Source organism: Siminovitchia terrae (genome assembly GCF_003605405.2).
Taxonomy (GTDB): Bacteria; Bacillota; Bacilli; order Bacillales; family Bacillaceae_C; genus Siminovitchia; species Siminovitchia terrae.
Genome location: NZ_QYTW02000034.1, coordinates 1 through 56,332, shown reverse-complemented (window position 1 = coordinate 56,332; position 56,332 = coordinate 1). Strand labels below are relative to the sequence as shown.

The 56,332-nt window shown below is 40.6% G+C and carries 57 protein-coding genes and 1 pseudogene; 20 read left to right on the top strand and 38 right to left on the bottom strand.

Features of this window, described 5'->3' with window-relative positions; all coding sequences use genetic code 11:
- Positions 1–110: 110 nt before the first annotated feature.
- Positions 111–458, top strand: coding sequence for a DoxX family protein (locus D5F11_RS22845; protein WP_120118499.1), 348 nt, complete (start codon positions 111–113; stop codon positions 456–458).
- A 245-nt stretch (positions 459–703) separates the two neighbouring features.
- On the opposite strand, the gene D5F11_RS22840 is transcribed toward D5F11_RS22845, so the two are convergent.
- The 6 genes and pseudogenes from D5F11_RS22840 to D5F11_RS22815 all read right to left on the bottom strand — a co-directional run bounded on the left by D5F11_RS22840 (position 704) and on the right by D5F11_RS22815 (position 4,035).
- The gene (locus tag D5F11_RS22840; protein ID WP_342776057.1) at positions 704–1,063 is read right to left on the bottom strand and encodes a LysR family transcriptional regulator substrate-binding protein; all 360 of its coding nucleotides are present in this window, start codon (positions 1,061–1,063) and stop codon (positions 704–706) included.
- A 190-nt stretch (positions 1,064–1,253) separates the two neighbouring features.
- Positions 1,254–1,355: pseudogene (locus D5F11_RS27590) on the bottom strand (LysR family transcriptional regulator); the annotation flags it as partial.
- A 40-nt stretch (positions 1,356–1,395) separates the two neighbouring features.
- Positions 1,396–2,274 (bottom strand): class A beta-lactamase, encoded by an 879-nt coding sequence (gene bla / locus D5F11_RS22830; RefSeq protein ID WP_244862006.1) that lies wholly within the window; start codon positions 2,272–2,274, stop codon positions 1,396–1,398.
- A gap of 547 nt (positions 2,275–2,821) precedes the next feature.
- A complete protein-coding gene (locus D5F11_RS22825; protein ID WP_120118497.1) occupies positions 2,822–3,265 on the bottom strand; it encodes a DUF3955 domain-containing protein in 444 nt (147 codons plus the stop codon).
- Positions 3,266–3,706: 441 nt separating this feature from the next.
- Entirely contained in the window at positions 3,707–3,895 is a 189-nt protein-coding gene (locus D5F11_RS22820) for a hypothetical protein (RefSeq protein ID WP_120118496.1), read from the bottom strand.
- Positions 3,896–3,906: 11 nt separating this feature from the next.
- Positions 3,907–4,035: a transposase gene (locus D5F11_RS22815; RefSeq protein WP_120118495.1), complete on the bottom strand. Its 129-nt coding sequence runs from the start codon at positions 4,033–4,035 to the stop codon at positions 3,907–3,909.
- A 320-nt stretch (positions 4,036–4,355) separates the two neighbouring features.
- On the opposite strand from D5F11_RS22815, the gene D5F11_RS22810 reads away from it, so the two are divergent.
- Complete coding sequence (locus D5F11_RS22810; RefSeq protein ID WP_120118502.1) at positions 4,356–4,952, top strand: ankyrin repeat domain-containing protein; 597 nt, start codon at positions 4,356–4,358, stop codon at positions 4,950–4,952.
- Between the two features lie 200 nt (positions 4,953–5,152).
- Positions 5,153–5,638, top strand: coding sequence for a nucleoside deaminase (locus D5F11_RS22805; RefSeq protein WP_120118494.1), 486 nt, complete (start codon positions 5,153–5,155; stop codon positions 5,636–5,638).
- Between the two features lie 143 nt (positions 5,639–5,781).
- Here D5F11_RS22805 and thiD read toward each other — a convergent pair whose 3' ends face one another.
- Together thiD and D5F11_RS25715 are read right to left on the bottom strand one after the other, a co-directional pair.
- On the bottom strand, positions 5,782–6,609 hold the full coding sequence (gene thiD / locus D5F11_RS22800; protein ID WP_120118493.1) for a bifunctional hydroxymethylpyrimidine kinase/phosphomethylpyrimidine kinase: 828 nt from the start codon (positions 6,607–6,609) through the stop codon (positions 5,782–5,784).
- A 156-nt stretch (positions 6,610–6,765) separates the two neighbouring features.
- Entirely contained in the window at positions 6,766–6,948 is a 183-nt protein-coding gene (locus D5F11_RS25715; protein ID WP_143253786.1) for a hypothetical protein, read from the bottom strand.
- 99 nt (positions 6,949–7,047) lie between these two features.
- Here D5F11_RS25715 and D5F11_RS22795 point away from each other — a divergent pair, with 99 nt between their 5' ends.
- Entirely contained in the window at positions 7,048–7,812 is a 765-nt protein-coding gene (locus D5F11_RS22795; RefSeq protein WP_120118492.1) for a MerR family transcriptional regulator, read from the top strand.
- A 306-nt stretch (positions 7,813–8,118) separates the two neighbouring features.
- Here D5F11_RS22795 and D5F11_RS22790 read toward each other — a convergent pair whose 3' ends face one another.
- Positions 8,119–9,369: a DUF5068 domain-containing protein gene (locus tag D5F11_RS22790; protein ID WP_120118491.1), complete on the bottom strand. Its 1,251-nt coding sequence runs from the start codon at positions 9,367–9,369 to the stop codon at positions 8,119–8,121.
- 291 nt (positions 9,370–9,660) lie between these two features.
- Between D5F11_RS22790 and D5F11_RS22785 the strand changes: the two genes are divergently transcribed.
- The 4 genes from D5F11_RS22785 to D5F11_RS22770 all read left to right on the top strand — a co-directional run bounded on the left by D5F11_RS22785 (position 9,661) and on the right by D5F11_RS22770 (position 12,096).
- Positions 9,661–10,395, top strand: coding sequence for a GTP pyrophosphokinase (locus D5F11_RS22785; protein ID WP_120118490.1), 735 nt, complete (start codon positions 9,661–9,663; stop codon positions 10,393–10,395).
- Between the two features lie 7 nt (positions 10,396–10,402).
- On the top strand, positions 10,403–10,831 hold the full coding sequence (locus D5F11_RS22780; protein ID WP_120118489.1) for a DUF5392 family protein: 429 nt from the start codon (positions 10,403–10,405) through the stop codon (positions 10,829–10,831).
- Between the two features lie 15 nt (positions 10,832–10,846).
- On the top strand, positions 10,847–11,467 hold the full coding sequence (locus tag D5F11_RS22775; RefSeq protein WP_120118488.1) for a TetR/AcrR family transcriptional regulator: 621 nt from the start codon (positions 10,847–10,849) through the stop codon (positions 11,465–11,467).
- A 233-nt stretch (positions 11,468–11,700) separates the two neighbouring features.
- Entirely contained in the window at positions 11,701–12,096 is a 396-nt protein-coding gene (locus D5F11_RS22770; RefSeq protein ID WP_120118487.1) for an SLAP domain-containing protein, read from the top strand.
- 28 nt (positions 12,097–12,124) lie between these two features.
- Here D5F11_RS22770 and D5F11_RS22765 read toward each other — a convergent pair whose 3' ends face one another.
- The 7 genes from D5F11_RS22765 to D5F11_RS22735 form a co-directional block, all read right to left on the bottom strand.
- Positions 12,125–12,922, bottom strand: a complete 798-nt coding sequence (locus D5F11_RS22765; protein ID WP_120118486.1) for an HAD-IIA family hydrolase — start codon at positions 12,920–12,922, stop codon at positions 12,125–12,127.
- A gap of 18 nt (positions 12,923–12,940) precedes the next feature.
- Positions 12,941–14,062: an ABC transporter ATP-binding protein gene (locus D5F11_RS22760; protein WP_120118485.1), complete on the bottom strand. Its 1,122-nt coding sequence runs from the start codon at positions 14,060–14,062 to the stop codon at positions 12,941–12,943.
- Positions 14,040–14,840 (bottom strand): sugar phosphate isomerase/epimerase family protein, encoded by an 801-nt coding sequence (locus tag D5F11_RS22755; protein WP_120118484.1) that lies wholly within the window; start codon positions 14,838–14,840, stop codon positions 14,040–14,042. The genes D5F11_RS22760 and D5F11_RS22755 overlap by 23 nt, the downstream gene beginning before the upstream one ends.
- An 18-nt stretch (positions 14,841–14,858) precedes the next feature.
- A complete protein-coding gene (locus D5F11_RS22750) occupies positions 14,859–15,644 on the bottom strand; it encodes a carbohydrate ABC transporter permease (RefSeq protein ID WP_120118483.1) in 786 nt (261 codons plus the stop codon).
- A gap of 12 nt (positions 15,645–15,656) precedes the next feature.
- Complete coding sequence (locus tag D5F11_RS22745) at positions 15,657–16,541, bottom strand: carbohydrate ABC transporter permease (RefSeq protein ID WP_120118482.1); 885 nt, start codon at positions 16,539–16,541, stop codon at positions 15,657–15,659.
- Between the two features lie 21 nt (positions 16,542–16,562).
- On the bottom strand, positions 16,563–17,900 hold the full coding sequence (locus D5F11_RS22740) for an ABC transporter substrate-binding protein (RefSeq protein WP_120118481.1): 1,338 nt from the start codon (positions 17,898–17,900) through the stop codon (positions 16,563–16,565).
- 467 nt (positions 17,901–18,367) lie between these two features.
- On the bottom strand, positions 18,368–18,955 hold the full coding sequence (locus D5F11_RS22735) for a glycerol-3-phosphate responsive antiterminator (RefSeq protein ID WP_120118480.1): 588 nt from the start codon (positions 18,953–18,955) through the stop codon (positions 18,368–18,370).
- A 206-nt stretch (positions 18,956–19,161) separates the two neighbouring features.
- On the opposite strand from D5F11_RS22735, the gene D5F11_RS22730 reads away from it, so the two are divergent.
- The gene (locus D5F11_RS22730) at positions 19,162–19,692 is read left to right on the top strand and encodes a hypothetical protein (protein WP_120118479.1); all 531 of its coding nucleotides are present in this window, start codon (positions 19,162–19,164) and stop codon (positions 19,690–19,692) included.
- Between the two features lie 76 nt (positions 19,693–19,768).
- Here the strand turns inward: D5F11_RS22730 and D5F11_RS22725 are convergent, their stop codons facing one another.
- Both D5F11_RS22725 and D5F11_RS22720 read right to left on the bottom strand, forming a co-directional pair.
- Positions 19,769–20,665 (bottom strand): DUF4349 domain-containing protein, encoded by an 897-nt coding sequence (locus tag D5F11_RS22725; RefSeq protein WP_120118478.1) that lies wholly within the window; start codon positions 20,663–20,665, stop codon positions 19,769–19,771.
- Between the two features lie 54 nt (positions 20,666–20,719).
- Complete coding sequence (locus tag D5F11_RS22720; protein WP_120118477.1) at positions 20,720–21,430, bottom strand: YfjL-like protein; 711 nt, start codon at positions 21,428–21,430, stop codon at positions 20,720–20,722.
- 567 nt (positions 21,431–21,997) lie between these two features.
- Here D5F11_RS22720 and D5F11_RS22710 point away from each other — a divergent pair.
- Complete coding sequence (locus tag D5F11_RS22710; RefSeq protein WP_120118476.1) at positions 21,998–22,861, top strand: EamA family transporter; 864 nt, start codon at positions 21,998–22,000, stop codon at positions 22,859–22,861.
- A gap of 104 nt (positions 22,862–22,965) precedes the next feature.
- On the opposite strand, the gene D5F11_RS22705 is transcribed toward D5F11_RS22710, so the two are convergent.
- A complete protein-coding gene (locus tag D5F11_RS22705; RefSeq protein WP_120118475.1) occupies positions 22,966–23,166 on the bottom strand; it encodes a cold-shock protein in 201 nt (66 codons plus the stop codon).
- Between the two features lie 379 nt (positions 23,167–23,545).
- Complete coding sequence (locus D5F11_RS22700) at positions 23,546–24,097, bottom strand: hypothetical protein (RefSeq protein ID WP_120118474.1); 552 nt, start codon at positions 24,095–24,097, stop codon at positions 23,546–23,548.
- Between the two features lie 413 nt (positions 24,098–24,510).
- Between D5F11_RS22700 and D5F11_RS22695 the strand changes: the two genes are divergently transcribed.
- Positions 24,511–25,377: a YitT family protein gene (locus D5F11_RS22695; protein WP_373316017.1), complete on the top strand. Its 867-nt coding sequence runs from the start codon at positions 24,511–24,513 to the stop codon at positions 25,375–25,377.
- Between the two features lie 5 nt (positions 25,378–25,382).
- Here D5F11_RS22695 and D5F11_RS22690 read toward each other — a convergent pair whose 3' ends face one another.
- The gene (locus tag D5F11_RS22690; protein ID WP_126646663.1) at positions 25,383–25,568 is read right to left on the bottom strand and encodes a hypothetical protein; all 186 of its coding nucleotides are present in this window, start codon (positions 25,566–25,568) and stop codon (positions 25,383–25,385) included.
- Between the two features lie 597 nt (positions 25,569–26,165).
- Here D5F11_RS22690 and D5F11_RS22685 point away from each other — a divergent pair.
- Both D5F11_RS22685 and D5F11_RS22680 read left to right on the top strand, forming a co-directional pair.
- Positions 26,166–28,487, top strand: a complete 2,322-nt coding sequence (locus D5F11_RS22685) for a glycerophosphodiester phosphodiesterase family protein (RefSeq protein ID WP_120118473.1) — start codon at positions 26,166–26,168, stop codon at positions 28,485–28,487.
- A 209-nt stretch (positions 28,488–28,696) separates the two neighbouring features.
- Positions 28,697–29,008, top strand: a complete 312-nt coding sequence (locus D5F11_RS22680; RefSeq protein ID WP_120118472.1) for a hypothetical protein — start codon at positions 28,697–28,699, stop codon at positions 29,006–29,008.
- Between the two features lie 191 nt (positions 29,009–29,199).
- Here D5F11_RS22680 and D5F11_RS22675 read toward each other — a convergent pair whose 3' ends face one another.
- From D5F11_RS22675 to D5F11_RS26965, 8 genes are all read right to left on the bottom strand, one after another.
- Entirely contained in the window at positions 29,200–29,394 is a 195-nt protein-coding gene (locus D5F11_RS22675) for a hypothetical protein (RefSeq protein WP_120118471.1), read from the bottom strand.
- Positions 29,395–29,418: 24 nt separating this feature from the next.
- Positions 29,419–31,098, bottom strand: coding sequence for a hydantoinase B/oxoprolinase family protein (locus D5F11_RS22670; RefSeq protein WP_120118470.1), 1,680 nt, complete (start codon positions 31,096–31,098; stop codon positions 29,419–29,421).
- A 13-nt stretch (positions 31,099–31,111) separates the two neighbouring features.
- Complete coding sequence (locus tag D5F11_RS22665) at positions 31,112–33,145, bottom strand: hydantoinase/oxoprolinase family protein (protein WP_120118469.1); 2,034 nt, start codon at positions 33,143–33,145, stop codon at positions 31,112–31,114.
- A 232-nt stretch (positions 33,146–33,377) separates the two neighbouring features.
- Complete coding sequence (locus D5F11_RS22660; RefSeq protein ID WP_120118468.1) at positions 33,378–33,617, bottom strand: hypothetical protein; 240 nt, start codon at positions 33,615–33,617, stop codon at positions 33,378–33,380.
- Between the two features lie 25 nt (positions 33,618–33,642).
- The gene (locus tag D5F11_RS22655) at positions 33,643–34,647 is read right to left on the bottom strand and encodes a DMT family transporter (RefSeq protein ID WP_120118467.1); all 1,005 of its coding nucleotides are present in this window, start codon (positions 34,645–34,647) and stop codon (positions 33,643–33,645) included.
- Positions 34,628–34,957, bottom strand: coding sequence for a hypothetical protein (locus D5F11_RS22650; RefSeq protein ID WP_120118466.1), 330 nt, complete (start codon positions 34,955–34,957; stop codon positions 34,628–34,630). The genes D5F11_RS22655 and D5F11_RS22650 overlap by 20 nt, the downstream gene beginning before the upstream one ends.
- Positions 34,958–35,306: 349 nt before the next feature.
- A complete protein-coding gene (locus D5F11_RS22645) occupies positions 35,307–35,990 on the bottom strand; it encodes a FadR/GntR family transcriptional regulator (RefSeq protein WP_244862164.1) in 684 nt (227 codons plus the stop codon).
- 66 nt (positions 35,991–36,056) lie between these two features.
- On the bottom strand, positions 36,057–36,212 hold the full coding sequence (locus D5F11_RS26965; RefSeq protein ID WP_185830870.1) for a hypothetical protein: 156 nt from the start codon (positions 36,210–36,212) through the stop codon (positions 36,057–36,059).
- Between the two features lie 574 nt (positions 36,213–36,786).
- Between D5F11_RS26965 and D5F11_RS22640 the strand changes: the two genes are divergently transcribed.
- Positions 36,787–37,176 carry a N,N-dimethylformamidase alpha subunit family protein gene (locus D5F11_RS22640; protein WP_120118464.1) on the top strand — a complete coding sequence of 130 codons (390 nt, stop codon included), beginning with the start codon at positions 36,787–36,789 and terminating at the stop codon, positions 37,174–37,176.
- Positions 37,176–39,470: a N,N-dimethylformamidase beta subunit family domain-containing protein gene (locus D5F11_RS22635; RefSeq protein WP_120118463.1), complete on the top strand. Its 2,295-nt coding sequence runs from the start codon at positions 37,176–37,178 to the stop codon at positions 39,468–39,470. Before D5F11_RS22640 ends, D5F11_RS22635 begins: the two co-directional genes overlap by 1 nt.
- A gap of 194 nt (positions 39,471–39,664) precedes the next feature.
- Here the strand turns inward: D5F11_RS22635 and D5F11_RS22630 are convergent, their stop codons facing one another.
- The 3 genes from D5F11_RS22630 to D5F11_RS22620 form a co-directional block, all read right to left on the bottom strand.
- Positions 39,665–39,868 carry a hypothetical protein gene (locus tag D5F11_RS22630; RefSeq protein ID WP_126646662.1) on the bottom strand — a complete coding sequence of 68 codons (204 nt, stop codon included), beginning with the start codon at positions 39,866–39,868 and terminating at the stop codon, positions 39,665–39,667.
- Between the two features lie 122 nt (positions 39,869–39,990).
- On the bottom strand, positions 39,991–40,845 hold the full coding sequence (gene rsiV / locus D5F11_RS22625; RefSeq protein ID WP_185830869.1) for an anti-sigma-V factor RsiV: 855 nt from the start codon (positions 40,843–40,845) through the stop codon (positions 39,991–39,993).
- Positions 40,845–41,342: an RNA polymerase sigma factor SigV gene (locus tag D5F11_RS22620; protein ID WP_120118461.1), complete on the bottom strand. Its 498-nt coding sequence runs from the start codon at positions 41,340–41,342 to the stop codon at positions 40,845–40,847. The genes rsiV and D5F11_RS22620 overlap by 1 nt, the downstream gene beginning before the upstream one ends.
- A 640-nt stretch (positions 41,343–41,982) precedes the next feature.
- On the opposite strand from D5F11_RS22620, the gene D5F11_RS22615 reads away from it, so the two are divergent.
- A complete protein-coding gene (locus tag D5F11_RS22615) occupies positions 41,983–43,437 on the top strand; it encodes a polysaccharide deacetylase family protein (RefSeq protein WP_120118460.1) in 1,455 nt (484 codons plus the stop codon).
- A 429-nt stretch (positions 43,438–43,866) separates the two neighbouring features.
- Here the strand turns inward: D5F11_RS22615 and D5F11_RS22605 are convergent, their stop codons facing one another.
- From D5F11_RS22605 to D5F11_RS22595, 3 genes are all read right to left on the bottom strand, one after another.
- Positions 43,867–44,154: a hypothetical protein gene (locus tag D5F11_RS22605; protein ID WP_120118459.1), complete on the bottom strand. Its 288-nt coding sequence runs from the start codon at positions 44,152–44,154 to the stop codon at positions 43,867–43,869.
- 184 nt (positions 44,155–44,338) lie between these two features.
- Positions 44,339–45,703 (bottom strand): sensor histidine kinase, encoded by a 1,365-nt coding sequence (locus tag D5F11_RS22600; RefSeq protein WP_120118458.1) that lies wholly within the window; start codon positions 45,701–45,703, stop codon positions 44,339–44,341.
- A gap of 1 nt (position 45,704) precedes the next feature.
- Positions 45,705–46,391, bottom strand: coding sequence for a response regulator transcription factor (locus tag D5F11_RS22595; RefSeq protein ID WP_120118457.1), 687 nt, complete (start codon positions 46,389–46,391; stop codon positions 45,705–45,707).
- 260 nt (positions 46,392–46,651) lie between these two features.
- Between D5F11_RS22595 and D5F11_RS22590 the strand changes: the two genes are divergently transcribed.
- From D5F11_RS22590 to D5F11_RS22575, 4 genes are all read left to right on the top strand, one after another.
- Complete coding sequence (locus D5F11_RS22590; RefSeq protein WP_120118456.1) at positions 46,652–46,873, top strand: SHOCT domain-containing protein; 222 nt, start codon at positions 46,652–46,654, stop codon at positions 46,871–46,873.
- A gap of 81 nt (positions 46,874–46,954) precedes the next feature.
- Positions 46,955–47,959, top strand: a complete 1,005-nt coding sequence (locus D5F11_RS22585; RefSeq protein ID WP_120118455.1) for a DJ-1/PfpI family protein — start codon at positions 46,955–46,957, stop codon at positions 47,957–47,959.
- A 15-nt stretch (positions 47,960–47,974) separates the two neighbouring features.
- Entirely contained in the window at positions 47,975–48,409 is a 435-nt protein-coding gene (locus D5F11_RS22580) for a hypothetical protein (RefSeq protein ID WP_120118454.1), read from the top strand.
- A gap of 24 nt (positions 48,410–48,433) precedes the next feature.
- Complete coding sequence (locus D5F11_RS22575) at positions 48,434–49,048, top strand: DUF2306 domain-containing protein (protein ID WP_120118453.1); 615 nt, start codon at positions 48,434–48,436, stop codon at positions 49,046–49,048.
- A gap of 254 nt (positions 49,049–49,302) precedes the next feature.
- Here D5F11_RS22575 and D5F11_RS26960 read toward each other — a convergent pair whose 3' ends face one another.
- From D5F11_RS26960 to D5F11_RS22565, 3 genes are all read right to left on the bottom strand, one after another.
- Entirely contained in the window at positions 49,303–49,440 is a 138-nt protein-coding gene (locus D5F11_RS26960) for a hypothetical protein (protein ID WP_185830868.1), read from the bottom strand.
- A gap of 212 nt (positions 49,441–49,652) precedes the next feature.
- A complete protein-coding gene (locus D5F11_RS22570) occupies positions 49,653–55,457 on the bottom strand; it encodes a DUF3320 domain-containing protein (protein ID WP_120118452.1) in 5,805 nt (1,934 codons plus the stop codon).
- A gap of 641 nt (positions 55,458–56,098) precedes the next feature.
- The coding region (locus tag D5F11_RS22565; protein WP_143253784.1) for a zinc ribbon domain-containing protein at positions 56,099–56,332 on the bottom strand (234 nt) is incomplete at its 5' end.

The following is a 56,332-nucleotide window of genomic DNA, read 5'->3' as shown; positions in this document are numbered from 1 at the left end:
CCGCCCTTTATATTCCTTGAAGTGGGAGTCTTCTGTCAGGAAATGATAAAAAATGAAAACAAGCAATGTTTGTCCAACACAAACATATAGTTTACAAAGGGGAGATGGTAATGATCACTTTGGTAAGGTGGGCGGTCGCCTATGTGTTCATTGTTTCCGGGGCCATGAAATGGATGAATCAGGAACTGGCAGACACATTCATACAGCTGAGGCTGCCGTATCCCGAAAAGCTGATGCTTGCAGTCGCGGTGACCGAGGTTGTGTGCGGGATTTTGATTTTGATCAATAAGGGAACAAGGCTGGCTGCAGTGCCATTAATGGGAATCATGGTGGCAGCATTGATATTGACAAAAATTCCTTTGATTTCATCTGGGTTCATGCAGTTTGCTTTTGCTGCAAGGCTGGATATCGTGATGATTTTGCTCCTTTTTGTCTTGTATAATCACCGAGGAAAATAATTGAGGTGAGGTTGATTATTCCCCCCAATGAGGATGATTAACGAAAGCTACATCACATACAATTAGACTTCTGAGCCTTTGGAAAACAGAGGTTTCCAAGGGATCTGGACAGGTTTATTTTAATATAGGTTAGTTGGTTCATATAGCTAAACAAAAGCCAATTTATCTACACGCACCCTCTGAGTCATTGTCTAATCCACGAACCAAGGGCCTAAGGTAGCTTCATGAATCGTATAATGCTACGTTTATATCGCTTTGTTTGTGAACAATTCTATAAACTTTTGGGCTGTATTAGATAAACGGTGATTTTTCAGCCATACTAATCCGACCGGGGCAGCCATCTCCATTATACTGGATATTTTGTAAGCGTATATAGCATACTCTTTATATCGCTTAAGCAGGGTTTCTGGAACAATTGATGCACAAAAGTCAGATGAAACCAAATCCATCAAAAGTGAAATGTCTGAACATTCTTCAATAATTTTGGGGTGCAGGTGAAATCGAGAAAAAGCTTCCAAAATCAAATAATGCACACCTAACCCCTGTGTACTGGGCAATAAGAGCGGCAGGTCCTGAATATCCATAAGCGATACGTCTTCAATCAAATGCGCCTTGGCGTATTTGCGCCCAGATTTTATCGAGCTTCGCTCGATAAATTTCCTCTGAAAATCTGTGGCATCCGCCGGAGGCTTTGACTTTATTCAGCCAGGGTTTGAACCCCCACTGAATGGAATACTAATATGCATTCATCTCACCACTTACAGAAGTGGGAGATTTCTGCTGAATGAAGTTAAATAACTTCTTCTTATTGGATGTAATCACATAAAACGGTTCCGTATAAAGGTGAAGAACCGAAAAATCATCCAACTCAAGCGGCAATCGAATGATAGCGAGTTCTGCCCACCAACTCCTTGGTACAAACTAATCAGCCTCTCATTCACTTTAGAGTGTTAAGTGCGACCTTAGCAGCTTGCGCGATCAGCGCATCGTCATACTCAGCATCCTCCGTATTTTTTTTTGACAGAATCGCAATGACAATTGGTTCTCTGTTTGGAGACCAAACAATGGCAACATCATTCCTCGTTCCATAACCTCCGGCCCCGCTCTTATCACCAACCTCCCAGCCTTCAGGTGCGCTTGCACGAATTAGTGTATCTCCTGTAGCATTGCCTTTTAGCCAATTTGTGAACAATTCACGTTTATCGTCGGAAAGTAAGTCGCTGACTCCGAAAGCCTGAAGACTGGTGGCAAGAGCTCTCGGTGTGCTGGTATCACGAGTTTCTCCTAGGGTAAATTCATTTAAATCTGGTTCAAAGCGATCCGCTTGGGTAACGTTATCACCCATTTGCCTTAAGGCTTGTTCAAATCCTTTAGGACCTCCTAATGCCTCAAATAGGAGGTTCCCCGCGGTGTTGTCACTGAACCGGACCGCCGCTTCACTTAATTCCAAAAGGGTCATCCCGGTATCCACGTGTTTCTCTGTAATCGGAGAATAGGAAACTAAATCATCCTCGGTGTAGGTGATAACTTCCATAAGATCTTCCAAATAGTTCTGCTGCAGCAAGATGGCTGCGGCTAAAGCTTTGTAAGTAGATGCAAAAGCGAAGCGCTCTTCTGGTCGATATTCGATAGTCTGATTCGTGCCCGTATCAATCGCATAGACACCAATCCGAGCGTCAAACTCGTTCTCGAGTTGGGCAAACTTTTCATCTGTATTTGCTGTTTGTCCCACTTCATTCTCCTCTTTAGACAGAGAATTAGTCGAATTGTCTTTATCCACGCAAGCAGTGAGTGTAATCACCGCGACCAACAACATAAGCAGTGTAAAATGATGCATGCTGAATTTGTTTTTATATGTTTTTATCAAATTCATAACCTCTTTCTAGTTCTATCCAAAATATAACTTGCTTCTTTGACCTAGCAATGATGAAGTGTGTAATTTCTTTACTGATTGCTAATAAAAATATATTAATTTGTTGGCTGTTTGCTGTATCTTTACTTATAACACTAATTCAAAATCACTAATGTAGCCACGTAATACCCAACCTTTACACCATTTAATTATCATTTGACTACAACATTGCAAAATACTACAACTGTAGTCTATAAATGTCAATCCCTTTAATCTAAAAAGCTAGATGCAATTTGGAATAAATACGGACGTACAGCATTATATAGAGCTTCATCATTAACTACAGCCGGGGCGAGTAGAATTTAACTGGGGGATTATAGCATCGTATTGCACTGGCTTTGTCTAATAGGTAATAAAAACGCGACGCTCCCCGGCTAAGAAGACAAAAAATCCCAGTTAAACAGTCTATTACTGAAATAACTGGGAATATGTGAATCAGAGGATCAAATAACTACTTTTTTATTATTTTTTTTGCCAAAGCAATTAATAAACCTATAACTCCACTCAATAAAAATAAATACCCAATTGGAATTAGGAAAAATGGTTCATTTAGCATGCCGTTACTATCTACTTCTGATCCAATAAGTGCCTTTGCTAAAAAGCAAATTGCTCCGATTGTTAACAAAATGATACTTATCAAGTTCATTCTTGCTTTTCTTACTTCGCTTCCGTCTTTTACCAATTTGTTTGTCATAGTATCATCCCCCAAAATTAATTGATCAAGAGAAAGATTAAATGTTTGAGCGATTTGGACCACCATTTGCAAATCAGGTAAATTTCGATTGTTTTCCCAACTAGAAATAGTTTGTCTTGATACATTTAATTTTTGTGCTAACTGTTCTTGAGTTAACTTACCATTAGTTCTTATCTTTTTTATTTGTGCTCCAAAATCCATAGAATCAACTCTCCTTGTCAATTTATTTATAAATGAAAAATGCTTATTTTTAAAGATTGAGTAACAAGCAATAGCTATAAATCAGCGCTTGCATTACTGTCATTATAGAAATTCGATTCTTGCTCTGGGCCAGGTGCACTTACTTTACGGTTGTCAATATAAATTTGCGATAGCGGACCGGAGGGAGCATAAGGAGCAAATTTATATTGACAACCTCGCCAGACCCAAACCCTCTTGGCTTGTCGAAAAATCCATTTTTTCGCTTATCGTCCCAATTACTTGATTCTTTACAGCTCATATTCGAACAAAATAGTAACCTCTGATTGAACTCCTAGCGAGCATTAGATTGGTTACTTTTTTCGAAAAAGAAACTTCCTTTCACATCTTTTTACGGCACTAACATTATTTTTGGGGTATTCGGAAAATAGTGTGGAAAGAGGGCTATAAAGAACCCTCCTCCATTGCCTTAGTCAGTGTGGAAAAATCAGCACCATAGATTTCTTCATACACCCATTCATAACCAGTTTGTTCCCAATTTGGGAATTGATCAGGTAACATTTTTCCGAAAGTAATTTCAACTTCTTTGAATTTCTTTTTCTTTTTAATTTTACGATAACCTTTGGGGAACAAAACCTTTGCTCTTAGGGCTTCAAAAGAGTAACCATGACCAACAGATTCATTATCTTAATTAATCGATTTAGGGATTCTGTATAGGTGTTTGTTATGGGGGAATTGAAGTAGTTAAATATTTCTTCTTCCCAATTATTCATAGCCTTAATTAGATCTTAAAAATAAGTCATTAATTCTTTAGGTACATTTGAAAGCCAGTTTTGACTGAGCTTATAGGCTCCGTTGATTGACACTCCTTTTCTTATATACGAAAAACCTTAGCAAAGCATATTTTATATATATTTTTCGTTAAGATATCTTCATGTTACCATATTTTTATAGAGTCAAAAAAGGAGGGTGGACGATGTATCGTTACGGCATAATCTTTATTGTCGCTCTGCTTTCCGCATGTCAGAGTGTTCCAAACTCCTCACAAGATTTACAGAAACAACCACAATCCAGTGAAAAGAAGGTGGAAGTAATGGACCAACAGTTAATTGCTTCAGCAGAAAATGGAAAGACTGATGATGTTTTGGCATTGCTTCAAGATGGGGCAGATATTAATGCAACAGATGACCAAGGAAGAACAGCCGTCATGGCAGCAACTTATAACAATCAAGTAGATACAGTAAAGACGTTGATACAAAAAGGCGCCGACATTAATATTCGCGACAAAAATTTAGACAATGTGCTCCTGCATGCTGGAGCATCAGGGAAGCTTGAAATCCTCAAGCTTGCAATTGAAGGTGGTGCCGATACAAAGCTTACAAACCGATTCGGAGGTACAGCTCTAATTCCAGCTTCAGAACGTGGACATGTTGAAGTTGTTCGCGAGTTGCTTACCCATTCAGACATTAATGTCAATCACATCAACAACTTGCATTGGACCGCTTTATTGGAAGCAGTTATTTTAGGAGATGGTGGAGAAAAACATCAAAAAATCGTACAACTGCTAGTCGAACATGGTGCAGATGTGAATATAGGCGATAGCGATGGGATCACTCCTTTGCAACACGCAAAAAAACTTGGATTCAAGGAAATTGAAAGCCTATTAATAAAGGCAAATGAAAAAAGTTAGGGATTCAAATGCCATGAAAGTCCAACGGCATAGGGATGAAGCAGCACATTAAATTTTAGTTCCTTACAAATTGCGGTCTCGATACATGGTCAGGTTAAAAAGTTAAGGAATACAGTTTTTATTATAGCCTTCGTTACGTTCTTAATCCTGAAGAAGAGTAAACGAGGAGCTGCCAATACATTTACAAGGAGGACTCAATCATGATTAATGAGACAGATTTAAAACATCTGCAACGTTGTATTGATCTTGCAAGGACTGCTTTAAAGAAGGGAGACGAGCCCTTCGGCTCCATCCTTGTCTCAGCCAACGGAGAAGTACTTGTAGAAGACCATAACCATGTTGCCGGGGGCGACCATACCCAACATCCGGAATTTGCATTGGCGCGCTGGGCGGCTCAGAACATGACACCAGAAGAAAGAAGCAAGGCGACAGTGTATACCTCTGGAGAACATTGTCCCATGTGTGCTGCTGCACACGGATGGGTTAGATTAGGTCGGATCGTTTATGCAAGTTCCTCCAAACAATTGGGGCAATGGTTGAACGAGCTTGGAGTTACCGCAACATCGCGTGTCCGCAGTCTTCCGATCAAGGAAGTCATTCGTGATACGGAAGTAGACGGCCCAGTTCCCGAGCTTGCGGAGCAAGTCCGTCAACTACATCACCAATATTACAAATCGAAGCAGTGAGAAACGACTAGATTCTGCGTCATCGCGGACACTCTTGTGTTAGGCTAGCTGCCGCTTCTGTCTTCGCAACTCGAGACTAGTGTGCCCACATGCCGGGCATATCATGAAGAAGCCAGATCCGCTCCCGGATCTGGCTTCTTCATTTATTCAATTGTGATGTGTACCCCTGTTTCACCATATTTCTGGTAGGCGGCATGGTATGTTGGGCCAACGCCGCGTTTAAATGTAATCGAGTGCCGGATGGCTGCTGTAATGAATTTTTTCGCTTCTTCCACAGCTTCCTGGACTGATTTTCCTTTGGCCAGCTGAGCCGTGATAGCTGCTGAATAGCTGCATCCCGCTCCATTTGTATGGATTGTATCAATTCGGGGAGCTTTAAGCATGTGGAATTTTTCACCATCAAATAATACATCGACCGCAGGGCCCTCTAAACGCCCGCCTTTAACAAGGACGTATTTCGGACCTAGTTTTTGTAATTCAACTGCTGCTTGTTTCAAATCATCAACTGAATGAAGCGGCTGATCGGTTTCCAACAGTCGCGCAGCTTCTGGCATATTCGGCGTAATAATTGTGGCTAACGGGATCAATTTTGTTTTTACAGCCTCAATAGCGTCGTCCTTTAACAACGCAGATCCCATTTTTCCGATCATAACTGGATCTACAACAATATTAGGAGTGTCCGTCTCCTTAATCCACTTGGCCACATTGGTGATAATTTCCTCGGTAAAAAGCATCCCCGTTTTTATCGCATCTGCTCCAATATCGCGCAGTGCAGTGTAAACCTGCGCTTCAATAGCATCAAAAGCTATCGGAAAAACACCCTGGTCTGTACGTGGGTGATTGGCTACAATCGCCGTAATGGCACTAAGCCCAAACACATCCATCTCTTGGAATGTCTTTAGATCCGCCTGAATCCCAGCTCCGCCTCGCGCGGCAGAACCGGCTATCGATAATGCTCTAGGTATACTCATGTGATCCACCCTTCCTGACTATTGAATCAAATAAAGATCAGTTTTAGAAAATAAAATCCTATTCATATTATCCTGCAACCATAAGAGCTTTGGCAAGAAGTTGGCAGCTTTGTATCAAATGCGCCTTGGCGTATTTGCGCCCAGATTTTATCGAGCTTAAGCTCGATAAATTTCCTCTGAAAATCTGTGGCATCCGCCGGAGGCTTTAACTTTATTCAGCCGGGGTTTGAACCCCCACTGAATGGAATACCAATATGCATTCATCTCACCACTTACAGAAGTGGAAGATTTCTGCTGAATGAAGTTAAACAGACTTCCCCGTCTAGTGATTAATCTCATTGTGTCAGCCTGAAACGAAAAATTGTTACAAATCCCACTTGAACCTCCAGTTGCGTGAGGTTTTATAATGGTTGTAATCTTCTTTATGGGGGTATTCGCATGAAAGAAAATAATAAGTATTCTATTGGAGAATTCTCAGAAAAAACAGGGATTTCTATTCGGACTTTACATTATTATGACGAAATTGGCCTCTTACAGCCGGAAAAGCATTCGTCGTCAGGCCACCGGATTTACAAGCACCAAGATATTTTAACCTTACAGAAAATCATAAGTCTAAAGTTCCTCGGATATAGCTTGGATAAAATTCTGGATTTGTTACACGAATCGAGTATTACAACTGATTTAAACGAAACTTTAACCCTCCACCTGCAAGCACTAAAAAAAGAACAGGAACGAATTGAACAATCAATGTCTGCAATTCAGAGAGTGATTAAATTACTTGAGGAAGAAGGAGAAGTAGACAGCGCCATCCTGTTCAGCCTTATTCATGGCTGGCAAACGGAAAATATACAAAATGAATGGATGGAAAAGCACAGGCTAACGGATATAGCGGAAGAGTTATCAAAGAAAACGGAAGAAGAAAAGATCACCTTAGATCAATCCTATATTCAATTGGCTAAGGAAGTAAAACAATTGTATGGCAGGCCTGTAGAAGATCCGGAAGTACAAGAAATGGTTAAAACGTATCTGGAAGCGTCTCTTGAGTTTCTAGGTGAGGATTTAATACAAAAGCTGGCTAATACCGACGTGGAAGAACTGGATATTCAAGAGCTTGAAAACACACCTTCTCCATTTACAGAAGATGAACAAAATTGGCTGAATCAAGCAATGGAATATTATACGCAACAAACAGAAATGGAATAAGAAAAGCGTCCGTTTAGCAGCGCTTGGCTTATGACCTCGAGCCGATGGCACTCAGCAGGCTCAGGGCGCGACATCCTGTCGCTTCGCTTGCACTAGCACGTCCTGTGCGTCGAAGCCGATGTTGACTTATCTTAGTGCCCTGAAACCACTTCCTTGAAAAACATCCACGCAGAAGAAGCGTAGCTTTTTCGAGGAAAGGATTGCGAAGTTTGCTAGTCACTAGGGATTTTCTTATCTTTCAAATAAAAATCCGGCCCAACATGAAATGTTTATCATGTTGGGCCGGATTCATTTTCCACCCAATCATTATTTCTTCACAGGCAAGTCAAATGAGACAGATTTCTCTTTGAATAAAGCCTTGGCGTTTTCATCTTTCAGCGGTCCGATTTGCAGCTCAAACTTTTTGAAAATGTCAAACTCGTCTTTCCTGAATAGGAACACAGTGAGAATCTCATCTTTGTCGCCAGGGTTGAACGTACCGCTATAACTCGGTTCAAGCATTCCCTGGTTGAACATCGTTCCACGGTCATCATCAATTATCAGTTTTCTGTCTATCAAAAACTTATCGAAAGGAGTCTCGCTTCCGTTTTCAATTGTCGTCTTCACAGTCAATGCGACCAGTCCACCATCGCCAAAATTGGTGAATCTATCAGCATGTGCATCTGTCGGAGTCACATTAGCATACTGAACACCATCTAAAGTGATTTTAACTCCATCGATTTCTTTAGTCTCTTTCATATCAGTCTTTTGGAAAAAGATTTCTTTATCCGCAATGTTGTCTGTTACCATCTTATCTTGGTAAAGCTCTGCTGTTGTTTCTGCTTTTTTTGCACCACCCTCATTAAAAGGCAGTTTGAAAACTGCGTCTTCACCAAGTTTCTTGCTGACGTCGTCATCAAGGAACAATGAGTCAATTTTCAGCGTAGGCGTAGTCAACTTTTCAAATTGCGCTTTTGTCATCGAGTGGGCATTCATTCCTGTAAAACTTTTCCCTTTGGAATACTGAGAGGCATGTTCCGTGCTGTCGTCCTTCAGCCATTCATCCCGATCGACAAAATGCTGTCTTGGAATAATATATTCTTCGCCATCATCTGATAGCAAAGAAACACCGCCTGCATAATAAACGTCCTCATCGGCCTTATTATCCAAAGTCATTTTATAAGTGAGGACATACCCTTCATTCTCATCGTCAAAATCGGTCTTGGCGGACTCGTTCATATTGGATACGTGAACGATTTGGTACTCATCAATTTCAATCGTCACGTCCTCACTATAAGCGTGCTTTAATCCAGGATTTTTGTTTGTATAAACAACTTTGACATCCCCGCCTGTTTTTTCTTTAATATACGAATTCAATTCGGAACCATCATCTTCTTTTTTTGCGGATTTCTTCTCCTCGTCTTTTTGCTCGGCATCCGCTTCAACAGTTTTTTTGTCATCTGCTTTCTCTTCAGTTGAGGCCGGCTTCGCCTTTTCTTTTTTATCGTCGGCCTTGCTCCCACATGCTCCAAGCAAAAGGACTGCCATCATCAACATGACAAACTTTTTAACATTCATTCCATAATCCCCTTTTTACAATTTTTATCAACAAGTATCATAGCATTTACAAAGTGATCTGAGTGCTTTTCGAGATAAAACAAAACGAATGACCTAATCGCGCAAAAGGATACAATTAGTTCATATAGCTTGTTTCCAACCATTTTTTAACAATTATATCAATCTATTGTTTTAACTCTTCTTTTTTTGTACTTAAGATCATTTTTTATCAAAGATAAATTGACTAGTGACACATTGTCATTTACACTGGACATATAGATATGACATTGTGTCACAAAAGGAGTCTGTATGATGGCAACGATAGTTGAAAATGAACTCGACAGTTTGAAAAATCTGAAGGACTCATTTGTCCGTTTCATGATGACCTACAAATTTGCCTTAGAAGAAGTGAATACAAAAATCAATATTTTAAAGCAAGAGTTCCAATACGCTGATGATTATAATCCGATTGAACATATCACATCGCGACTCAAGTCTCCGGAAAGCATTATTAATAAAGCTTACAGAAAAGGATTTGACCTTACACTTTCGTCCATCAAGGAAAACATCCGAGATATTGCTGGTGTACGGATTACATGCTCTTTCATTTCCGACATTTATAAGATAAGCCGCATGCTGCAAAATCAAAAAGATATCAAATTGATTGAAGTGAAAGATTATGTAAAAAACCCGAAGCCCAATGGCTATCGAAGTTTACATTTAATTATTCAAATTCCGGTTTTCATGTCCAATCGAGTAAATGATGTGTATGTAGAAGTACAAATTCGAACGATTGCCATGGACTTCTGGTCCAGTCTTGAACATAAAATCTATTATAAATATAGCGGTGAAATACCAAAAGAACTCAAGGAAGAATTGACAGAAGCTGCGTTTTCAGCGTTGAAGCTTGATGAGAAAATGGAAAATATCCATGACCAGGTGAACAAAATCAAAAAACATAGTCAATTTGAGCAAAGTCTGCCATTTGATGGCCCGCTTCAAATTACCGAAGAAATCTTACGACAAATACAACAAAATAAGGAGTGAAGCAATTATGTTTCCAATCGCAAATGTTCCTCCTTTTATACAGAGGGAACTTGAAAAATTAAATGAGCTTATAACCCCTTTATTAAAAAAATCATCCAAATACGGATTCTGGTCCCTGCCTTTAATTCTTATTTCTATTTTCAATCTAGTCACTATATTATTTTTCATCCCAAACAGGCAAAACATGGTGCTAACCATCATCCTGTATGCTGTTCTAGGGGCTTTCGGCATGGCCCTATCCAGGGAAGCGAAACACCAGCGGAAAAAAATTCAACAAATCAGCGCAGATTATATCATCGGGCGAATTGAAAAAAGTGATATTGCTTCTCCTTCTTTGAAAAGAAAATACGCTGAATTGGTGAAGGAGTCGCCAGTATTGGCAATCAATTACTTTGTAAAATTTTTGGAAGCAGAAAATAAAGAAAACTATTATTAAAGGATGAAAGAAATCATGCCTAAATTGACATTTTACAATTTACCAGATGAAAAAAGACAAACATTGATTCAAGCGATCAAAACAGAATTTTCGAGGGTACCTCTGTTTGATGCCTCCATTTCCAATATTGTAAAAGCAGCAGGAATTCCGCGTGGAAGCTTTTATCAATATTTTGAGGACAAAGACGATGCCTTTTTCTTCTTACTCAATGAGCTGTCCGAAAAAGAAAAATACAATTTTCTCTCCATATTAACAGAACGCGAAGGAGACCTGTTTGAAACAGCTCTTGATTTTTATGAACGGATGCTTGAGGAAGAGGAGCATTTTCACTTTTTGAAAAATGCATTTCTGAACATGACACAAAAAATAGAAAGCTCATTTTCCCGAATGATCAGTGATAGAAATAAGCATGGAGAAAATTTCAAGACAACCGCAGCTTTGATTGATCGAAGCAGCCTGAACATTTCCAGCGAGAAGGAACTATTTCATGTCCTGCAAATCATCACGACAATTACATTCAGAAATTTGGTCGAAACATTCGCCCATGATTTACCCCATCAGGAATCGCTGGAAAATCTAAAAATGGAGATGAATCTAATTAAAAGAGGAATAGTCTGTGAATCTACGATCAAATAAAAGCATTGTGTAGTTTGAGAAGATAGCATAAAAAGCCTCCCCAGATAGGAACTTAAAATGATTAAAATTTTATTGATACTTTGAAGTGTGTTTTTAATGTCCTATTGGTATAGGATCAGAAAATTATTTCTCGGGAAATATGTCGAATACAATCTCTGTATTTCTGGAAATGCCACTCCATACAATTTGAAAATTGATTAATCTATATAAAACATTTGGAAAGTAGGGATTACATGACCCGATTACAGTTCCATCCCGTATGGGAAGACAAACTGACACAAAAGCAAAAAGAAGAGCTGTTTACATTTTTTGAGGGGCTGGCACCGATACATAAGGAATTCGGTGTTGCACTTGTCAGAGGAAAATATAAGAAAAACGGCGGAGCAGTCGCAACTGTGTTGTTGAGGAATGGTTTTGAAAAACCAATGGATATCGAGCGTGTGAAAGCCAAAATTTTAGACAGAGATAACATTTTGATTGCTGAAGAAGAATTTGAACTTGACCTTCGATTGCAAGCGGAATCTGCACTGCCTTGGTCATTTGTTTTTTCCAAGGATTCCGTTATAAGGCCGAGTATTGATCCCAATAACTGGATGATACATGTTCATTTACCATTAAAAAAAGAGTGACTTATACGCCCCTCTTTCTACCGCTTCTTCAGCAAGGCTGTTTCACTTTAAAAAATAATGAATTAAGATCCTTGATGATATAATCTGGATAAATTTTCATCTGGTCAACATCCTCTTTCTTTGCCACTCCCGAAAGGACAAGACAGGTACGAATTTTACTAAACTTGCCCAATAGAATATCGGTTTCCAGCCGATCGCCCACAATCAAGCACCGATCTCTCTCCACGTTTAATTGTTTAAGAATTCGCTCTCCGTAAAAAGCCGAAGGCTTCCCTGTCACTTCAAAGATAGGCTGTCCTGACGCAACTTCAATTGCGCGGGCAATCGCATAAGTATCGGAAACAACTCCCCCCGGAACTGGGCAGGTCGGATCTGGATTTGTCACTATGATCTTCGCCCCATTTCTGACAGCAGTCATGGCCAGGTTCAACTTATCATACGTAAAGGAGCGGTCCAGCCCAACCAATACATGTGTCGCTTCCAAGGGATCATCCGTCATTTTCAATGAGAAATGATTGAACTCTGTCTTGATTGCTTCTTCCCCAACAACATAAATGAGGGCGTCGGGAAAATTCTCCGAGAAATACAAAGCCGAAATAAAAGGACCCGTTAGTATTTCATCACTAGTTACGTCTACCCCCAATGCCTCCAGTCGTTTTTGGCAGCCTTCTCGTGTCTGGGTGGGCGAGTTCGTAATAAATAATACTTTTTTATCATTCATCCTCAGAAAGTCGAGCGTTTCCTTTGCTCCAGGCAAAATTTCATTCCCCAAATAAACCGTCCCGTCCAAATCAAAACAATATGCTTCAAAATCATCAATATTCATCGATTGATTCCCCCGTTGTCAACAAGATGTAAGCAAAGCCTCTCTTTGAATCTCATTTTCTATTAGCCGCTTTTCCGTCTTTTTATCGAAAATATGAGTGGATTCTTTGTTAAAGTTAAGATTGATCCTATCGCCCATTTTCAAGGTCTCGTCCGTTTTACATTTAATGACAATTTCTTGATTGGCCAATCGCGTATGAACAAGCATTTCCGCCCCATTTCTTTCGATTAATTCCACCACTCCTTTTAAAGTGGTTTCTTCCATGGTTATAGCAATATCCTCCGGCCGGATTCCCAAAACAACAGCTTCACCATTATTGGTATTCACAATGTTTTTCTCACTTTTCGAGAATGAATAGGATGCTTCGCCCAAGCCAAAAACAAATCGATCGCCCTGCACCCTGCCATGCAGAAAATTCATGCCCGGAAGCCCAATAAAACTTGCCACGAACATATTTTCAGGTGTGCTGTAAACTTCTGAAGGGGTGCCTATCTGCTGAATTACCCCGTCTTTCATAATGACAATTCTTGTGGCCATCGTCATGGCTTCCGTTTGGTCATGAGTGACATAAATCGTCGTTGTTCCCAGCTGACGGTGCAGTCTAATAATCTCCGCCCTCATATGCACACGCAGTTTGGCATCTAAATTCGATAACGGTTCATCCATCAGAAAAATACTTGAGTTACGAACGATCGCCCTCCCTAAGGCTACCCTTTGCCTCTGTCCTCCAGAAAGTTCCTTCGGTTTTCTTTTCAACAGGCTGGTCAATCCTAAGATTTCGGAAGCCTCCTCAACCTTTGCCTTCACTTGATCTTTTGCCGTCTTTTGACGCCTCAATCCAAAAGCCATGTTTTCGAACACCGTCATATGGGGATATAACGCATAATTTTGGAAAACCATGGAAATCCCCCTATTTTTCGGTTCTATCTCATTGACCCTGCGGCCATCAATCAACAAGTCTCCTTCAGAAATGTCTTCCAGACCTGCAATCATTCTTAAAGTAGTTGACTTTCCGCATCCTGATGGGCCGACAAGTACAATAAATTCCTTTTCTTCAATATCTAAGTTGAAATTCTTAACAGAATGCCCTTGGTTGCCAGGATATGTTTTGCATACATTATTTAATTGAATTTTCGACATCCGGCTTCCCCCAGTTATTTATTTTTACAAAATTCATCGAGTTCTCGGCTCGTTCAACCGTATTTGTTTCAAACACGTACTTCACAGACCTGTCCTCTAAAGCAAACAATAAAGGCCCAAAAGGAATAGTCCCTTCCCCAATCTGCAAATGTTCATCACTCACACCATGATTGTCATTGATATGCAGACCGTACAAGTGTGGAAAAGCTTTTGTACATTCCCCTAAAAACCGTGCCTGCTCATTCATATAACAATGCCCTGTATCAAGCATGATGCCTGCACGCGGGTTATCAATCATTTCAATTACCTTATTGAGCTCATCTATAGAAGTGCCCACAGCCTTTTTGGCATAAGGGACGTTTTCGACAACAAGCTTTGTTTTTTCAGGCAGCTCCCGGAGCATTTTCTTTGAAAAGTTGGCGGCTGATTCCAGCCCGTCACCAACAGACGGATTACTGCCAAGATGAAGTAAAACATATTCCACTTCCAACATTTCGGCTATAAACAAGCATTTCTCCCAAATATGCTTCGTTTCTTCCTCTACCTTTGCGGGATTAAATCCAACAATCGGCAAATGAAAACCAAACGAGACACCATTGTCTTTTCCAAGTCTCGCAACCTTCTCCAATTGTGTTCTATCCATGTCGAGCAGCAGTCTGCCATGAGATTCTCCTTCTCCCATGATCTCAATCGATTTCCAGCCTTTTAAAATGAGGGCTTCAACCGCTGCCTCAATGGGCAGTGTAAACAATGTATAGGTTGAAATTGAATAACTCAATCCGCTTCACCCTTTCCGTCATTTGATTCCTGAATGCATGAAACTCGATATGAACTGCTTTTGAAAAATGAAGAAGGCCATCAAAAGCGGTAAAGCAACAAATAAAGTAGCGGCACCAACCACTCCCCATTGAGCACCGGAATCGGATGCTTTGGCAAACATAGACAGCCCGACCGTCAGTGGACGATTTTCATCGGAGTCTGTAATGATTAACGGCCATAGGAAATTGCTCCATTGATGACATACTGAGATAAGCCCAAAGGCGATGTACGTCGGCTTTGCCAACGGAACATATACATGCCAGATTATCTGGAGCCGATTGCAGCCTTCCATCTTTGCAGCTTCTTCCAGTTCATACGGAATCCCTTTAAACGTCTGCCTGAGCAGGAAAATACCGAACGCGGAAATGAAATATGGCATCATGATGGCCAGCTTCGTATCATAAATGCCCAGCTGAGCAATCGTATTTGAGTTTGGAAAAATCAGCAGTTCAATAGGAATCATGATCTGCACAAGATAAAGAAGGAACATGATTCCCTGTCCGATGAAATTCATCCGCGCAAACGCATAGGCCGCAAGCGTCATCGTGACAAGCTGCACAGCTAAAATCATAATGACGATAACTATGGTATTGAGATAATACTGAGCGAAAGGGGCCGTTTTCCAGGCCACCGCAAAATTACTAAATGTAAATGAAAATCCTTGAGTATTTGTATCTTTAAAGGCCATATAGATGATCCCGAAGAGGGGAAGAGCCCAAAAAAGAGCCAAAACATATGTCAAAATATTAATCAGGCGACTCAACTGTACACCACCTTAGCTGTAGTGAATTTTCCGATCCGCTCCAAAAAACTGAATGGAGGCAATCACAAGCATCAAAACCAGCACTACCACCGTTGCTGAAGATGCTTTTCCGTAATCCAGGAAACGGAATGTACTTTCATAAATGTAATAAAGCAGAAGATTGCTTGCATTATTAGGACCGCCTTGTGTCATCACAACAAGCTGATCCACGGTTTTAAATGCATTTGTTGTGGCAATGACAAAAGAGAATAAAGTTGTCGGCATAATCAGCGGGAAAATGATTTTTCTGAATTGGACCCATTTCGAAGCCCCATCCATATAGGAGGCTTCCAGCAATTCCTTTGGAATATTTTGAAGCGCGGCCAGATAAAAGATCATAAAGAATCCAGCTTCCTTCCAAATAACCATCACCATGATAGCAATAAGAGCCGTGCTTGAATTTCCAAGCAAGTTCATTTCCCCTGCACCGAAGAACTTAAATAGGTTGTTAATCATCCCATATTCAGGTGTATAAAAGAACAGCCATATAAACGCTGCGGTCACCATCGGAATGACTACTGGATAAAAGAAAAACGTCCGTGCCAGGCCGCTTCCAAGCACCGTCCGGTTGACCAACATAGCCAGCCCCATTCCGATCAACACACTTGTTGGGACTGTCCCGGCAGCGAACAGCAGATTGTTGATAAACGCCTTCCGAAATACCTCATCCTCCCACATCATTTTAAAGTTCTCCGAACCGATATAAATCGGCTCTTCAGTTGATAAGTCCGATTGAAAAAAGCTCATAAGCAAGGTCTTAATAATCGGATACAACGTAAACAAGATGAGGAAAATAAGGGACGGAAGGAGAAAAAGCCAAGCAGATGCATTTTCCTTTATTTGTTTGCTTTTTCCCAATTCCTTCACCTCATTGAACGATTACTTATATGGCTTTAACAGAGCATCAGCCTCTTTTTGTGCTTTTTCCAGAGTTTCGTCTACATCCGAACCACCAATAACCGCCTGGATGGCATCAGATAAAATCTTAATGATTTTCCCCTGCTCGTAAACTGAAATTTCTTTATGAGCTTTTTCCAGCTGCTGCATCGCTGTCAACGCCTGCGGAAACGAATCCGTGTACTCTTTTAACGCAGAAGTTTCATAGCTTGATTGACGCGTAGCAATATAACCTGTGTCAATGCTCCACTGTGCTGCACGTTCGGAATCCGCAATCCATTTGATAAATTCCATTGAAGCAAGCTGTCTCTCCTCAGAAATATCCTTGAAAATATAGAAGTTTCCTCCACCTGTCGGAGTGGCAGCACGCTCATTTTCTGGTAAATAAGCGACACCAAATTCAAAATCAGCATTGTTTTTAACATTCGTCAGGTTCCCTGTAGTTGAGAGCATCATCGCTGTCTTTCCTTCGATGAAGTCTGAAGGAACTGTATTCCAGTCAAGCACGCCCTCTGGCATCACTTTATGTTTCTTGGACAAATCAACCCAGTATTGAAGAGCTGTTTTGGCTGCGTCAGAGTTAAAATATACCTCTTTACCGTCATCACTCATTAGATTTCCTTGACCTGCTTGCAGCGCAAGTGCCTGATAGATCCAATAGCCGCTGATGGTAGCCGGCAGCTCAATTCCCCACTGCCCGTCTTTCGAAAGTTTTTTACCATATTCGACAACCTCATCCCAATTTTCAGGAGCTTTTTCCGGATCCAGACCAGCTTTCTTGAATAGATCTTTGTTGTAATAGAGCAAGACCGTGCTCCTTTGGAATGGAACAGACCAAGTTTTTCCTTCCGCCTGTGAGTTCAGCATGAATCCCGGGAAGAAATCATCCATCATTTTTTTTGCTTCAGGATCCTTTTCAATCATGTCGTCCAAAGGTAGAATGGCATCTTTCAATTGGAAGAGATCCACTGACAGAAGAACTGCCAAATCCGGAGCCTTTCCGTTTTTAACGGCCGTCTGCACCTTTGTCATGGACTCATCGTAGTTTCCGCTGTATACCGGTGTTACCGTGACCTTTTTTCCATCCACTTCTATTCCTTCTTTGTTGAACTCCTCGGCATATCCGTCAATCACTTTTGTAATTTCACCGCCGACATTCACTGGGTAATACCAGGTCAGATCAATGGTGTCCCCATTGGATTCTCCAGATTTTGAAGCACCTGATTTGCTGCCATCCGAACTTGAAGAGTTGCTGCCGCATGCACTTAGCACAGTAAAAACAAATAATAAGAGTGCCAGAAATATTGGTGTTTTTCTCATTGTTTTTTCAACCTCTTTCTTATTGAGATATTGTCCCGGTAAAACTAGAGCTGTTATGACGCTTTTTAAAACCCCCTTAAGAAAAGCGCATGCGCCTTGGTCAGTGTGGGCAGGCTCAGAACGCGACTTCCTGTACGTCGGCCGCCTCAAGCTACCACGTCCTGTGGCTTCGGTGGCACTAGTACTTCCTGTACGTCGGCCGCCTCAAGACGCCACATCCTGTGGCTTCGGTGGCACTAGCACGTCCTGTGCGTCGCATCTGGATAAAGAAAAACCTTCCTTTGAATAAAATTTTCCATAGCAAGTTATACTTTCTTTACTCACCAGCCAAAAAGAGACCACAAATATACTGTTCTTAAACAACAGATATTTGCGGCCTCTCTATTCGCGCCTGTTTGCTATTTACTTTTCGATTATCAATATACCGATCTATTATTTAGTTCTTATGAATTGAATGTAAAGATTTCTTAAAGATGATTGAAATCCAATTTCCACAGCTTTGTATTGGATGTGGTCACTGCTGCCGCTCCACGTTCCAAGGCTTCCTTTGCATGCTCGGCTGTTGCCAGCAACCCTCCCGTAATGACAGGAACCGGGGAAACCTCCGACAATTTTTCCAGGAAATCGGGAGCTCTGCTGGGCATGATTTCAATGATATCCGACTGTAAATGCTCCAGGCTGTTCAGCAAATGATCATAAACCTCCGTGTCAATCAGAAACACCCTTTGAATGACGAACATTCCCTTTGATTTAGCCCGTTTAATGATGCTGGATTTCGTAGTGACAATGGCAAACGGCTTAACATAATCAACTATGATATCAATCCCATGCTGATCTACCTGCAATCCGCCAATCTTCTCCACATGCAAAATAACTGGGAGCCCTTCACTTTGAAGCACATCCACATACTGTTTCACATTCAAAATAGTCCCTGTCATTAAGATGACAGCCGAAATATGATCTTTATACTTGATTGCCTTTTCAATAGATCTGGGCTCTTTAATAGCGGCAATTAATTTATGTTTTTTCAGCCTTTCTTCAAAAACTTTTATCATATTTGAGCGACTCCTCTTGTTGATTGATTGATAATACGTCTTATATCAAGTGTACTTCATGGAGTCAAGTATGTTTCAGAACCCTTAAAAGGGTACTCAACACAATTTTAATCCACTTTCCGAAAAGATATTGCCTCCGACTTTGTTATTTTGTAACCTTGTTTTATGGCAAACGAGACAGTTGATGAGAAACGGTGGTGTTTCAATTGATTAAAATGATTAAACAGTTGGATGATGAAATTTTGTATTGGGAAGTTTGGCAAGACGGCAAGACTCTTATCCTGCACTACGGTACTGTTGGAGATACTGGAGAAACGGAAGAAAAGAAGCTGCCCTTATTGAAAAAGGCAGAAAAAGTCATGGATGAACTCTCTAAAGAGAAATTAAATGAAGGCTTTGATTATTTGGATGAAGATGGACTAATCGAACTGGTTATCCAATACAGCTACAAAGAGAGCGATATGGAATCAACACTTGAAAAAAGACATGATGTTGAAGATTTGATGAACGAATGCTTAGGCTGGACTGGGAATGGCTATTGTGACGGTGGAGATATTGGCAGTGGAACAGCCAACATTTTCAACTATGTTATAGATGTGGAAAAGGCTGCGCAGACAATCATGGAAGAATTAAAGGATAATGCTCTATTGGAAGATGCAAAAATTGCCTACTCTAATCCGGAAGATGAAGAATATATTGTTCTGTATCCCCAAGGAGCAGAATTCAATTTGATGTAATGGAGCGTTGAAATATTAGGGCAGCAGCCAATCCATCTTTCACTGGAAGCAGCTGTTGCCCATTAACTTGGATGATTCACTCCTTTAGCTTCCTTCGCTTTCTTTTCACCAGATAGAAAATCCCCACTCCAATTAACACTAAAAGAAGAATGACAGGCAGATTCCCTACAAAGAACACAACCATTCCTGATGCTGCAGCAAGCAAAAAGTTGAGACTGACAGCCAGCTGCTTCTTCGTTTTTTCCCATGTATCCAGGTCACCATCGCCTACTCCCGGTACAACGACTTTGCTTTCCTGCATGGAGATTTCCACGGTCGAAAAGGCAGTTTGATTTTCAAGGTATTTCACTTTCCCCACAAGGACCTCTATTTCCTCCTGCACTTTCGCCAAGTCGCTGGATATTTTTAATAAGTCCTCGGTCTTTTGTGCTTCTTTCATAAAACTAAGAAGCCTTTCCTCTACCGCCCGCTTCGATTTCAAGCGGGATTCCAAATCCACGTATTCCTCCGTCACGTCCTGCCCCGAAACATTTCTGCCCATAACTTCAGCAACTTCATCTTCCGTATCATTCAAAAACGCCTGAAATTGTTTTTCGGGAACTCGGACGATGACGTTTCCGCTTTTCATTTCATTTTCATCACGATATTCGTTAGACTCGACGATATAGCCGCCGTATTCCTTCACTTTCTTCTCAATATTCTGCTGGGCTTTATCTAGACTCTTCACCCGAACCTCCAAGTTTGCCCGGTGAATGATCATGCGGTCACTTGTGTTAACCTGATCATCCTTCGTTTCTTCAACAGTAGACTGGTCTTCCTCGTCAAGAACGGCAATTTCATTTGAGTCGGCAGCCTTATCCATCTGAGCCATATCATTCATTGACTTTGATTCCTCCGAATCACTCGAGCTGCACGCCCCCAAAAAGATAAGAAAAAAGGCAGCAAGCAGACCTTTGAAGCACCTCTTACTCATAACACTGATCCCCCTTTCTACATTAGACGGTTCAACGTGAAAAAAATTACAATTTTAGTCGTCCAAAGTCATATCCGTCTCCATATCATATTTGCTTACCGAACAGGATTTCTTTGCCTGCTGGACAGATTTGATTTCAGCTTCTTCCTTTGACGGACAAGTTACGAAAGTTTCGATGCCTTCCTTCTTATTGATAAAGTCGAACGAAGAATCAATTGCTGGTGAGAGAGCTTGTATTTTTTCAATCAGAGTGGCCAGCTGTTGCCATTGATCATCATTTTCTGAAAAAGACATTCCTATTTCAATACGGACCCCCAACATGGCCTCAGTTTCATCGAAACGAGGAATCTCCGGCCCTTTTACGATATCCAAGCTTTCATAAGTGACATAATTCGTATCAACCGATGCGGCAGAATAAATGTCCTTGACAATCGGCTTTACCGCCTCTTTTAATTGGCGGGCCCACAAAATTTCAGGATAATTATCAACATATGTATACTCTGCAAAGCCTTCCTCAGCGTGAAACTCAAGCTTCGGCTTCGCTTCAGGATAAAACCACGCCCCATAGCTCCCGTCTTTAAAATTATAAAAAGACTCTTTCAAGATAAAATCCTGTTCATATTTTTCCTCCAAATAGCTTTCCAGTTTCCCTGCCACCGCCTTTTCCTTCCATGGCAAGCCGTAAAAGGCACTGATGAGCCAAGCTGCGAGACCTGTGACTATAACCACAGGTAAAGCAATTAACAACTTTTTTCCAATCTTCATATAATTCCCCTTTTAATAGCTCTTCTTTTTTTATAGTATATATGAAAAGAGCAGAGGAAGAACTTCATATATTTTAGATTAATCAAAAGCCGGGGGTGAATACAATTCAAAAAGCAGGAAAAGTTTTGGGGATATTAAGTGGGGCGGCAAGTATATCCTTATGGATTGTACTAAATTTTTTTAATCCTTATTCTAATATGAATGGGATTGAAACGGTCGTAACCTCATTTCTTATGCTATTGCTACCCGCCTGCTTAGCAATCCTTTCCTCATTAACATCTAAGCAATCTCTTATGCCAATTGCATTTATATGGTCATTGCCGTTCAGTTTATATTTAGTCTTTACGCCGGGAATTTTTGCTTTGTTTGGAGTTACTAGTGTGGCTTATTTGGGGTGTTTTATATTCATGAAATCCAATCTCGGACGTAGACAATCACTATCATGACTGGGGCAATTGTGCCACTTGCAATTATGAAGGTGTCTCAATTAGAACTCGGCATTCCTTTACGATATAGAATGAGTACCTGTTGCAAAAAAGTTCCTGACGAAAGCGAGGTTGACTGCATTTGTCTTTATTAGCCTTTATCACAATTCTTATTTCGGCATTCATGCATGCCACTTGGAATTATTTGGCGAAACAATCAGAGGGCGGATTTATTTTTGTTTGGCTTTATATGGCTGTCAGCACTATCGTTTACCTTCCGTTTGTTATAGGTTTCTTTTTTATAAGCGAGGTACATTTTGGTTGGATGGAATTTGTATTTATCTTTGGGAGTGCCATTGTACATATGGCCTATGCCTTAACACTACAAAAGGGGTATAGAGTAGGTGATCTTTCCATTGTGTATCCGTTAGCTCGAGGTTCTGCTCCCATGCTTATTGCAGTTGCAGCTTTTTTTCTCTTTGAAGAAAGACTCTCCATCATAGGAATGATCGGAATCAGCTTCATTGTTCTAAGCATTTTTATTTTAACAGGGGACCTACGCCGCTTTAAGCAGAATAATAGTGGAAAAGCAGTTTTCTACGGATTGTTGACCGGTTTGCTAATCTCTTTCTATACCCTGCTGGATAAGGGAGCTGTTAGTTTTATTCTTATATCTCCATTACTATTAAACTATGGTTCCATCCTAGGCCAGTTTCTGTTAATGACTCCTTTGGCTCTTAAAGAGAAGGAAAAAGTGAAGAAAGAATGGGACATGAATAAAAAGAAGGCAATCGGAGTGGGAATTTTAAGCCCGCTGGCTTATATTCTGGTGTTGATAACGATGCAATTTACACCCGTGAGCCATGTAGCTCCTGTTCGGGAGATTAGTATTTTAATCGGAACAGTCCTGGGAACCAAAGTACTGACAGAGGGAATGGGAGTAAGGAGGCCAGCTGCCGCAGTCATCATGGTCATTGGAATCATATCCGTGGCTCTCAGCAATTGAATGAGGGGTCAGACCCCCTTTACTTGCTTAAAGGGGGTCTGACCCCTCCACAAAATTGTGCACAAAAAAACAGCCCCTGCTTCCAGGGGCTGTCATTGGCTTCATTAAGCCTTTTGAACGTTTGTAGCTTGTGGACCACGCTGTCCTTGTTCTACGTCAAAAGTTACCTTTTGACCTTCGTCTAAAGATTTGAAACCTTCGCCTTGAATCGCTGAGAAATGAACGAATACGTCTTCTCCTGCTTCGCGCTCGATGAATCCAAAACCTTTGTCTGCATTAAACCACTTAACTGTACCTTGTTCCATAATTGTTGCCTCCTGGTGCGGTTATCCGCACAATGTGTTACTATCCTTGCTCAAATACCTTAGACGAAAATCAAAATCACTTCTCAATCTGAAAGAGCAAAAATAACTCCTCTTAAGGATAACAAATGTGTCTTAAAATAGCAAATTTTTCGACCGTGCTCTGTGAAAGTTTATCATTAACTCCGCCAATGTCAGAAACCTGGTTAGAACTATAATGACCAATATAGCATAGGGTCACCCAAAAAAACAACGCAGAATCCAATTCCTCCGATTTCTTTAATCGATTATTAGTATTCTTCCATGATCTTCCTGCTATTCATCCTGCCAATTGATTTTGGGGCTTGAAAAAGCCCCAGTTAACAACATTATGTAACATTGATCACTCATAACTGATTTCAGGAATTTCCCCAAATGCTTCTTCTGCATTCATTTCCGTTGCAATTTCATCTGTGCCCGGATGATAAAAATAAAAAGCCCCCATCCGTTCCCCGACCGCCGCCATATAAATCATTTTTGTTCCATCGCTCAACTGAGCGTCACTCAAAGCAAGTGCCCGAGATTTATCATCCAATACCTCTGGATTTAAGAAAAATAACTTCGTTACTGCAGCAAATTGTTCTTCTTTCGTCACCGCTAACTGATTTGGTTCATCATAAATGCGGTTCATCACTTCTACGTACTTGGGGTTATTTGCCAACTCCGGATGAATATAGCTTTCATCATTTTGATTTTCCGGATCAGTGTTTGTTTCTTCCTCTTCTGCAGCACTTCCCTCTTCTTTCTCCGGTTTAGAGACTTCTTCTTTCTTAGACTCGGATTCTTTTTCAACAACCTCCTCTTTTGGAGTTGAAACTGGGTCACCCGCTCCTTTGTTGCAGGCCGCTGTCAGCATGACAAGTGCACAAAGAAAAATGTACGCAAAATATTTCATTTTAACTTTTCCCCCTTCAGTTTTATTTAATAGACAAGAGTCCCTTCAAATACCCAAGAGGTAATTCTACCATAAAAATTAGAGGGATCCTGTTCATTCATAATCTGCTTCTGGATCAATGATAGCCAACATCCAGCTTAACCTGTAAGCTTATCCATTCCATTTTGTGGACAAAATGAAAATAGTCCATCTTGTCACTAATCCAAACGCAACACTCTTTAAATGGAAAACAAAGAGGCTATAAGGTAAACGAAACTGCAAAAAAGTGGTTAATGAAAATTAAGTCCCGCAAGCCTCATGTCAAAAAGCTCTTCTTGACTTGATTTTTTCTCACTTCTCAAACCTTTCCAGCTTTTCTCCATTCTATGTTAAGATGGCAATGGTATTTTTTAAAGAAAGGACTGAATACAATTTTGAAGCTCACACCCCAGACAAAATTGATTATAGAATATCTTTCCATCATTTTTGGCGCCGCTTTGGTCGGTTTAGCCTATAATATTTTTTTCCTGCCGGCCAGACTGGCAGCAGGCGGAGTATCCGGTATCAGTACAATTCTTTATGAGTTGTATCAATATAATCCCGCCTATGTGCAATGGCTCATAAATATTCCAGTCTTTTTCATCGGTCTTATGCTTCTTGGCAAAGATTTCAGCTTAAAGACGCTAGTGGGAACTTTCTTCGTTCCGTTCACCATTTGGATCAGTTCCGACATCCCTTTTACGATTGATAATCCTTTACTGGCAGCAATTTATGGGGGAATCCTTCTGGGCATTGGTCTTGGCATAGTTTATCGTGGAAAAGGATCGACCGGAGGTCTGGCGACTGTCGCGCAAATCGTAAAAAAATTCACAGGCCTGTCCAGTGGCTACTCGCAGTTAATTGTCGATGGGCTAGTTGTCATCACTTCTGCGTTCGTCTTTAACCTTGAACTTGCTCTATATGCGATGATGGCCATTTATGTGACAAGCAAAGTGATCGACTTTGTTCAATTGCAAACTTCACCTTCAAAACTAGTGCTCATCATCACAGAGCAGGAAGAAAAGATTCAGACGATCATTAAGGAAGAAATTGACAGGGGCCTGACAAAAATCCGCTCAATCGGCGGTTTCTCCAATCAGGAAAAAACAATGATCTTTTGCGTTGTTGAACAGCAGGAAGCCGTTTATTTGAAAAAAGTACTGCAGGAACAGGAACCCGCTTCCTTCGTCGTCTTCCTCAACGCATCCGAAATTCTTGGAAGAGGCTTTTCCTTATCCAAATTTCACGAAACTGCAAGGTGAATATGTTAAACCCGATGATCCGAACGGAGTTGCCCTCGGGTCACGGGCATTCTATCAAATTCGCCTTGGCGTATTTGCGCCAAGATTTTATTGAGCTCCGCTCGATAAATTTCCTCTGAACATCTGTGGCATCCGCCGGAGGCTTTAACTTTATTCAGCCTGGATTTGAACCCCCACTGAATGAATACCAATATGCTTTCATCTCACCACTTACAGAAGTGGGAGATTTCTGCTGAATGAAGTTAATGGATGATCCAAACTTCAACGCTATGCAATCCTCTCTTCCTCTATGAAGGCCTTAGGCTAAAGCAATAGCCGCAGCTCCCGCTAATCCTGTGATCAGCCTGTAAACTGTGCATATTCTTCGATTACGTAATCACTCCATCCAAACCGCCGATTAGAGTTTAGCAGCCCAGACAATGCAATGCCCCTCCCTCCAATTCCACCGATGACAGCTATGACAAATTTGCCTCTTTCTTCTTATCTTTGATAGGAGCTTCTGTCCCCCTCAACATACCTTCATTCTTTTTCTTCCAAACCTTAATAGTAATCTATCGTAACTCTATGTTCATAATGCATGATGAGTGACAAAATATTACAAAATTCACTCGTTTAGCCCTATGCAATATTTAGTCCAAGCTGCTCACACCTTAGCCAAAAAGAACTACCTTTGTAAAATTACAGTAAATCTATTGTAAATATTTGTATATTTGTCTATCTGGAAAATTATTAATGCTATATACTACTAATCGATTGTGATTAGAATTTTTTTATGAGGAGGAATTGGAATGAAGAACAAGAAACACATGAAACTAGCCATCACCACAATCATCATGTTTATCACTGCTGCAAGCTTTACCTTCAACCCCGGCAATACCGCCCATGCAGAACAGCCGGTATTGGTTGAAGAGAATTTTGATCAGGTGGATGGCGGTTTGCCAAATGGATGGAAAACCATTGAAGGACAAGCCAAAGTCGAGAATGGAAAATTAAAGTTAACCTCACCTTCTTCTTCAGCACCAGCTAGAGTAGTTGTACCCCTCCCCGATAAAAATGAAAACATTGTTTTTGAAGCTGATATGACATTTGACTCCGCAGTCGACGACACTCGTTGGGCATCCTTAATGTATAGAGTTCAATCTGAAAACTATCCATACTACCAATTTGCAATTCGAAGAGGAACAACCGCATTAAATGGGGTTGAATTTGCTGAGCGCAACGCTCAAAACCAATGGTTTGTCCCGGAAGCAACATTCTTTACGGAAAAATTTGAGTACAAAAAGCCGTACCGGATCAAAATCATCGTTAGCAAAAACCGGGTACAGCAATTTATTAATAACAAACTTGTCATCAATTCAGACCAGGCAACAAATTGGACCAACGGCGACATCGGCTTTCAAGCAAACGGATCTACTGTCCTTTTTGACAACGTGAAGGTGTCGACATTCGACCAGGACCTGCCGCCAGTTGATAACTCAGGCGCCTTCCTTCCTGGAGAAACTGAAACAAATATTATTAATGCTCCAACATTGATCGGCAGCTCTCTTCCAGAAGCGGCCAATTCAAATACAGCATCCGTCCTCCTGAAAGTTGAACGGAATGGCTCCGGAAAGTTAATGACAAACGATCAGCCGCTTTCAGAAGTACTGTCATCCGTTCAAAATAAACACATTCCAATCCTGCAAATCGAACAAAAGGGGATTGAGGAAGACGTTGTTACTATTCTAAATGAAACACAGACAACAGACGTACATATCGTCTCTTCAAACCCGGCAATAGTAAAAGAAATCACAACGCTGATGCCAACAGCTCGCGGCGGAATCGTATATACCAAAAATTCTTTTAACAAACATGACCTTAATCAACTCGTCCGTACTGTCCATTCAAGCAATGCCAAAGTTGCACTCATCCCGCAAAAAGTACTCACGTTAGAAACTGTTCACTATTTGCACACAAGAATGGTGGCGGTGTGGGGTCTGGGAGCCGAAACAGAGGATGCTGCCCATGAGCTTATCCATACAGGAGTGGATGGAATCATCACGAACAATCCGGCTGCCACTGTTGAGTCACTGGGGAAATATCCAGAAAATACAATCGTTCAGCGGCCAATCGTTGCAGCACATAGGGGAGTTCCGTCTATGGCACCGGAAAATACAATGGCTGGTTACCAACTCGCCTACGATTTAGGTGCGGATCAAATTGAAACAGACTTGCAGCTTACTAAAGATGGATACCTTGTCATCATGCATGATACCACCGTAGACCGGACAACAAATGGGAAAGGAGCGGTTAGCAGTCTCACATTGGAAGAAATCCGCCAGCTTGACGCTGGAATCAAGTTCGGCGAAGAATTCGCTGGTGAAAAGGTTCCAACCTTCCGGGAGTTTTTACAAGCATTCAAAGGGAAAGATGTTATCCTTCTCGTTGAATTAAAAGATGAAGGCATTGAGGAGCAAGTGATGAGAGAAATCCAGGAAGAGGGCATGATTGACCAAGTCGTACTTCAAAGCTTCAATCTTGGCAGTATGGTGAAAAGCTATGAATTGAATCCTGAAATTCCGATTGGATATCTCTACTCTGCGGGAGTCCCAGAAGCACAAAGTGCCAAAATCCAAAATGCAAAAAAGATGATGAACTATGGAACAACTCATAACGTTACACTGAATGCAAGCTACGGGAGCACCTACAAGGAATTCATCCAATACATGCGACAACGCGGCATGCTGACGATGCATTGGACCTTCCGCGACGAGGAGCCGTTCCGTGATAAACTGGCACAAGGACTGATCGGACCCATCACCGACTACATGCAATGGCTCACAGATTCACCGATCAGCCTGGAAACACCAATCAAGAAAGTCAATCTTAAACCGGGTAAAACATCTACCGTTCGTGCAAAAGCTTTCGTAGACTACCGTACTGCAAAAAAAGAAAACATCGCATCAGAATTGTTCGTAGCAGAGAATACCGATGTGGTTAAAGTCAATGGCAATACGATCGAAGCCGTCTCCCCTGGAACGGCCCAAGTCTTCGTGAAACATACCTTCTCCATGTTGGGACAGGAATGGAATGTTGTCGGTGAACCAATTGAAGTTCATGTAAGGAAATAAAACTTCTAAACTACAGAAAAATCCGGAACGAGACAGTGTTTTCGTTCCGGTTTTCATATTATGGAGATTATTTTCTTCCCACATAGATGGTATCGATTCGCTGTTAATTTTCCCCTTTTAATTTGCAACGATAAAAATCTGAAATTTGAATCTTTAATACGCACCCAACCGTACTATATAATAAACGGCCTTAGAAGGGTGGTGTTTTTTTGAACAATCATTCAGCAGCTCAAAAGAAACATGGTCTGATCAGCTATTTTGCCTTGTTGATTGGCATCATCTGCTTTTTCATTGTTTTTGTTACGCCAACTAGAATCGCTAATGTCGGAAACCTGGTTGGAGATTATATCACCTTTGTACTGACAGGTGTAGGCATGGTACTCTCTGCTATAGCTTTGTTTAAAAAAACGGAGAAAAATACAATCCCTGTGATCTCTTTAATATTATCGTCATCGTTCTTCATCTTTTGGATTATAACCATTATCCTGTTGTTCACTGGACAAATTGATTTTGCGCCATAAAAAAACGCCATACTAATGTACCTGTAAATATTTGGCATGTCATATGATTTCGAAATCAATAATGCTTTAGCGAAAAAACTAAACTTGGAAGTAAAAAAATAGCAGGAAGAACAATAATATAAAAATAGCACGATTGAACTCTTTCAAAAAAAGCAAGAGCCCCTCAGCCCTTGCTTTTATCAAACCTTATATTAATTTGACTCTACCAACGCTTCCTGCTTAATCTTTTCTCTCTTCTTTTCCCATTCTACGCACCAGTCGGAACAATACAGCGCAGGTTCTTCTTTTATGTTTACTTGTTCTATACGTTCCTCATATACCAGCTTTCCGCATACAGAACATTTCTCATATTTTTCGACATAGTAACCGTTACTTGAAAATTTCATGAGAACAGTCCTTTCCTAAAATATTTAATAGATTGTCTCTGCTACCTCTTTAGATATAAATCCATCCAGTACATCTTCCCTGATCATGTCTCTATCCCTTTCTTTCGGTGAACCATAGCCACCACCGCCCGGTGTGACGATTTTGACTCTGTCTCCTCGTCTTATCGGAATATTGGAGAACTTACTGGACGAAACCTTTCCATAGCCCTCGACAACGTCTTTCCAATCTTCATCGCCATTTTTCTGAACCAATGTGGCTCCAAATCCGCCTTCTTTTCCTTCAAATAATCCATAAGGAGCAATATGATGTCGATCTGTCATTTGGCTGATTGTGATTAAATCGGCATTACATTTTAGTATTTTCTCTGCACCCAAGCCTCCGCGATATTTTCCTGCACCACCAGAATCTTGATTTAGATGAAACGATTCTACGAGCCAAGGAAATCTAGTTTCAAACACTTCAACAGGTGTTGTTCGGCAGTTTCCATTGATCGAGTCAACCATATCATTTCCGTCGGCATATGGACGGGCTCCCCAGCCAACCGCTTCCAAATCATAACAAACATAATATTCCTCATAGTCATCATGATACCCGCCAAAAACAAAATTGAGATGAGTACCGCCCTCGCAGGCAATGACTTTTTCCGGAACGGCTTTAGAGAATGCTCCAAGCACGGCAAATGCAATCCTAGGATGAGTTTCTGTATTTCCTCCTACTTCCGGTGCAGGGTAATCAACGTTTACCACTGTTCCTGGAGGCGCCACTACTTTGATGGGCCTGAAGCAACCGGAGTTTTTGGGAATAGAAGCATCCGTCAAGTTTAGCATCGCATTGTAGGCTGCTGACACGGATACTCCATATGTTGCATTGATAGGACCTCTGGCTTGCGGGGAAGTCCCCTCATAATCGATAATGACTTCCTCGTCTTCAACATACACATTTGCTTTTATCGTAAAAACTTTATCCTCAATTCCATCATTTTCAACATAGTCCTCAAATTGAAATAAACCATTTGGAATTTCTTTGATTTCTGCACGCATCCGGCGTTCAGAGTAATCCATTAAATCATCTACTGTTTTCATGAAAAAGTCTTTTCCATATTTAAGAATTAACCCTTTTAATCTCTCTTCACCGAGATCAGCGGCACTGATAAGAGCCCTTAAATCTCCAAAGTTATACCTTGGTGTTCTCACGTTTGCGAGCATGATTTTCCATACTTCTTCGTTATCTTTTCCTTCTTTGACGATCTTGACAGGAGGAAGCCTAAGTCCTTCTTGGAAAATTTCAGTAGCCTCTCCAGCGAATCCTCCCGGAGTCATTCCCCCGACTTCGGCCAGATGTCCAATGGCAACCGCATAAGCCACCACTTCACCGTCAATAAAAATGGGTTTGAAAACTGTGTGCTCCGGAAGATGCAGCCCGCCTCTGTATGGATCATTGTGAAGGATTACATCACCCGGATTCATTTCCGATGATGGGATCTCTTTTATACAGTTTTCTATCAAAGTCGGCATTCCGCCAATCATTGCCGGGCAGTAATCTGCAACGGCGATAAGTTCGCCTTTCGCATTGGCGAGCCCGCAGGTAAAGTCCAACGCTTCATTGAAAATCGTTGAATACGATGTCTTCATAAGTGTAATACCCATCTCACGACAGACTGATACCATTGAAGAGTTAATAATATTAACTGATACTACATCCATATTGTTTACACTCCTATCTTTTTTCGATATGCATATTTCCAAAAGAATCAACCGTTAACTTATGCTGTGGACCTACTATTGTGGATGAGGCATTCTCCTCAATAATTGCCGGTCCAACAATTTCATGGCCGTCTAAAAGAGTTTCCCGATCATAAATAGTCGTCATAAGAGACTCTCTATCAAAACGAACCATTCTCTCATCTTTTGGCACAGCTTGGCTTCCGTTTGCTCTATCGATTTTTTTAGCAGCAGGTTTGTCCGTTTCACTGATAATCGTTACTTTAAATGTAACGACTTCCATCACTTCTCCATCAATCTTGAAACCAAATCGCTCCTCGTGCATGGAATGGAATGTATTCCATATGGTTTGGACGTTTTCTTCATTGATTTCTTCTTCGTTAAAAGGAATATCCAACTCATAGTTCTGGCCAAGATAGCGCATTTCAATCGATGTGATGATGTTGTAGTTATCCGTATAACCCTGTGAAGATAAATCCTCTAAACCTGCTTTCTTCAGCTGCTGGAAAACTTCATTAGCTCTGGCAATATCGAATTTTTTAGAGGTCATTTGAACAGTGCGCTGGAGATCGACACGGGCATCTGAATACATAAAACCAACAGCGGAAAACTGTCCAGGATGCATAGGGATCAAAGCTCTTGGAATCTCTGCTATCTCCATGAGATCACTTGCATGCAACGGACCTGCTCCGCCAAAGTTCATCAATGTGAAATCCCTTGGATCATGCCCTTCCTCTACCAATACCATTCTTAGTGCCCCCACCATACTGTTGTTGGCAATTTTAATAATGGAATCGGCTGTCTCTTCAGCTGACATATTCAGCTTTTTGCCCAATCTCTCTAAGGCTTGGTAAGCCGCATCATAATCAATCTCCATTGATCCGCCTAGGAAGTTATCCGGGCTTAATCTTCCTAGAATAAGATTGGCATCTGTCACTGTTGGATTTTCTCCACCTCTTCCATAACATACAGGTCCAGGATCAGCTCCCGCACTTTCCGGTCCTACGTTAAGCATGCCGCCATTATCAATCCAAGCTATACTTCCGCCGCCTGCACCAATCGTTCTGATATCAATCATCGGCACCTGAATCGGAATACCCCATTCAATTTCAAAATTGGTTGTCAGTTCTTCGTTTCCATTTTTAATAATAGCGACATCTGTACTGGTGCCGCCCATATCTAAAGTAACGAGATGGCCAATGTTGCATTGTTCCGCAATCCTCTTTGCTCCTACAACTCCGCCTGTAGGACCTGAGACAGCAGTATTGATCGGAGCTTTTCTAGTAGCAGACAAAGTCATAATGCCGCCATTGGACTTCATAATACCCACATTTTTTGTGATATTCTTCTCTTGAAAGCGTTCACCTAATTGGTCTAAATAAGAAGAAACAATTGGTTTAATATAAGCATCAGCGATGACAGTGCTTCCTCTCTCATACTCTTTCCATTTCGGTAGAACATCATAAGAAATGGAAATCGGCATGCCAGGCAAGAATTCCTCTAGTAGGCTTCTTAACTTTTCTTCATGTTTAGGGTCTACATAAGAATAGAGTGTACTAATGGCTACTGCATCGATGTTTCCTCTCTCTTTAATTTGCTCCGCCACTTGTTTTACTTCTTCCACATCAATTTCGGCTAATGTCTCCCCTTTATGTGTTAGACGCTCACTGATTTCAAAGCAATTTCGCCGCTTCACAAGCGGTTTAGGCTTGATCCAGCTTAAATCATAATGTGACTTTCTATTTGCTCTCTGAATAAAAGGGACATCTTTGAAGCCCTTAGTGGTAATATAAGCAATCTCTGCTCCTTTTCTTTCTAAAATCGCATTGGTTGCAATCGTTGTACCATGTCGGATTTGATCAATCTCTTCTACATTTTCAAATTCGCTTAAACCAGTTAATACCCCATTTATTGGGTGGCCAGGTGTTGTCAGGTTCTTCCAAACCTTCATTTCCCTCGTTTCTGGATCAAACGAAACAAAATCCGTAAATGTACCACCTACATCTATACCACTAATATAATTACTCATTGATGTTCCTCCCTTATAAAAACTGATGATGTAATCAAATGCGCCTTGGCGTATTTGCCCCCAGATTTTATCGAGCTTAAGCTCGATACATTTCCTCTGGAAATCTGTGGCATCCGCCTGACGCTTTGACTTTATTCAGCCGGGGTTTGAACCCCCACTGAATAGAATACCAATAGGCATTCATCTCACCACTTACAGAAGTGGGAGACTTCTGCTGAATGAATTTAAATGATTAATGCTTCCGATAGAATTTATCAAAAAGCAATGAAACATAAATCAGTGATAATAATACGATGGATGTGAAAACCCATTTCCAGCCATCTGAAGCTGAGCCTAGAGGTTCCCACCAACCATTGGCAATAATGATAAGAAACGGGACAACAAAGACCATTGAGGCTAAGATAACTCCGACAGCCAGATACTTATGCTCGCTTTTTGTAATCTTTATATATTCATCTTTTAATTGGTCCACATTTGTAACCCCTTTCAAAATAGAGTCAACTTCGCACTTTCGCTATCAATTCGGCTGGCCTTAAAAGCATAACTCCTATTCCAAGGAACAAGATTAAACTTCCAAGCATTAAAGAAGTACTCCAGTTGCCGCCATAAACGGTCATCGAAAGGAAAGTTGTCCAGACAAAGCCTGTGCTCGCAAGCAAACCTCCTCCGACAGTCCCAGCCGTGTTAATACCGATGTACAATGAGACAATCATATAAGTTCCCCATGCTCCTCCTGTAACAGCAGCATACGCCCACCATTTTGGATCTTGCAGCATAACACTAGCAATATCTGTAAACTTTGGCATAATAACAAAGTTTATGATGACAGCACCAACTAATGCCCAGCCTGCTCGCCAGAAAAGCGAACTTTCTTCAGGCATCATATCTGACCCTGCAGCAATAGCAAAGCTTTCAATTCCATATACAATCGCGGCCAACAGTCCCATTCCAGCACCGATTAAAATGGCAGTAGATGAAACACCTGCAGGAGCAGCCAGCGCCATCCCGCCTGAAGCGACCCAAATGCCTATGACAATAAATGCAATTCCAATTAAAGTCCATTTCTGCATGATCTTTTCTCTATATACGATAGAGGTGACGACAGCTCCCCAAAAACCAAACAACCCTGCTAACGGACCTGCAATGGCTCCTCCTACTATTGCGGAAGATGCAAAAAACAGGAAATCTCCCATCATGCCAGTCATAGCCATAAAAACGCCATACCAGGAGATTTTCGATCTGAATACCCTGAAATTATCTTTGGCAGTGCCCACTATAAATGAATAGATAAAGATCGTAAGGACTCCAAACATATATTCAAAGAATTGAAAGGTCATAGGACCTGTAGGATAAGCCATGTCAAATGGGTGCAGCGCACCAGCCATTCCTGCGAAGCCAAATGCCAAACCTAGCATAGGTGCTCCAAGAGCAGCATAGACCATTCCGATGCGAACCTTCCGGGATTCTTGAAGAAGCTTAATATCATTTAGCGACTGGTTCATGCTTCACCTCTCCTTTCCCGACGTCCAATCCGAGTTCCTTTATTATCTTAAGAGGTGAAAGCTGATAATCTACAAATTCCCTGTGGCGTTCTTGAAGTTTATATTTTCTAAAAACGGTTTCTCCATATACCTCTGCATCGACTTCATCAGTCCAGCTTTTATTGTGCAATTCAAGGAGGATGGATCTTAATTTACTTAATGCCCGAGGGTTATAGTGCCCCTTCAATTTCTCATAAATTTCATATTCCCAAACCCCATCCTCAGAAGCATACAAAACAGAATATAAAGCAAACTTTAAAGGTGGTTTCACTTTTTATCCCTCCAAAATCAAATTCGCCTTGGCGTATTTGCGCCCAGATTTTATCGAGTTCCGCTTGATAAGTTCCTCTGAAAATCTGTGGCATCCGCCGGAGGCTTTCACTTTATTCAGCCGGGGTTTACCTCCCCACTGAATACCTCAACACTTACAGAAGTGGGAGACTTCTGCTGAATGAAGTTAAAGGTTCATAATGATATTGAGCCATTTAGCACAAATAATACCTGTAATCAATGCGAAGATGATACTCATGATTGCTGGGATACCTGGGTGAAATTTCGGGAGTTTTTTCTCCACAGAAAATTCCTCCTTTCATTGGGATAACAACAAGCTACTGCTATTGTTACCTCACCTCCTTAAAGTTAATGTTTTTACTCCTCAAAAAATCTACTTCCTCTCTAAACAATTCCATATGCTCTGTCATCGTTTTCATAGCCAAATCCTGATCTCTGGTTTTTAATGCTTCAATCATCACCCAATGCTGCTTCTGCGCCTTACTAATAATATCCAGAAAATTACTTGTATACTTAGTCAACGAAAACGGGGATTCCTCAGTCATTTCAAAAAAGGAATGAACTAAAGCCGCAAATATACAATTTTGAGAAGCATCAGCCAATGCCTTATGAAATTTCAAATCACACTCTAAAAAACCGCTTACATCTATCACTTGATCCATTTCTTTGCATATTTCGATCAGAGTATCTATATCTTTCGGAGTTGCCTTCAAGACCGCTTTAGAGATGACCGATAATTCCAGCTCCTCTCTCACCTCTAAAATCTCTTCTATAGTAGAATCATATTTTTGGGCAACTCTCTTAAAAGACTCTGTTAAAATATCTTCATTGTAAGAGGTGATAAAGGCGCCCTTTCCAGGAGTGATTTTAATCAACCCCTTTTCCTTGAGAACTGTTAAGGCTTGTCTAACTCCATGCCTACTGATCTCATAAGTTCGCGTCAATTCTCTCTCCGAGGGTAATTTATCCCCTTCTTTCAGATCCCCATCGTTTATCTTTTTTTCAATATCCACAATAACGCTGTTAAAAAGACTGCTACCGCCGTTCATATTATCACCTATTTAAATCATTTTATTTTTTTAAAAATCAAATGCGCCTTGGCATATTTGCGCCCAGATTTTATCGAGCCCCGCTCGATAAATTCCCTCTAAAAATCTGTGGCATCCACCGGAGGCTTTGACTTTATTCAGCGGGGGTTTGAACCCCCACTGAATGGAATACCAATAGGCATTCATCTCACCACTTACAGAAGTGGGAGACTTCTGCTGAATGAAGTTAATCTGCTTCCAGTTTATTGGTAACGCTTGCAATCAAATGAAATATTTTAGTGGTGAAACTGGTGGAACCAGTTCAACCGAATGTAGGATTAATATACTATAACCTTTTTATACTTTCAATACTTTTTTTGTTTTTTATTTTATAAATTTATCAACCACATAAAATTTTCAATTAACTCATTGCCTAAAACCCTTAAATCTTTTGAAAAATTTAAGGAGGGATCAGGAGATATCATACTCCTCACCCCTCCAACTATCCTCTTTAAACACCTAGATTAGCTGCCTGTTCTCACACTAATAGCAACCTTTCTTTCCCTTCGAATACATTCACGAAAAGATAATACGGAATGACATATTACCAACAGATATTTCATGTTTATACTTCTTTCTCTATCGAATTAAGGAAGAAAGCTTAACTTTATGGAAAAACAGGTAAATATGACAAGTAAAATAGAGAACGATAAATGACTAAAATACATAAAACGCATGATAAAATCTAAATTGTTGGAATTTTCAAAGGGGAGGTTTTTGAATGATTGTCAATGAACAAGCACAGAAAGTGTATTTGGAGAAGGACAAGTTTATCCTCGAAAACAACATCAAGCCGCTAATCACCGAGGAATTAATTGAGGAACACCGACGTACGCCCGTTGGCAAACACAGTGCCCACCTGCTCAAAGTCCTCAATTACCTTCGGAGGCATCATGAAGAAATTGAAGGAAAATATTTAATCATAAACCTGGAGCCTCATAAAAAATGGTGTCTGGGCCGTCATCCCGGAGGAAGAGGGATACATTATGAAGTTTACGATGATGAAACCTACGATAGCCGTGAGGCTGCCGAGCATGCACTCTTTTTAAAACGTTTGAAAAAATTTGGCCTGTTGGATGTAGACTTAAATGTTAAAGGGGGACATGCCTAATGGCTATTAACGGTTATACAGATAAAATGAGTGTCCAACCCGGACAGAATGTAAAGTTTATGGTGAATAGCGAAAACGGAAAATATCGTACAGAAATAGTTCGGTTGATTCATGGGGATACCGACCCGGAAGGCCCCGGTTTAAAAGTAGAAAAAGTAAATGCCAAAGTAAATAAAGATTATGATGGCAAAAAACAAGAAATCTATATGGGGTCTTACATAAAATTCGATAATCCCCCCGCCTTGCAAAGCCTTGAGAGCTTTTCATTGCAGGCGATGATCATGTCAACCACGCCAGACCTCGGAGAGCAAGCGCTTCTTTCTAAGTGGGACCCTAAGGAAAACAAAGGGTACGGGCTATTTATTGATAAAGAAGGCTGCATTTCTCTATGGATTGGAGACAAAAATGGAAACGTGGAAAATATCAGTACAGGTAAACCGCTAATGTATGGGGTATGGTTCTTTGTGGGTGCCTCCTTCGACGCAGAAAGCGGGAAAGCAACCGTTTTTCAAGAAGCGAGAGTGACAAAAACAAACGGAAAATTTTCACTTGCCTATGGAATTGAGGAGCACAATGCAAGCATTGAAAAGGAAATAAACATCGAACCAAATGCAGACAATGGTGCCCCTTTCACTATCGCTAGCTTGATAGATAAACAGGACGATGGGAAATTCAAAGCTATCAAACGCTTTAACGGTAAAATCGACAGACCTAGAGTGGCGAGTACAGCGCTGACGAAAGAAAAAATGGAAACATGGATTGAAAATCCTTCCGGCGCCAGCATTGCGGCTGCCTGGGATTTTTCAAAAGGAATTTCCAAAAAGGGCTTTGATGATATTAGAAGAGTCTTTGACACTTCGCCTAATCAGATCCACGGGGAAACCGTCAACATGCCGACACGTGCGGTGACAGGATATAACTGGACTTCCGAGGAGCATAAATTTGTCCATGCCCCGGAACAATACGGAGCGATCCACTTCCACGACGATGATTTGACAGATGCAGGCTGGGATGTGGATTTTGAATGGACCATTCCTGAAGATCTGCCAAGCGGTGTATACGCAGCACATGTAGTATCAGGTGATGATGAGGACTATATCACATTCTTCGTCAGACCGAAAAAAGGAAAGCCGACAGCAAAGGCAGTTCTGATCCTGCCAACAGCAAGCTATCTGGCCTATGCAAATAACAGGTTCCAGGATGTCCCATTGGCGCAAGTCATGTTTGGAAGGGCACCAGTTGTCCAACAAGATGACATGTACCTCGGAGAGCACGCCGAATATGGACTATCCACATACGATTTCCATAACGACGGAACGGGCGTCTGCTTCTCCTCTAGCCTGCGTCCGATTTTGAACATGAGGCCAAAATACCGGCATACACTGTCTCCGTCATTGTGGCAGTTTAATGCGGACCTCCATTTGGTCGATTGGCTTACCGAAAAAGGGTTCAAATTCGATGTGGTGACGGATCAAGATGTACATTTTGAAGGGGCAGATCTGCTAAACCAGTATAATGTTGCCTTAACAGGATCCCATCCTGAATATTATTCCGGACCGATGATGGATGCCATAGAGGATTTCCAGGCCAGCGGTGGACGCTTTATGTATATGGGCTCCAACGGATTTTACTGGATCGTTACGTTTGACCCCAATAACCCGAGCATTATGGAAGTTCGGAAAAACTTCGGGAACAACGCATGGAAAGCATGGCCGGGCGAAGTGCATTTGAGTTTGACTGGAGAATTCGGTACCATCTGGAAACACAGAGGTCGAGCTCCGCAAAAAATCGGCGGCACAGGCTATGTAGCTCAGGGATTTGAAATATCCTCCTACTTCCGCCGGACGGAAGACAGCCATCACCCAAGCGTCTCCTGGATCTTTGAAGGCATTGAAGATGAGAAGATTGGTGACTTCGGCCTAGTTGGGGGCGGAGCTGCAGGACTAGAACTGGATATCTATGACAATGAACTGGGTACACCGCCGCATGCCGTCATCATCGCCTCTTCGGAAGACCATTCGAGCGTCTATATGCCGGTAGCCGAAGAATTGTATTTTAATGTTCCTGGCATGGCTGGGGATGAAAATCCAAGAGTAAGAGCGGACATGGTCTACTATCCGACACCAAACGGAGGCGCAGTATTCTCCACCAGTTCCATCTCTTACTGCGGCAGTTTGTCCCATAACAACTATGACAACAACATCTCGAAACTCACAGAAAATGTATTGAAGAAATTTATCTCAGATGAGCCTTTGCCAATGAGCACGAAGCGTGAAAAAGTAGAGTTTATATAAAAAGAAGCCCAGAAAATCAGATTTTGCTGATTTTCTGGGCTGTTTAATTTTCCATAAGAGTATGTCTTTGTGTAAAAGTCATTTATCAATCTACCAAGCAGCGAGAACAACTTGAATCTTTTTCATCTCATTGTTTTTGGTTAGGTCCGAAATAAGGTTCTCTAAAGGCTTTCAAGCATTAGAACAGAGAGTTGTTAGCCCTCGACAGACGTTGAACACAAAGAAATCTTTATCAAATGCGCCTTGGCGTATTTGATAAAGATTTTAACGAGCTTCGCTCGATAAATTTCCTCTGAAAATCTGTGGCATCCGCCGGAGGCTTTAACTTTATTCAGCCGGGGTTTGACCCCCAATGAATGGAATGGGAGACTTCTGCTGAATGAAGTTAAGTGAAACATTAAAAATCCGCTACTGATAAGCTTTGGTACAGGGTTTTAAAAACAACTTGCCAGTTAATTCGCAGCACTATAAATTCGGTTTCAAAATAAACTTACCAGATGTGATTTCTCGATTTCGATTTTTATTTTATATATTCGTTACTTACTAATACATCTTCAATCGCATTGGTCGGAATGATAAATTCAATCACTCCCATATACCCTGGGGCGACTTCGTATTTATTAAAAACAATGACAAGTTTACTTTGATCGTTAATATAGAATGTCTGATTCTTATCAAATGTTTCGAGTACATCTTCTTCCCAATAGCTCTTTTCGGTGTCTTCCTTCATCTGCTGTCTCATCTGCTCTTTAATATTTTCACTGATTAGGCTGATATAGCTATCGTCTTTAAATAAACTTGGCAGGGTAATCAAAAGTTGATTTTTCTTGTCTACCGTATCATATTTAAATGTTGTCGAGGAAGAACCAACCGTATTTACAACATATCTGCCAATGGCTAGAATCTGATCATTGTCGGTTTTGACATCATAACCGCTTTCTACACCTAAATGCCCTCCGCCACTTTTCTTTAATTCCTCCATTTCAGCCATAAAATCGTTGTAAAGTTTTTCACCTTCTTCTAGATATTTGTTGTTTAATGTGGCCTCTAACTTTTTATTTTCCATGTTTGTAATGGCAGGTACTTTAATATCGGTTTTGGCCGTTCCTTCATCTACTTTAAATTCTGTAAAAGTTAGCACCTTGACAAGCGAGCCAACTAATGGCACTTCTGATAAGGCATTTGCAAAGGTGGGGCTAGTATTAATCCCTGTGATTAATATAATAGCTGCTGCTCCGACCCCAACAAGACTCCTTATCCTATTCACATGTCTTTTCTTTTTTTGCTTGAGGGCTTTCTTCACGACGAAATCCAATTCATCGGGTATCGGTGTATTCTTATATTCATCTCTTAAAGTTTCTAATTTCTTATCCATTATGTTAATTCCTCCTCGGTGATTGTGATGCGTAATAGCTTCAATCCTCTGTAAAGCCGTGTTTTCACTGTATTAATGTTTTCATCCACAATCTCCGCAATTTCCTCTAATTTTAAATCCTCAAAGTAGCGTAAAGTAATGACAGTTTTATAATGAAGTGGTAATTCATCTAAAGCATTGTAAAGATCAATATCCTTGTATGCGTCTTCTTTTCCCTGTCTTAAATATTCAATCGTTTGATCATCCGCAAGTGTTATTTTCTTTTGTTTTCTTAGAAAGTCGAGCGCTGTATAAACGACAATTTTATAAAACCAGCTTTTTATCGAGCTAGGATTTTTAATTGCTTCTATAGAGATAAGAGCTTTTTTTATTGATTCTTGAACAATATCCAACGCATCTTCTTTATTTTTCACATAACTAAACGCTAAGCGATAAAAATCTTCTTTGTGATCATTTATACAGGTAACAAATAGTTCATTCACATCTTTTTTTATCATTAATTCAAAGAGCTCCTTTTACAAAGTACATGTTATAAGCTGTTACGTACTATAGACGAAGAAGTGTTATCGAAAAGTTTCATATGAGGGTATTCAAGAAGATATTTGCAATAAGAAAACAAGATCATTCCTATCATTATGGGATTTCTTCTATCTTGAATATGTCGTTCTCATTGAATTGATTGGCAATATGATTCCTGAACGGACACCCACAAATGTTGTCCCAAAAGTCTTTCCTTGAGTTCCTGAAATTCAATCCTGCATGACTACATTTTCTATAACCGCCCACCCTATCACCTCTTACTATAGTATGGACACAATGATTAAGGCTAAAAGCTTATATCCGTCGAAGGACGGTAGAGTTAGACTATGCATTTATAAGTAAAAACAAATTCCTCCTATCAATTTATAATCGTAACAGCTATAAAATGTGTTGCTGTCTCTTCAAATAAAAAGACGTTTAATATAATCACAAAGTTTGCCTTCAAAAAAAATGTACTAGAAATAAATATTTTATCTTTTTAATGAAACTAAATGATTCGGTGATTTCGTCTATTAACTGGTCTGTTTTTAATAATGAATGATATATGATATGGAATTAGTCTTTTTTCAAGAATATTACGAAGGGTAGTAGATTAAAGTGAGTTTGATAAAGCGAATCAAATGGCCAGGATGGATCGTATTTATTTTATTAATCGGAATCATAATGAGTGTATTCTATCAATCTATCGGTACAAAAAAAGTCATTGCAAACAATTACAAAATTAAAAATTCAATTATCACAACCACATATAGCCATGATGTGAGTGAACTACCTGGATTGAATTTACAAACAGAAACAGAAGTAACAAATAAATATACGATGTTCATAGGTATTCCAACAACAGATAGTGAAATGGTCAATACCCCTATCCAAAAATGGATTGAACAGCAGAAGAAAGAATTTAAGGAAGATGTAAAACAAAATAACAATCAGTTAGGGAATGGGGATGTGGCTCATTTAAATATTCAATTGGATACAAAGAATATTACTGACGAAATATATAGCCTTTTATTTACTGTTAACCGATATACAGGGGGAACAATCGAACAGCAGACTATTAAGCCCTTCACAATAGATATGAAACAGAATAAAATTTTAAAATTTACCGATATCATCAACATGGATGATGAAGCTTCAAAAGAAATTCAAAAATTGATTAAAGAAGAAATAAAAAAAGATAATGATTCGAATTTTAATATTATGGAAGATTTGCTGGAAGAAACATTAAGACGATTTGATGATTTGAAATGGGTAATAAGCGAGAAAGCTCTCACGATTTACTTTGATGAGTATGAAATCACCGGTGGAGCTGAAGGAGTAATAGAAGTAGAAATTCCCTTTGAAAAATTGGATTCATACATAAATTATAGTATGTTAATGAAAGGGCAAGAGCCCAAACATAAAGAAGAAAAAAAAGAACACGGAAAGAAAGAACTAGACCCAAATGGAAAATATATTGCACTTACTTTTGATGATGGACCATATCCAAAAGTTACACCACGAGTTTTAGAGGTATTACTGCAATATGAAGCAAAAGCAACTTTTTTCATGCTAGGCAAACAAGTGGAATACTATCCGACAATTGCAGAACAAGTTGCAAAGGCTGGTCATGAAATTGCTAGTCATTCTTACAGTCACACAGATCTGACTAAATTAAGTAGTGAAGCTATTAAACAGGAATTTAACGAAACTAGCAATAAAATCGAAACAGCTACTGGAATAAAACCTACACTATTTCGCCCACCATATGGGGCTTATAATGATGAGGTTATAAACTATGCAAATAATAATGGGGATTCCATTATTCTATGGTCTGTCGATTCACTAGATTGGAAGAGTCTGAATGCTTCTGCTGTAATCAATACTGTTACACGAGATGTAACAAATGGTTCGATTGTATTATTACATGATATTCATGAATCAACTGCGGACGCTTTACCAGAGCTGTTAGCATCCTTAAGGAATCAGGGTTACCAGTTCATTACAGTATCTGAGCTTATTGCTCTTCAAAAAGAGAAAGGTGTAGGCCCTCATTTTGGAAAAGTTTCTTAATTTATGAATGGAGCTGTCAAGAACGTCGGTTTGACTGACTTTCTTAACAGCTCAAACGGTGAAACTTTCTAGGACTTCACTGTCAAGCGCAGACGCAACAATGCCAAGCCTAACCTGGTACTTGTATGCGGCAAATCTTGCAAGAAGACCGGGATATTTGTAGAATGGTTTTATTTAAGAATCGCGCGGGGCTTGATAAGCTCCATCACCAAATAATTGATCGACCAAATGACTTAAGTGCTCCACCTGTCGTAGGATTGATGATGCCAGTTCTGCATATGTCAAACCGACGAATATCACAAGAATTCCACCTGCGACAAATGCAATCATCGACCCGATTGTACCAGTCCCGATAATCCACTCTCCTGAAAGTACAATGCCGAATCCATTCTTTCTCTAATCCGCTTCAGATTGTCCACAATCCACAAATCATTCATTTTTCTTCCCATTCGAACAAAAGAATTGTTGTTTATCTGCTAACTGATCAAAATTTACACGAAATACTTGTTGAGGATGATCTTTTGAATATCCCTCAACATGAATGGTACGATCATACATCTCTCCTATATGGCTAGACGATGTGTCTATAATTTCTACTCCATTTTTTTCCTTTAAATAGTCTATGGATACTTTTTTTGCTTCGCTAAGTTGTTGCTTAGTAGGATTGGGTATAGATTCTGTGATAACAGCTACCAATAAAAGATACAAAGTGACCAAAAACCAAAATACCTACAGAAAAGCTAATTAATTTCAATGCTTTAAACATAAATTTTTTTCTTTCTTTATTCAAAACCCCTTCCCCTCTCCACCTTCCCTTGATGTGTAAAATAATATATTCACTGAAGGAAGGAACATCTCTCTTACTTTGCTTTCCCATCAAAAGACAGCTATTATTTTATGTCTATTTCTCTTTTGATTCTTTAGATTGCTTCTTGGTTCCCATGTTTTGTGCATCAAGGAAGGGGATCCAACCTCTCAGGAGTGCGCCACCTTCTGAATGGTTATCTACCATTAGGTCGCCTCCATGTCGCCTAATGATTTTTTTTGAAATGGTCAATCCTAACCCGACGCCTCCGGTTGAACGATTTCTCGATGCTTCCCCACGATATAGTGGTTCAAATACTCGTTGGAGGTCCTCCGAGGAGAAACCCTCCCCTGTATCCTGAACAGTAAAGATCACTTTGTTACCATTCTTAAAGCATTGGACAAAAACCTTACCGTAGCATGGTGTATGTCTGACCGCATTATCCAATAAATTATTCATGGCTCGCTCCAGTAAGTGTGAATCGCCCATGATTACGCAATCCTCCCCAGAATGATCCACGATAATCGAGATGTGCTTTTTCTGAGCTAAAGGATTCAGGCTGTCAATCGACTTCTGTAACACAAGTGGAAGATCAACCGTGTTTTCTTTAAGTTCCGCATCTAAATATTCTGTCTTTGTAAATGTAAAAAGTTCCTCTACGAGTCGGTCCAATTGTGCTGACTTTTCCTTACAAACCGCCAAATATTTTGCCATTTTATCCGGCGAATTGGCAATGCCTTTCTCTAGGCCGTCCAAATAACCTCGTAAGGCGAATAACGGTGTCCGTAAATCATGGGCAACAGCAGCAATCACAAATCGCCGTTCATCTTCTAATTCCACTTGTTTTTGAAAAGATTCATTTAGACCATCTACCATCACTTTAAATCCGTCATGAACCTCAGCAATTTCTGTGATCCTAGATGTAGGTAATTGGACATCCAAATCTCCTTCTGCAATCTGCCGAGCACACTGGCTCGTTTTCTCCAGAGGTATGAGAATATATCTTCGAATGGCGTATCCGACAATAAAAAAAGCCGATAATAGACCAAAGAATGCCGCAATCATTTGAGTTACTTTTGAATTTGCTTGATAAATAGCAACCCTTCCAAGTACTTGATCATCCTGAATGATCGAAAAATGCTCTGTTCGCTTAAAGGAGGGCTCCCGTTCAGAATCCGTTCGGAAAATCTCCTGATTGGAGTCAGATAGAATCGACACATCCATATTCATTTTCTCTAACTGTCTGCTCAATTGTTCCTGCCAAGCGGGGTCTGTCCAGTTATCGGTGTTTGTCTCGATCAAGTGAATCGTTGCTTCCACATTCTCTTTTTGAGAATCATCCATTCCTAATCTGACAGTTTTCGTTTCCATAAAATGCGCGGCTACATAGAATAACCATGGGAGAGTGAGGATAAGAAATAAGCTGAGTATTGTAAACTTACGAATGCGAATTGTTTTCATTTTATTCACCTTTGAAACGATAACCGATGCCCCATACATTGATTATGAATTGTGGATCATTCGGATCGGCTTCAATTTTCTCACGAAGTCGGCTTAGATGGACGCGAATGGTATGTTTGTCGCCAATTCCACTCCAAAATTTTTCAAGTAATTGGTCATATGAAAAAACATATTTTGGATGTTCGGCAAACAGTAGCAGCAAATCATACTCTTTCGGTGTGAGTGAGATGGGTCGCCCTTCTACAAATACTTCTCTTGTGGACAAATCCAGCGTAAGACGTCCATAATCCAATACCCTCCTCTGCAATTCTTGGTGAGAACTGGAGCGTCGTAATACAGCCTTCACTCTGGCAACAATCTCACCCGGTGAAGCGGTTTTAACTATATAATCATCCCCTCCAAGTGCGAGACCGCGAATCTTATCTACATCATCGCTGCGAGCACTCAAGAAAAGGATGGGTACGTTGCTTTCCATACGAATCTGTCGACATACCTCGAAACCATTCTTTCCTGGCATCATGATGTCAAGTATGATGCAATGAATTGTACCATGCATAAGCACAGCCAGTGCCTCAGTGGCATCAAAAGCAGTTTCCACATGAAAACCGTCATTCTCTAAGAAGTCCCTCAATAGTTCGGCAATGCTTTTGTCATCATCCACGACTAGAATCGTCTGTAATTCCTTCATGAAAATCCCACCTTTCCCCCGATGACTCTCCCTAGATAAACCTATCAATCAAATTTCATGTTTAGTTTATCATTTTTTCCATAAGGAACAAGGAAAGTTATAGGTTTGATAATGGATTGTGATTGTTTCGTGACTTTTTTGCGCCATCGTTTGTGACACTTAAAGGTTATTCTTTCATTGTGAGCGATCAGCGAATATCCACCACAAACTGAGTGTAATGTTTCGCCCACTCTTTAACTACTTAAAAGGAGGATTTTCAAATGGGATTCGAAAATGACAGTTTCGCATTCTTTCCATTCGGTGCATTATTTTGCCTTACTCTTTTCTGTTTTGCGGCGGTTCGAATATTTGAAATTCGATATCGTTATCGTGCTTCCAAACAAGGAGACCGAAACATCACCTCGATTCTTCAAATCCGGTTAGCCAAGGGAGAACTTGACGAGGCGGAATATGAAAGGTTAAAAGATCTTCTTATAAAATAAGAAATACCTCAAGCGTCACAGAATCTCAAATTAGACCGGATGGTTTCGACTGATAACTATTTTAAAATGGAGGTAATATGTATGCATGTTCAAATTGTATTATTTGATGGATTTGATTTATTAGATGCCCTTGCACCATATGAAGTATTCTCTGCTGCTGCCATGTTCTCCAATGAAGAGATAACAGTAGAGCTTGTGTCCGCTGAAGGTGCGGGAATGGTTACAAGTGGAATTAATCAGTTAAAACTTCAAGCAACTGGGAAATTTGATTTATCCCGTAAAGGGATCATTCTTGTTCCGGGAGCAGCTGGTACTGTTCATGATAATGGGCCAGATTCCATTCCCGTAAAGTTAAAAAAAGCCGCTGAAACTGAATTAAGCAATCTACTACGAGAAGCAATGAAGAAAGCTGATATTTTACTTTCCACAGTTTGTGGGGGTTCTCTCATTTTAGCAATGGATGGTTTATTAGAGGGGCGCCATGCAGTAACGCATCATATGGGAATGGGTCTTTTGAGTGCTACCAACGCTATTCCAGTTAATGCCCGTATCGTAGATGATGGCGATCTTGTTACTGGCGGTGGCGTTACTTCAGGGCTCGATGTTGCCCTTTACTTAGTTGAACGAGAATTAGGTCCTCGGATAGCACTTGCTGTGGAACAATTATTTGAGTATGAACGGAGAGGTACGGTTTGGAAAGCTGAAGGAAATGCACCTAAAGAAAGCCAACAAGAAAATCCAATTGAAGCGACAAGGGATCATTCCTCTATCCAAGCTCATAAGGATGTTAATTTTCAAGGGAAATGGGATACTACCATTTCCACTCCTCTTGGAAAACTTTCCGTTTTATTAGATTTAACTTCTAAAGATGGACAAATAGTAGGAACTGCAAAGCAAGGAGAAGAAATTGTCGCTTTGGACAAACCTGTACTTGAAGGGAATCAATTAAAGTGGTCTATGAAAGTGACTAAGCCCATGCGTCTTACTTTAAAATTTATCGTTACTGTAGTTGGGAACAAGATGTATGGTGAAGCAAAAGCCGGAATGCTTCCTTCATCTAAATTAACTGGACATCGTATTTCTTAAATTGGAGTGGGAACGATGTATTCAATTATTGTATTTTTTCATGTAGTTAGTGCTTTATTTTTGGGAAGCTTGCTAGCTCTCCCTTTAGTAATGAATAGCTTTTTTTCTCGCACGGGTAATGATTTAAAGACAGCACTTAAAACAGCTTTGAGCTTTACGCGAGCAAGTCATTATGCATTAGTTCTTTTAATGATTTCAGGGGTTTGGATGGTCGTTGCGTATTCATCCTATCCTTCTATCCTATGGATAGGGATTGCCATCCTGCTGCTGATCCTTATTGGTGGCCTGATAGGAATGCTGCATAAAAACATAAAAAGGATCATTTTTGCAGAGAACCCTGAGAAGAAATTATTAGAACATGAGTCAGAGTTAAAATGGTGCAGCTGGATCACATTTTTACTCATCGTTGCTTCTATCTTTATGATGACAAACCGCAGTTTGTTTTCCTAAACATTCAATGGAGGAATAGACCTAATGAAAAAAACTATTGGAATAATCGTTTTAATCCTCCCAATCATGTGGGTATTTCATACATTTTCAAAGAATTTTATGGTTGATCCTGCTTTCGAAAAATTTATTTCTAGAAAAGATCTGATTCTAACAGATCAATCCCTATGGATATTCATGATTCGTATTCATATTTTGCTGGCTATTATTTCCCTTCTCACGGGCCCGTTAGGCGTTATTAAAAGAATACGAGTGAAATCTATCAAGTTCCACCGTTGGAATGGCCGATTGTATGTCTTGTCTATCATTTTAAATTTCATTCCCGGAGTCTATGTCTCTTTCTTTGCAACCGGGGGCTGGCCAAGCACAATAGGGTTTCTTATTTTAAATACATTATGGCTCGGAACAACTATCCTTGGTTATTGGTACATCAAGAGACAAAAAGTAACCTTACATAGTCAATGGATCATTCGAAGTTTCTTTCTTTCCTTTGCGAATATGACTATTTATATAATCGTAGCCATTGCCCATAACGCGATGAATTTTTCCTATGGAAATGCCTACACGATAGCTGTCTGGTTATGTTGGACTCTTAATCTACTTATAGCAGAATTCATCATTAGAAAAAGAGCATTCTCATAAAAATCGACTTTGTCATTTTCGTTGGGATTCCTTTCTCTTTGTGTATATACATTTCACATGAGGTAAAAGGCTTAATCAGAAAAGCTAACTAAGCCCAATCTGGTCTCTCTCGTATAGACAAAAAAGCAGAGTTAAAATGGCAAAGCTCCGAGCGGCAAGACTATAGTAGAACGTTTAAGCCATAAATCAAATGCGCCTTGGCGTATTTGCGCCCAGATTTTATCGAGCTTCGCTCAATAAATTCCCTCTGAAAATCAGTGGCATCCGCCGAAGGCTTTAACTTTGTTCATCCGGGGTTTGCCCCCCCACTGAATGGAATACCAATATGCATTCATCTCACCTCTTACAGAAGTGGGAGACTTCTGCTGAATGAAGTTAAATACATTTTTCAATTTTTAAAGGTCCAGCGCCTAGCCCCTCGAGGTCACAAGCCAAATGGCTGTGGTGGCTGAAGAACTGCCTCCTCACCATTCGCCTTGCACTTGTCCCCGATATGCGGGCGCCTTGCGCGCTTTTCTTGATGGAGACATAGCTTCTTGGATAAATTAGGAGAACGACGGCATGTGAAAGCACCTCCCTTGCAAGCGGGAGGTGCTTTCGGAGCTTATTTGAGAAGTTCGATATACTCATCTTCCGTTTCTGTAATTAGTCCTTTTTCTTTCATAAAACAAATGGCTTCCTGAAGATATGTTTCAGTTTTACCGGTTACCCGGCTGAATCCTAATTGTTTGGATAGTTCACGCATCAAATCCGATTTAGGCAGCCGCAGGGCTGTTTTCATGATGTTATAATTCCCATTTGCCAATTCAACTTTGCTAATATCCTCCAGTTCCCGCCGTTCTTCACCTTTTTGTCTGAATATAGAGTATGTCTCAAATTGCTTTTCATCCTTCCAAAGAAACTTGCCTTTTTCTTCAATCGTCTCAAAAAGCATCATACTGTTTAGCGAATCTTGAATAACCGCTTCCAGTTGTGCGCCGCTTCTGCTGAATCCCCATGAATGGATGATTATTTTTGACAGTCTGGAAAAGCTGACAGGGGACTCGCAATCGATTATTTGCCTAATTTGTTCCCTGATTATTGGCAAGCCTTTGGACGTATAAAAAGATTTATTCGGCAAACTGACATCTTCTAATACGACAGGCTCAAAAACAGTTTCCTTCTCACCCTCTTCTTCCTGGATAATGAACGAATTTATTTTATCTTGGATGGATTCCTTTTTCCGATTGTTTTCCTCTGGAATGTTTGTTTCGTTTCTTTCCTCTAATGGCTTCTTTTCAATTTCGTGAATTTGCGATAAAATGCTTTCAATTTGTTTTTCTTCATCGTACCACCATTCTATCGACCACACTTTGATTATGTGCCAGCCAAGCCGGCCTAGCACAAGTTCACTCAGTTTATCGCGGTCGCGTACAGTCCGGCGCTGAGCATAACGATATCCGTCTATGAGAATGCCTGCCAGATAATGGCCGCTTTTATTATTGTCGACAACTGCAAGGTCTATTTTAAATTCACTATTCCCGACATCTGTCTTTACTTGATAACCTTCTTTTTCAAGCGCCCTACGGATTTTAGGGATGATCACCTTGGAATTCATTGTTTGATTTTTGTGCCGGTTCTCGAACGATAAATGCACATTTCCCTTTTTGGCAAATTCGATAAAGGCTTTTAAACTGTGCACTCCTTCAGCATTTGTCTTTGACAGGTTGATTTTATCAGGTTCCATGGAGGCAAAAACAACCATTTCCTTTTTGGCACGAGAGATGGCGACATTTAGCCGGCGCCATCCGCCGTCACGGTTCAATGGCCCGAAATTCAAAGTCAGATGGCCGGTTTCATCAGGTCCATATCCGACTGAAAACAGGATGATATCGCGTTCGTCTCCTTGCACGTTTTCTAAGTTTTTTATGAAGACCGGCTCCGGGACTTCATCAGTAAAAAATTTTTCCAAGGCAGCATCTTGTTTTAAGCGCTCATCTATTATATCTTCAATCAGTGTCTGCTGAACTTGGCTGAAGGTGACAACCCCTATGCTTTCATGCTGTGTTTCAGATTGGCTTAATCTTGAGAAAATCTCATTGACCACAGCTTCAGCTTCCAGTTTGTTCTGCTTGGACCTCCCGCGGTCGTAAACTCCGTGCACGTTTCTGAATGTGACCCTTGAATGAAGATCATCCACCGAAGGGAAAGTGATCAGCTTATTTTCATAAAAATGGTGATTTGAGAAAGATATCAAACTTTCATGTTCACTCCGATAATGCCATCTTAAATGTTTTTGCGGCATGCGGATCGATAAGCAATCATCCAGAACGCTTTCCATGTCCTGCAGATCAAAGTCTGTTTCTGCCTGTTGCACATTGAAGAAGCTAGTAGGCGGCAGCTGCTTCGGATCTCCTACAATGATTACGTTTTTGCCTCTTCCCATAGCACCGACTGCTTCACTTGTAGGCAGCTGGGAAGCTTCGTCGAAGATCACCAAATCAAATTTGGGAGATGACGGATTGAGATATTGGGCTACGGACAATGGACTCATCAGCATACATGGTTTAATTTTTGGCAATAGGTTTTGAATTTTCCTGAATAACTGCCGTATCGCAATGCCTCTTCCTTTGCTTTTGATCGCCTTTAGTAAAATTCCAGGCTCAGAGCTTTGAATCATATGATCCATGAGGTTGGGAACATGTCTCATCAATTTCACATAAACCTCAAGCTTGGTCAGCTCACTTAATTCATCGTCCAACTGTTTGAAACGGTTTATGTTGTTCTCAAAGCCAGCTTTGGAAAATTGAGCTAAACATTTGCTTTTGGCAATCTCTTCATCAATCCGCGTGCGGTAAAGGCTGTACAAAAAATTAGGCAGCAGTTCATGATTTCTTAATTTCTTCGCCTTATATAATTGTGTTACATCATTTAGCCCGTATGCTTCCGCTTCCTGAATGGCATGTGCCAGCTTGCAATTATCTTTTAGTTGGGGAAGGGCGCCGATCAAACGGCTGGCCTTATCTTTTGCAAAGTCGAGCCAATTTTCCTGTTCACGTTCAAACAGATCATTAAAAACCAATTCCTTTTCGACTGTTTGCATGCGGGTCATCATTGCCTCATATTCCGTCATATAGTTCGTCATTTGTTCTTCTAGATCAGTTGTGCCCATTTCCTGCTTGTTTTTCAACAATTTTTTCGTAAGTGCATGAATGAATGAGGGACTCTGATCGTAATCCAAAATGATGGATCGGACCAATGTCAGCCAGTTTAACGAGGCTTCTGTTTCTTCCCGTCCGCTTGGGCTGCCAAGCTCAAATGCAGGGAAATAGTCAGCCATTTGCTGGCTGTATCGTTTGATGACCTGCTCTTTTTCCTGGATTTCTTTGACCGTGGTAATGATTGTTTCCAATTCATCGAAGTTTATTTTTTCTTTTTTCTTAACGTATTGTTTCAGTTCTTTTGCTATTTTTCTCTTACCGAGTAAGCTTTTCATGAACCAGCTGTTTTCAGCAAGCCTAAATTCTTTTAATAACTGGTCGGCGTCTATTTTTAAGATGGACGGATCAAAGCGCTCTTCCAGTTTTTCGGAATCCTGATGATGCTGTCTTGCCAGCTCCACTGCGTCCCTTATGTCTGAAATGATAAGCTCAAATTCGTCTTCACTTAATAGATCCAGGTTGACTTCAGGTGCCGTTTGCAAGAACGGTATAAATTTAAATAGGAACTGATACCAATGAAAGTTTTTTTTACAATCGGTTATACCGATTTGTGCCAAAGTGTTTTCCAGTCTGCGGAGCTTAGGTATCTCTGCTTGGAACGCTGTCAGTTCCTCTTGGATCAGGTCATGCAGCTTTAACGAATAGTGGGTCTGTTTTATGCCGATCCAGGGATTTTCAACAGCATCACCACAATCTTCCCCGGCAATCGCAATGTTTTCAATGAACTGCTTTGACCTCTTCAACGTGACTTCATCCATTGCAATGAGATTCTCTCTATCATATTCCATGACGGTTGCCGGTTTTTTCAAATTCGAATAGGTTTCAATCATCTCATAAATGCTTTGGCCGAGTGCAGTCGGTCGATGTAAGTCATGGACATATTGATTTAACTCTTTCTTAAGAGCTTGAATTTCTGCAAACTTTTCGCTCCAGTCAGTGTCTCTTGTTTTGTGCTGTGCTTCAAAAGAATTTTCCAGCTGCTTAAGAATGTCTTTTTTCTGTCCTTTATTGGAGTATATTTCCAAACAGAAATCTGCTAGTCCAATTTCAGCCAGCCGTTTTTGAACAACGTTTAATGCTGCCATTTTCTCAGCAACAAATAAAACTGTTTTTCCTGTTGCAAGTGCATGAGAAATCATATTCGTAATGGTTTGTGATTTTCCGGAGCCGGGAGGTCCGTGCAAAACAAAGCTATTATCCCCGCCAGCCGCCCATATCGCCTCTGATTGAGTGCTATCTGAACTTAAAGGGGCATATACTTTTATCTCTTCGTCCTCTTCGGCCGTTATGGAACTGTTTTCTTCATTTATATAATTTCCTTCTATTAAGCTTGCGACTACTTTATTTTCTTTTAACTGATCGGAATGCTTTACGAGATCATTCCACATGACAAACTTTGAAAAAGAAAATAAACCGATACTGGCGACTTCCTGCACATCCCATTTCTCCATCTGCATAATCAGCCGGCGCATAGATGTCAATACTTTTCTTACATCAACCCCATGGTCATCTTTTGGAATATCATAAAGTTTGGAAGCGTCCATTCCAAACTTGTGCCGAAGGTATTCTATCAAAGAAATATTGATTTGAACCTCTTCGTCCCGAGCGCGAATATAGTATCCGCTTTTGGCTGACATCCGCACTAAATCTACAGGCAGCAATAAAATCGGCGCAAACCTTTCCTTTGAATAAGAATTAGGTTCAAACCACTTTAAAAAACCAAGGGCGATAAATAACGCGTTCGCCCCGGTTTCTTCCAGCGTATTTTTTGCTTTCCGATACAGCTTGACAAGCTCCTTTTCCAGGCTGGCATTCGTCAAGGTGGAGCGTAATCTGTTGTTTTTCATATCTTCGGTTAGAATCCGAGAATTAAGCAGCTCCTTCTGTCCCCTGAAATCCCTGGTTTTATTGCGCAACTCATTGGGAAGAGGAAGGATAAAAACTTTTTTGCCCATGGACAACGTATCCTCAATCGAATCGATACTGGAAGATACAACCGGCACTCCTTGAGTATAGAGCCGGTAATTGAGCAAATTGTTCCTGAGGCTCATATCAATCAGTTTATTTTTCCAATACATCACCTTATCTTTTGACTGCTCCAACTGTTCTGCCGGTTCATCTTCCGAAATCATCTCCACATTTTCAACATCAAAGTGGCCCTCCGCTTGAACCGGCTCTGCTATTTCCGGTGCGGCTTGAATGGTAGCACCGCTTTCGGCCTTGATGGAGACCGGTTTAATCTGCCCGATCCGGCTCCTTTGCACATCGATAAAAAACTCGAAATAATCTGGTTTCGTCAAGCTGTTTTCAGCTAAATGGACAGCGCTGGAAAAAGCAGCCTGCTGATTTGTGACATAAGTCGATTCGACTAAAATCATTTCATTGATTCCGCTGGCTATGCTTTTAGTGAGCACGCTCTTATCATCCTGGAAACTTTCGGCGGCAGCATACTCCTTCAGCCAAAAGCCCGGACAAGCATGGCCTTTGAAAAATACAACAATAGCGTGGATGCCGATTGCCTCGGCACATGCTGCATAAAGCAATGTTAAATCAAGGCATGTAGCCAGTCTATGCTTCTTGATCGAATCAGGAAAGCGGATTTTCTGCCCTTCGGATTCAAAGCTTGCAGGTGGATTTGCATATGTAATGTTATACGATTGTAAAGCAGAGAAAATCGCAGACAGCTGTGCAATCACACGATTGGGGTCACCGCTCTGATAACCGTCCATAGAACTTGATTTCGTGTGCTGCTGAAGAATCTCGGAGGCCTTTGTAATCACTTCCATCACAAATGGGCGGTTCGAGGTAATAAAACTGGAAATAATCTCAGGAAGAACGGAGGACCCCGGCCACGAATCAAATGAAAGAACATCAACAGGCAGGTACTTGTTAAAAAGAATGCGTTCTCCGGCAGTGACCTTTATTTCAAGGTAACCTTTGATGCTCTCATCTAAACGGCTTAGATAATCTGTCGACAAGATCAGATCCGGACGGAGCTCGACAGCCTCTCCAGCATTCAATTCCTCTAAAGTCAGCGTTTCAGGTTCGGAAAACCCAGGATTGGAAGTGATGTGGATGCGCACGTCTGTCAATTTCTCAAAACCGTTATTTTTAATAGATACATATTTTATTATTTGCACATGATTTTGTTGGAGGGCAAAGCTTATCTTTTTATCATATTCATAATCGCATATAATATTGGATTCCATGTCCCTACCTCCTGCCTAGTTGCCCCAATATTAGTACCCATTATAACAAACATACAGAAAAATTCATGAATTCCGGGCAGTGAATGGCTGTAACCGTATTGGATGGATGAATTTGAAGCAAAGAGCTTTGCAGTCATGGGAAGCTATATATACCATTGATTCTACAATATCGAAGAATGCATTCTAGCATTTTGGGTTTATCACCAATAGAATTCTACGAAATGAGTAAGGAAAAACCTATGAAAATCAAGGGAGATTCGTGTTTAGGGTTGATTTAAGCCTGAGCACGGCTTTATCTGGAGTGGCGGGCATGATACCCTCGTTCGGTGCATCCACCCTTATAAAGGTGGTCTCTTGGCAGCGGATTTTTGCCCGCAAAGGTTCCATGTCAAGCCACTTGGCTGCTTTACCAGATATGTAAAGAAGATCAAAAAAGTAAGAAAGTAAGATAATCAGAGAATAAGTGAGCTTATGTCCAAAATTCTGGGGTTAATCCGCCCCCTTGTAGGATCAAGATAGTGTGAATCCACCCACATCAACAACGCTCAGGTATCTTTACTTGAACTACTCCCACTTAACAACCTTACGGTCTGTTTGAAGTGGGAGATTCCTAAGAACACCTTCGTAACCGAAAGTTTTGATTAGGCTATCCCCGTAGTTCCTACGGTTAGAAGTCTTATAGCTTCGTTTCTAAGGTTTTGTCCTGCGTTAATATCCCTATCGTGATGTGTGCCACAAGATGGACAATCCCATTCACGAAGATTTAGATTCTTAACGTTTTTATTTTGGTAACCACAACATGAACATAGTTGAGAACTTGCGAATGTCTTTGACACAGCCACTACTTGCTTGCCATACCATTTTGCTTTGTATTC

Bases quoted from the DNA above. Each gene is read 5' to 3' on its own strand.
- D5F11_RS22630 (WP_126646662.1), bottom strand. From the start codon at position 39,868: ATGTTTCACTTAACTTCATTCAGCAGAAGTCTCCCATTCCATTCATTG.
- D5F11_RS22585 (WP_120118455.1), top strand. From the start codon at position 46,955: ATGCATGTTCAAATTGTATTATTTGATGGATTTGATTTATTAGATGCC.
- D5F11_RS22570 (WP_120118452.1), bottom strand. From the start codon at position 55,457: ATGGAATCCAATATTATATGCGATTATGAATATGATAAAAAGATAAGC.
- D5F11_RS22635 (WP_120118463.1), top strand. From the start codon at position 37,176: ATGGCTATTAACGGTTATACAGATAAAATGAGTGTCCAACCCGGACAG.
- D5F11_RS22740 (WP_120118481.1), bottom strand. From the start codon at position 17,900: ATGAGAAAAACACCAATATTTCTGGCACTCTTATTATTTGTTTTTACT.
- D5F11_RS22790 (WP_120118491.1), bottom strand. From the start codon at position 9,369: ATGAATGTTAAAAAGTTTGTCATGTTGATGATGGCAGTCCTTTTGCTT.
- D5F11_RS22590 (WP_120118456.1), top strand. From the start codon at position 46,652: ATGGGATTCGAAAATGACAGTTTCGCATTCTTTCCATTCGGTGCATTA.
- D5F11_RS22655 (WP_120118467.1), bottom strand. From the start codon at position 34,647: ATGAACCAGTCGCTAAATGATATTAAGCTTCTTCAAGAATCCCGGAAG.
- D5F11_RS22665 (WP_120118469.1), bottom strand. From the start codon at position 33,145: ATGAGTAATTATATTAGTGGTATAGATGTAGGTGGTACATTTACGGAT.
- D5F11_RS22805 (WP_120118494.1), top strand. From the start codon at position 5,153: ATGATTAATGAGACAGATTTAAAACATCTGCAACGTTGTATTGATCTT.
- D5F11_RS22600 (WP_120118458.1), bottom strand. From the start codon at position 45,703: ATGAAAACAATTCGCATTCGTAAGTTTACAATACTCAGCTTATTTCTT.
- D5F11_RS22640 (WP_120118464.1), top strand. From the start codon at position 36,787: ATGATTGTCAATGAACAAGCACAGAAAGTGTATTTGGAGAAGGACAAG.
- D5F11_RS22735 (WP_120118480.1), bottom strand. From the start codon at position 18,955: ATGATAAAAGTTTTTGAAGAAAGGCTGAAAAAACATAAATTAATTGCC.
- D5F11_RS22785 (WP_120118490.1), top strand. From the start codon at position 9,661: ATGGCAACGATAGTTGAAAATGAACTCGACAGTTTGAAAAATCTGAAG.
- D5F11_RS22595 (WP_120118457.1), bottom strand. From the start codon at position 46,391: ATGAAGGAATTACAGACGATTCTAGTCGTGGATGATGACAAAAGCATT.
- D5F11_RS22815 (WP_120118495.1), bottom strand. From the start codon at position 4,035: ATGAATAATTGGGAAGAAGAAATATTTAACTACTTCAATTCCCCCATA.
- D5F11_RS22725 (WP_120118478.1), bottom strand. From the start codon at position 20,665: ATGAGTAAGAGGTGCTTCAAAGGTCTGCTTGCTGCCTTTTTTCTTATC.
- thiD (WP_120118493.1), bottom strand. From the start codon at position 6,609: ATGAGTATACCTAGAGCATTATCGATAGCCGGTTCTGCCGCGCGAGGC.
- D5F11_RS22765 (WP_120118486.1), bottom strand. From the start codon at position 12,922: ATGAATATTGATGATTTTGAAGCATATTGTTTTGATTTGGACGGGACG.
- D5F11_RS22700 (WP_120118474.1), bottom strand. From the start codon at position 24,097: ATGAAATATTTTGCGTACATTTTTCTTTGTGCACTTGTCATGCTGACA.
- D5F11_RS22770 (WP_120118487.1), top strand. From the start codon at position 11,701: ATGACCCGATTACAGTTCCATCCCGTATGGGAAGACAAACTGACACAA.
- D5F11_RS22780 (WP_120118489.1), top strand. From the start codon at position 10,403: ATGTTTCCAATCGCAAATGTTCCTCCTTTTATACAGAGGGAACTTGAA.
- D5F11_RS22760 (WP_120118485.1), bottom strand. From the start codon at position 14,062: ATGTCGAAAATTCAATTAAATAATGTATGCAAAACATATCCTGGCAAC.
- D5F11_RS22620 (WP_120118461.1), bottom strand. From the start codon at position 41,342: ATGATAAAAAAAGATGTGAATGAACTATTTGTTACCTGTATAAATGAT.
- D5F11_RS22720 (WP_120118477.1), bottom strand. From the start codon at position 21,430: ATGAAGATTGGAAAAAAGTTGTTAATTGCTTTACCTGTGGTTATAGTC.
- D5F11_RS22775 (WP_120118488.1), top strand. From the start codon at position 10,847: ATGCCTAAATTGACATTTTACAATTTACCAGATGAAAAAAGACAAACA.
- D5F11_RS26965 (WP_185830870.1), bottom strand. From the start codon at position 36,212: ATGAATGCCTATTGGTATTCCATTCAGTGGGGGTTCAAACCCCCGCTG.
- D5F11_RS22845 (WP_120118499.1), top strand. From the start codon at position 111: ATGATCACTTTGGTAAGGTGGGCGGTCGCCTATGTGTTCATTGTTTCC.
- D5F11_RS25715 (WP_143253786.1), bottom strand. From the start codon at position 6,948: ATGAGATTAATCACTAGACGGGGAAGTCTGTTTAACTTCATTCAGCAG.
- D5F11_RS22795 (WP_120118492.1), top strand. From the start codon at position 7,048: ATGAAAGAAAATAATAAGTATTCTATTGGAGAATTCTCAGAAAAAACA.
- D5F11_RS22575 (WP_120118453.1), top strand. From the start codon at position 48,434: ATGAAAAAAACTATTGGAATAATCGTTTTAATCCTCCCAATCATGTGG.
- D5F11_RS22810 (WP_120118502.1), top strand. From the start codon at position 4,356: ATGGACCAACAGTTAATTGCTTCAGCAGAAAATGGAAAGACTGATGAT.
- D5F11_RS22675 (WP_120118471.1), bottom strand. From the start codon at position 29,394: ATGAAATTTTCAAGTAACGGTTACTATGTCGAAAAATATGAGAAATGT.
- D5F11_RS22580 (WP_120118454.1), top strand. From the start codon at position 47,975: ATGTATTCAATTATTGTATTTTTTCATGTAGTTAGTGCTTTATTTTTG.
- bla (WP_244862006.1), bottom strand. From the start codon at position 2,274: ATGTTGTTGGTCGCGGTGATTACACTCACTGCTTGCGTGGATAAAGAC.
- D5F11_RS22685 (WP_120118473.1), top strand. From the start codon at position 26,166: ATGAAGAACAAGAAACACATGAAACTAGCCATCACCACAATCATCATG.
- D5F11_RS22825 (WP_120118497.1), bottom strand. From the start codon at position 3,265: ATGGATTTTGGAGCACAAATAAAAAAGATAAGAACTAATGGTAAGTTA.
- D5F11_RS22670 (WP_120118470.1), bottom strand. From the start codon at position 31,098: ATGGATGTAGTATCAGTTAATATTATTAACTCTTCAATGGTATCAGTC.
- rsiV (WP_185830869.1), bottom strand. From the start codon at position 40,845: ATGGATAAGAAATTAGAAACTTTAAGAGATGAATATAAGAATACACCG.
- D5F11_RS22705 (WP_120118475.1), bottom strand. From the start codon at position 23,166: ATGGAACAAGGTACAGTTAAGTGGTTTAATGCAGACAAAGGTTTTGGA.